The sequence below is a fragment of the Desulfocastanea catecholica genome, assembly GCF_054657295.1.
The window spans coordinates 173,015-230,172 of the sequence record NZ_BAAHYZ010000001.1 but is presented as its reverse complement, the minus strand read 5'-3'; the positions used below and the strand labels follow the sequence as shown (position 1 = coordinate 230,172).

Genomic DNA, 57,158 nt, shown 5'->3' with positions numbered 1-57,158 from the left:
GTCATCTGGAAGCTGAAAAACAAAACCTTGCCTTTGGGTGAGTGTGCCGATGCTCTGGCAATAAGAGCTGCCCTGCAGGAGCTGGTGGGTAAAATCCCCGGCCTGCTGAAGGCGGAGGTCGGCATCGATTTTCGCGGCAAGGAGAGCTCGGGCGATATTGTCCTGTACTCGGAATTTGCCTCGAGAGAAGCGCTTGAAACTTATCAGAATCATCCGGAACATGTGCGGGTGGGCAGGGAAATCGTCCGACCCGCGACATACGACAGAAAAATGATCGACTATGAGGTTTGAGCCGGCGTCCCGGCCAGGTTTTTCCGCATGAGGATTGCATGGCCGCCGTCTTCATAATAGCCATAGCGAAAACCATACTGCTGAAAGCCATACTTTGTGTAGAGTCTGATCGCCTCCTTATTGTTGTCGCTGACCTCCAGGGTAAGCATGGTACAGTTTGCCTCGCCGGCAATGGCCTCGAGAGCGGCAATTAATTTCGCGCCGATGCCGGTGTTTCTTGTCGATGTGGCAACACCGAGGGAGTAAATGCGCATTTTTCGACTGTTTTTTCTCCTCAGCAGGATGGCGTAGCCAACTATTGTGCCAGCCTTTTCAGTTCTGACGACGATAACCGTGGCGTGCCGGATGAGATATCTGAAATTCTTCCGCGAACAGCAATCCGTCATAAACAGCGTCTGTTCAAGGACAACAAGCTGGTCGACATCGGCCAGTGTCGCCGGTTCAATAAGAGAGTCGGTGGTGTTCATGGGTGTTGTCCGGTGGAGAACCTACTCATCTAAGGTGTTCATGGTCAACCTCCTAGTATAGTCCTGAACAACCTGAATCTCCAGCACAATTTTTGGTATCATGTGGCGGCGAGACAAACCTGACAGGGGTGCTGCAGTCGCCTTGTGCGCTGCGGATAAAAGGTGATCGACCGAATGATTCGGTTTGACAACATCTTCGCTTGTCTATTATATCTCCCTTGCGGCGCTTTACCTTTTGCTGCTATCGACCGGGCATTGAGCCTTTGTCATACCCCTGAAATCTGCACTGCATGCAACGTTGTCTTGCCCATGAGACTGTTTTCAAAAATATATACCATCCTGCTCCTTGGCATACTCAGCATGTTGATTATTCACGGTAATCTCAATTATGAGGCGGAAATAGAGCAGTTTGATACTGCTATGGCGGATAATGCCCGACAGATCGCCTGGATCATGTCGGGAATGATAGCGCATACCTGGCAGGAAAGTGGTCCCGAAACAGCAATCGATCTTATCGAAGATGCCAACCAGGCCGACCGGTTAATGGATATTCGCTGGGTCTGGCTGGATGAAATTCTGCCGGTGCATGGTGCGGCCCATCCCGAGCTGCACAGCCTTGGGGCGACCGAAACAGTGACGCCGGTTTCCTTTACCGCCCTTGATCAACAGCGTATAAAACAGCGTTACACCCTTATTGCTGTGGCCATTCCCGGCAACCGGTCCGGGGCCATTCAGCTCACCCAGTCACTGCTGCCCCGGGCCGAATTCACCCAGAAAATGCTCATTCGCTCCCTGTCAATTACCACCCTGCTTGCCCTTGTCGCCAGTATCATCGTCTACTTTCTCATCCATGTAAAAATCAGAAAACCCCTGGAAAAACTTTCTCGAAAGGCGATAGAGATAGGCAAGGGAAATCTGATGGCGAATCTGGAAATAAAGGGGGAAGACGAGCTGGCCGGCCTGGCCGGGATCATGAACGATATGTGCACCCGGCTGTTGATCGCCAAGGAGAAGATTCATTTTGAGCATCTGGCTCGGCTGAAAACCCTGGAACAACTGCGGCATACGGAAAAATTGTCGACCGTCGGCCAGATCGCCGCCGGCATCGCCCATGAAATCGGCACCCCGCTCAATGTTGTCGACGGCAGAGCAAAAATGATCATTGCCGAACCGCTGGAGCACGATGAGATAGTCGATTGTGCGAGGATTATCAAAAACCAGGTGGAGCGGATGACCCTGATTATCCGACAGCTGCTTGATTATTCGCGAAAGAAAAAATCCCAGCCGAAAATCCTCGAGAATGTCGAGACGCTCATGCGGCAGGTGTTTAATCTGCTCTCACCCATTGCCGCCAAGCAGGGGATTCCCCTTGTTTTAAACATCGCCCCCCAGACGCAGCTGGCCTGTCGTATGGACACGCAACAGATTCAACAGGTGTTCATGAATGTTCTCCTGAACTCGATTCAGGCTACCCCGAAGGGCAAGAATGTGCAGGTAGACATCTCCAACACCAAGCTCAAATCGATGATGCACACCGATGATCAGCTGGAGAAATTTATCCGCATCGACGTCCTCGATGAAGGAGCGGGTATTCCCGAAGACAAACTGCAGGAAATTTTCACCCCCTTTTTCACGACGAAACAGATAGGTCTGGGCACGGGGCTCGGCCTGTCCATCGCCCGGGAACTGCTTGAAGAGCACGACGGATGGATTGAAGTTCTGAACCGTCCGGTCAGGGGGGCTCAGTTTTCCATTTTTCTTGGCCTGGTGGAGAAAGAACAATGATCGGTCATATCCTCATCATTGAAGATGATAAAGATATGTGTGAGATGCTCGATGTCGGGCTGGCAAGACGCGGGTTCAGCACTTCTTCCTGCGTACACAGCCTCGAAGGGGTGGCTCTGATCGACCGGGAACAGCCGGATGTGATCCTCACCGATATTAATCTGCCCGATGTCAGCGGCGTGCAGATCTGCCGGGAAGTGGTTGCCACATGGCCGGAGATCCCGGTGGTCATGATGACCGCTTTCGGATCGATGGAAACCGCCATCGAAGCGATACGGGTCGGCGCCTATGACTTTATCACCAAACCGCTGGATCTCGATATCCTCGCCGCTGCCCTGCAGCGGGCGGTCGATCACCGAAGGCTCAAGCAGCAGGTGCAGGTGCTGAGCGAGGCATTTGCCCGGATTCATACCTTCTCCGGGATGCTTGGGGAGAGTCAGGTCATGAAGGATCTCTTTTCCCGCCTGGAGCGCATTGCCGATGCCGAGACCTCGGTGCTTATTACCGGGGAGAGCGGCTCGGGCAAGGAAATCACCGCCAGGGCGCTGCATGCATACAGCCGCAGAAAAGATAAACCGTTTGTCGCGATAAACTGTTCCGCCCTGCCGGACAATCTGCTGGAAAGTGAGCTGTTTGGCCATATCAAAGGGTCTTTTACCGATGCCTGGCAGGACCGCAAGGGGTTGTTACTGGAGGCGGATGGCGGCACCCTGTTTCTTGATGAGATCGGCGATATCCCTTTGTCCCTGCAGCCGAAACTGCTGCGGGCCCTCGAGGAACGCACCGTGCGGCCGGTTGGCGGAAACAGGGAGATACCTTTTGATGTGCGGGTGATAGCCGCGACGAATATTGATATTGAACGGGCCGTTGCCGAGGGGCTGTTTCGCGAGGATTTATACTATCGACTCAATGTGATCAAGGTGGAGGTCCCTCCCTTGCGCAGGCGCGGGACGGATATCCTCCTCCTGGCCGATAAGTTTGTCCGGGATTTTGCCGGAAAACAGGGGAAAAAGGTCACCGGACTGGCCGAATCAACCGCCAAGAGACTGCTCGGCTATGCATGGCCGGGAAACGTCAGGGAACTGCGTAATGCCATGGAGCACGGTGTAGCCATGACCTTGTTTGACAGGATAGTCGCGGAAGATCTGCCGCAGAAAATTCGCAGCCATGCGGGCAATGCACTCTTTCTTGAAACGGCTGACCCGATCGAGTTGATATCTCTTGAGGAGATGAGCAGACGGTATATCGCCCATGTCCTGAAAACGGTAAAGGGCAACCAGTCCGTTGCCGCCCAGATTCTGCAGATTGATCGCAAAACCCTGTATAGGAAACTGCAGAAACTCATTGATTGATGGCGGCGTAAAAACTCTTCATCCGAAGTCTACGCTTATCTGCTTCGTTGTGCGCCTGTAGGAAGTACCCCGTCCATCTGGGGCACATTGCCCGACTGGGGCATTGTGCCCCGCATAATCCCCTCCGGTTTGATATGTCCGAGCCTCTTTTCTGAAAAAATATATAATAATATAAGTAACATATCTGTTCTGTGGCAATGGCACGCCGTATGCAGAACAAGCCGGAACTTGCAGGCCTGGAGAGAACAGGAGCAAAGAACAAACAATTTTCCGGGATAGCCACGGTGAAAATAATAATTGGAATTTTCCAGAAGAAAGAAGACGTGATCAGTTTCCACCGACATCGCATGCTCGATATTACCTCGCTGACGGAGGTTGGACCGTTTTTTTCAAAAAATCAGGCTCTTTCCTGGATGAAAGAACTGCACGGCAAGATTGAGAACAGTGAGATTGCCCATACACCCGAGAACGGTGACGATACCTTGAAATGGTATGGCTTTACCTTTGAGGAATGAAAAAGATTTTTCTAGCTGTCATGGGAGTTGATTAAAAAATGTCCGCACATATTTTAACGCATCACTCGCATTTCCTGTCCATTTTCGATGGAACAACGCCACCCTGTCACATCAGGGGACGGATGATTTCCAGCCGGGAGTTTCTCCCCCGGCTGAAAAATTTTTGCCTTTCCCTTGGCTTCAGAAAGCCGATTCTCCTGACCCCTGGACCATCCGCCGCTCTGGATATGCACTGTGATGGTCACGGTGATTCGATTTTTGTGGCGAAAGATGACGTCTGCCCGGGAAAGGATTCGGTCACTCTCCTGGCAACCAGGGTTGCCTATAACCCGAACTGGGGGGTGTATGGCGGTCTGCCTCGTCCACTTATTCATGAAACGTCGGACTGCCGGACGGAAGGCACCATAGCCAGTTTTATTGCCCCATTTCTGGCGCAGTATCAATTTGCCCAGAATCATATCTATCTTGCCTGTCATGCAACAGACCAGTACCTGGTTACCCTGCCGGCGGACCTGATAAACAGGGGACAGGAGAATACCGGACAAAAGTTGAAGATCCTTCTCGATAAAATGGTCGATCTCGACGAAAAAGGTGGTTATGTCCCGCACAGTGTTTCCGACTCCCTGGTTTCTTTTCGACTCTCCGCACAATTTGCAGATCTTCTCCGGCACAACAATTTTCCCGGGAGTACAGCAAAAAAACAGAGAATCGGCAGATTCCTTACCCCTGACCTGTTTGTTTTTGCAGGTAGTCGGCAGGCGAACGGCAGAGACGGCAACAGCGGTCGTAACGGCGGCACCAGCACCTTTGTCGAGACACTTCAGCCGGTAATCAATCACATCATAACCGATGCTCATCCCCAGCTGCTGGCGGCGATGATCCACCTGCAAAGTGAATTTTCCCAGGCCGTTGACGAAATGCAGCACTGCAGCAGGGAAAAACATTCGGAAAATTTACTGTGCATTGCCGGACTGGATATTGATCTGGGGTCTTTCGGGGGCAGAGGAAAGCGATATTTTGTGCCATGGGCCGCCTGCGTACACCGGGCTGGTACCGATGACGCGCTCACCCATCAACTGGAGCAGGATGATTTATTTGTCGCCCTGATGGCGCAGGAAAAAAATGTTTGATGTAAGGAGACGAAACAACCAATGAATATTTTTCTCCTGGCCCTGGCAATGATCCTCCTGGGGGGGGCGTTACCCCTGTTGACCTACCGCTGGTTTATGCTGACCAAATGCATCTCTATCGGTGTGACCACCATCGGCTGTATCACCGGATTCTATTCGATCTTTTCCGCAAGCGCTGATCCGGCGAGTCTCGCCTGGTCCTGGCCGTGGCTGCATGTCTTTACTCTTAGTTTTACCTTTGATTCGCTCAGCTTGTTTTTTCTGCTGCCGATTTTTCTTATCTGCCCGTTGGCGGCCATTTACAGTTGTTTCTATTTCGAGCGCGCCGAGAATTCCCTCAGGACGGCAATCAGCTATTTCTTTACCAATATTCTCATCGTCTCCATGGCCCTGGTGACAGCCGCTGCGAACATGCCTACCTTTGCCCTTGTCTGGGAGATTATGTCCATTTCTTCCTATTTCCTGGTGATGTACGATTATGAGAAGACGACGACCAGAACGGCGGGATATCTCTATTTTCTCTTTGCCCAGGCCGGGGCCCTGCTCATCTTCGCTGCTTTTGGGGTTATCTTCAGCCATAACGGCAGCTTTGATTTTGCCCAGGCGGCGGCCATTCCCGAATCTGTCAAGTTGCTGGTCTTTTTGCTGGCCTTTCTTGGTTTTGGTTCAAAGGCCGGCATCTTTCCCCTGCATATCTGGCTGCCCCATGCCCACCCCGCTGCCCCGAGTCATATCTCGGCCATCATGTCCGGGGTGATGATCAAGATGGGTATCTACGGCATTCTCCGCTTTTATTTCGTCCTTGGCGCAACAGACATCCGTCTGGGCCAGACCGTGCTTGTCTTCGGCATAATATCCGGACTGCTCGGCGTTCTCTATGCCCTTGGCAAGCACAACATAAAGAGACTGCTTGCCTATCATAGTGTGGAAAATATCGGCATCATTCTCATGGGAGCGGGCCTTGGCATGATTGGTGTTGCGCAGGGAGATGCGGTCATGGCCGGCTTTGGTTTCGCGGGCTGTCTGCTGCATGTGCTGAATCACTCGATCTTCAAGTCATTGCTGTTTCTTGGCGCCGGGGCAGTCATCCGAAGAACCGGGACCAGCCATGTCGACCAGCTGGGCGGGCTGATGAAAAGGATGCCCGTTACCGGAAAAACCTTTCTGGTTGGTTCTGTGTCTATCTCCGGCCTGCCGCCTTTTAATGGCTTTATCAGTGAGTTTTTAGTCTATTTTGCCGCCTTCCAGGGTCTGCAGTATAGCCAGTCTACCTTGTTGCTGACGATGATCGCGATAATTTCCCTGGCGGTCATCGGCGGCCTGGCGTCTTTTTGTTTTACCAAGGTCGTCGGCATTGTCTTTCTTGGCGAGCCTCGTACCGAACATGCCCAACGGGCAACCGAGGGCGGTCTGGCCATGATTGTGCCAATGGTTCTTCTGGCGGCTGCCTGTCTTACGATCGGCATCTTTCCCGCAAGTTTTATCGAGCTCGCTTTTGCCGGTCTGGCGGATATCACTCTGCTCGGCCAGATCAATACCGCGCTTGTTGCAACCATCGGCGCCAATCTTGCGCTGGGCTCCCGTCTCTTTCTGGCAATTATCTTTTTGGTTGTCCTGTGTCGAAAATTTCTCTACCGGGGTAAGGAGATCGCCGCGGGACCGACCTGGGGCTGCGGTTTCACCAGGCCTACTGCCAGAATTCAGTATACCGGTACCTCCTATGCCCGGAGTGTGGTTGATTTTTTCCGGCCGTTCGTGCTGATACGAGAGACAGAGGTTCGATTGCAGAAGATCTTTCCGAAACGGACCGCATATACCAGCCGGGTCGATGATATCGCCGAGGCCGCCATGAATTTCGGCCTGGTCTTTCCCCTGCTGGCGATGTTGAAAAAACTTCGCTGGATACAGCATGGAAATGTCCAGCTGTATATCGGCTACATCATTGTGGCAATACTGGTTCTGCTGCTGGTCCTCTTTATCTGATCCTAACTAACGGGACGTGTAAATTATCAGTTGATGTTCAAAGGAATGCATATGGAATCTCTTGTATCAATCGGCATAGCTCTTGTGTCGGCACCGTTATTTCCGGGAATTATTTTAAAGGTGAAGGCGCTCTTTGCCGGGAAGAAAGGTCCGCCGCTGTTGATCAAATATTACACCTTGGTGAAACTCCTGCGTAAAGGCTCGGTATACAGTACCACCACCACTTTTGTCTTCAAACTCGGCCCGCTTGTCTCTTGTGCCGGGGGAATCATGATTCTGCTGTTCTTCCCGCTGGCGGCCGTTGCGCCAGTACTCTCCTTTCATGGGGATGTGCTGGTGCTGTTTTATATCATGGCCACCGGACGGTTCTTTACCATCGCTGCAGCCCTTGACACCGGCTCGCCCTTTCAGGGTATGGGGGCTGCCCGCGAGGCGTTTTTCGGCACCCTGGCCGAAGCCTCTATTTTTGCCATCCTCATCCTCTTTTACCGTATGACCGGCGCGCTGAGTTTTGGCGAATATTTTACCGGAGCAACACCGATCAGTCTGATTGGTCCTTCAGGAGCCCTGCTGCTCCTGGTCATTGTTGCGCTGTTTATGGTGCTGCTTACCGAGAACTCAAGGGTCCCGGTTGATGATCCGGCGACCCACCTGGAACTGACGATGATTCATGAAGTGATGATCCTCGATCACAGCGGCCCTGATCTGGCCCTGATAGAACTTGGTTCCTTTTATAAGCTGTATTTTTATGCGGCCTTTCTTGCCTTGATTGTCTGTCCGCTCAACTCGGACGGCGGTTTGATGAATCTGCCGGTTTTTTACGGCGTGCTGGTGCTGGTCTATGTCGCCATTGGCCTGGTGGAATCGATAATGGCGCGATTCCAGATGAGCCTGGTCCCCAAATTTGTCCTGGCCTCCAGTATCCTGGTGGTTTTTGCGGCAATTCTAACCATGGGTTTTATTGAATGAAAAATATTAATGACATGATCATGGTGGTTATCCTGCTCTCCGTGTTGTGGTCACTGGCCTCCAGCAGGCTCATCACCCTGATAAAGATCATGGCGGTGCAGGGATTTCTCGTCTCTCTTCTTCCTCTTCTGCTTGAGCATCACAGCAGTATGGGCAGCGGTGGGCTGATCTTTTTTCAGGTAATGATCCTGACAAAAGGCATTCTCATCCCGGTACTGCTCTATGTTGCCCTGAAACGTATTGCCATTCAGCGGGAGATAGAACCGATCATCGGCTACCACGCCTCGCTTTTTGCCGGCCTGGTAATCATCCTGCTGTCGGTTTTTATTACCGACAGGCTGCATCTCGCCGTGCCCAGCGGACAGGAACTGATACTGATAACGGCCATTACCACCATGTCAGCCGGCTTCTTTCTGATGATGGGACGGAAAAAGGCCATAACCCAGGTGATCGGCTACCTGATGCTGGAAAACGGCATATTTCTGATAGGTACCGCACTTATCAAACATTTCCACACCGTTTATATGGTTGAATTCGGCTTGCTGCTCGACCTGCTCGTCGGGGTCATGGTCATGGGGATTATTCTGCACAACATCAACCATGCGTTTGATGATATAGATACCGATCTCCTCAATCGCTTAAAGGACTGAAAAAATGTTAGAGCTCATCTTTATACTGCCGATGTTGACGGGTCTGGTCACCCTGGCCGTCCCGGCTTATCTCGGGCGGGGAGTGCTGCTGGTCACGGCCATTTTTCATTTTCAGCTGACGATCATGGCCTGGCTCGGCAAGCTGCCGGTCTATGCCGAGCGATTTTTTTCAGAGACCCCTGAGGGGATGCTGGTACTGCTGCTGACCTCCTTCATCTTTCTCTGCATTGCCTGCTATTCCATGCGTTACATGGAGGAGACAGGGCTGAACAAGGGAACGATATTTCCCGGTTGCATGCTGCTTTTTCTCGGCACAATGAGTATGGTGACCCTCGCCGACCATCCTATTGTCCTGTGGATAGCCATCGAGGCGACCACCCTGGTCAGTGCGCCGCTTATCTTCCTGCACCACTCCAAAGAGGCGCTTGAAGCGACCTGGAAATATGTGCTGATCTGTTCGGTGGGGATCGCCTTGGCCTTACTCGGGTGTTTTTTTGTCACCCTGTCCATTGATATTGCTGAGATAGAAATTTCTCTCAGCTTTACCTTTCTGAATCAGGTCGCCACCCAGCTGGATCCGATGTGGCTGAAAGTTGGGTTTATCTTCGTGGTCATTGGCTTCGGCACGAAAATGGGCCTGGCACCCATGCATACCTGGCTCCCCGATGCCCACAGCCAGGCGCCCTGTCCGGCTTCTGCCTTGTTGTCGGGGGCACTGCTCAACTGTGCCTTCCTCGGCATCTATAAAATGCATACCCTGATGTATCTGGCCGGGCTCGGAGAATTCTCCGGCAACATCCTCATTGGTTTCGGACTGCTGTCGATGTTTGTCGCTGGAGTTTTTATTCTCCGGCAGCCGGATTACAAGCGCATGCTCGCCTATTCGAGCATCGAGAATATGGGCATCATTGCCTTCGGCGTAGGCATCGGTGGATTTGCCCTCTACGGAGCGATTTTGCATATGATTCATCATTCGCTGATCAAGTCGTCGCTGTTCCTCTCCGCCGGCAATATTCACCTTGGTTTTGACACCAAAATGGTCAATCGAATAGGTGGCTTGATTAAATATTTTCCGAAAACATTTCTGTCCTTTTTTGCCGGCTTCGTCGGCATTTCCGGCTTGCCGCCGTTCGGCATTTTTATCAGCGAGCTGTTTATCCTGATCGGTGCCTTTCAGACCGGCCATCCGATCAGTGCTGTCCTCTTCATGCTCAGTATGCTGCTGGTGCTGGCCGGCGCCGCGCAGCTTTTCACGAATATGTCTTTTGGTGTGCGCGAGCACGAAGTCCTGGTGCGGGAGAACGTGCTGCGCATCGTCCCGCCGTATATTTTGCTGCTTGCCTCAATTACCCTCTGTGTCTGGATGCCGAGTGCCATGTATACTGCCATTATGAACACCATCAAAATAATCGGAGGCACGATCCATGGATAACCTCCTGCGGATAAAGAATGGCGAAGCGGTCAAACGATCGGCAATCCCCTGCGTTCCCTTTTATCGTTTTGCCGAACTAATGGCCGATTTTGTCGGCAATAACGGCTTTGTCGTCCAGTTTTTTGCCTTTGTCGACGGTGAAAAAAATCGGCTGCTGGCCGTTGTACGCAATAAGGATCTCTATGTCCTGAGCACCGAGGTGGGGGAGGATTTTCGGTCACTGACCATGGCCTGCAGTGAAAAATTCCATATGTTCGAACGGGAAATAGCCGAACAATACGGCATCACTCCGCTCAACCACCCCTGGTTGAAGATGGTCCGCTATCATGCGAATTATCGTAATGTTCCTGATGTCTTCGGCAATAATTATCAGCAAGAGATCCCGGGGAACTATGCGTACTTTCAGGTCGAGGGGGAAGCTATCCATGAGGTGGCCGTTGGCCCGGTCCATGCGGGTATTATTGAGCCAGGACACTTCCGTTTTCAGTGTGCCGGAGAAGAGGTGTTTTCCCTGGAAATTCAGCTTGGCTATCAGCACCGCGGGGTGGAGAACCTGTTGACCCAGGTGCCGTTGAAACGGTTGCCGGTTATATGCGAGGGCATTGCCGGGGATACCAGTATCGGTCATAACCTCTGCTGCTGCCAGGCCCTCGAGTCTCTGGCCGGCCTGTCGGTTGACCCCGGGGCCAGGCTTGTCCGCTCGATAGCCCTGGAACTGGAACGTATTGCCAACCATATCGGCGATCTTGGCGCCTTGAGCGGTGATGTCGCCTTTAATCCGCCGGCGGCCTATTTCGGCAGAATCCGCGGGGAGTTTCTCAATCTGTTACAGGTACTGTCCGGTAATCGGTTTGGTAAAAGTCTCGTACTGCCGGGCGGGGTGTCGAAGATCATGAATGTCGAGCAGGTGAAAATAATCGAAGAGAAGTTGAAAGAGTTGGAACCGGAGATACGCCATGTCTGCGACCTGCTCTTTACCGCTCACACGGTACAGGCTCGATTTGAACACACCGGCACGGTGGCCAGGCAGATGGCCGAAGACCTCGGGCTGGTCGGTTACTGCGGCAGGGCGTCGGGAATTGAATATGATGCGCGGGTATCCTTTCCTACCGAGGCCTACGAACCGCTGCCGGCAAATAGAAGCGAAATGGTCAATGGTGATGTCTACAGCCGGGCCATGGTGCGTCGTGAGGAGATATTTCATTCCATCTATCTGATCAGGACATTCTTGAACAGATCGGGGGAACGCAGTTCAAAGACCACCATGCATGAAATGTCTCTTGAACCGGATGCCTTCGTGGTGACCGTCAATGAGGGCTGGCGGGGAGAGGTGTCGCACTGTCTCTTGACCGACGGCAGCGGCAAAATCATCCGCTATAAGGTGAAGGATCCGTCCTTTCACAACTGGACCGGGCTGGCCATGGCTCTGAGAAATCAGGAGATCTCCGATTTCCCTCTTTGTAATAAGAGCTTTAATCTCTCCTATTGCGGCTTTGATCTCTAAAAATCGAAGGTAGAACCATATGTTGAAAATCATCAGAAACAGAATTGAGCAGGGATGCCGGACCACCAGCTACCCGAAAGAACCGATCAATCTGTACCGGCGATACCGAGGGCTGCCAAAGATTAACAGTGACTGTGACCCGTCGATTATCAGTCTCTGCGAGGCTATCTGCCCACAGGATGCCATTCTCGGCGCGGAACGAAAAATCGATCTCGGCAAATGCACCTTCTGCGGACGGTGTGAAAATGTATCGGAAGGCGCCTTTGTCACCTTCAGCCAGGATTTCGGCATGGGCACGGCGACCCGGGAGGCCCTCATCTCCGATGGATCCTTGCCGGCGCTTGCGGAACATGGGAAAAAACATTTCCATAAGCTCTTTGGCCGATCGCTCCAGTTGCGCCAGGTGTCCGCCGGTGGATGCAATGCCTGTGAAGCGGACACCAACGTCCTTGCCACGCCCTTTTTCGATCTGGCCAGATTCGGCATTGATTTTGTCGCCTCTCCGCGCCACGCGGACGGCATACATGTTACCGGTCCCATTTCAAAAAACATGCGCTCGGCGCTTATCTCGACCTATGAGGCCGTTCCTTCGCCGAAGGTGGTCATTGCCTCGGGAAGCTGTTCCATTTCCGGTGGACCCTTTTTCGGCAGCCCTGAGATATTTGGCGATTTGAACCACATTATCCCTGTGGATCTCTATATTCCCGGCTGTCCGCCCCATCCATTGACAACGCTGCATGCCCTGTTGCAATTTTTCAAATAAAAAATTCATGCTTGTGTTTACTTTGGTGTAAAAAGTGCAGAATATTAAACTGATACCTTTTTTGGAGGGAAGCTTTACAATCTTCCTCTCGAGGGGTAGTATACATCGTTTTCGTTAATGCGTGCGTCATTTACCAATAATTACATAACAGGGAGTTCAGTGTGGCCATTATAACCATTTCAAGAGGGTCCTATAGTCGGGGCAAGGAAGTAGCGGAAGCTCTGGCCAAACGTCTTGGATATTCCTGCGTTTCCCGGGATATTCTGCTGGAAACCTGTGAAGAATTTTCCATTCCCGAAATCAAGCTGGTCAAGGCACTGCACGATGCCCCTTCTGTCCTGGAACGTTACAGCCATGGCAGAGAACGCTATATGAGTTATTTTCGTGCCGCCTTTCTCAGTCATATGAGCAAAGATAATATTGTTTATCATGGGTTGGCCGGCCATTTTTTTCTGCAGGATATCTCGCATGTTCTCAAGGTGAGGATTATCGCCAGTATGGAGGATCGGGTCAAAGAAGAGATGAAACGGGAAAACTGTTCAGCGGAAGAAGCCCGCTACACACTGAAAAAAGATGATGCTGAACGGCAGAAGTGGAGTCTGTCTCTGTATGGGAAAGACACCTTGAATTGCAATCTTTATGACATGGTTCTGCATATCGGCACCATGACCGTCGACGATGTTGTCGATGTCCTGGCGGCCATGGTTGAAAAGGGAAGATTCAACGCGACGCCGGAATCAGTTGCACTTCTTCAGAAAAAGACCTTACTCGCCAATATCCATGCCAAGATCGTCAACATTTCGCCCCGGGCAACAGTCGACATCGAGGACGGGGTGGTCACCCTCAGCAATCTTGAAGGCGGCCTGAAAAACGACCAGGAGCTGCGCAGGAAAACAGCGGCAAGGCTCATCGAGACCTACGGGGTAAAAGATGTTGTTTTTGCCAAGCCCATTAAAGCGAAAAAAGATTATGTCAATCCTTTTTATAATATTGACGTCAAGTAACAAAATCCTTGCCAGGATCAGTCCACAGACTCTTCAGTCAGCCCCGGCAAACTGAAGAGTTCTGTTGTATGGTCGCCTACCTCGGCCATAAACAGCCTGTTTCTGAGCGCAGAGGGTCTGCCGAGTAACAGGGTCGTCGCCGCCGCACATTCAACGGCGGCCATATACATGGCCGCAAAAGGCAAGGTACCTATCGACTGCTCCATCCCTCTTTTTTGTGCTTTTTTTGCCGGGCCGTAGATGTTCCGTAGTCCGGGATCCTCCGGGAAAATCACCGTTGCCTGCCCGCTGCCGCCGCCGATAGCCGCCGAAATAAGTGGAATGGCAGCCTCTCTACAGGCATCTTCAAGGACAAAACGGTCGGCAATGGAGTCAAGGCAGTCGATGGTCAGCAGGGCGTCACGGAGAATCGCCCGGCCGTTGTCGGCCCGGAAGAATTCAGCTACCGCGTGCACCTCGACCGCCGGATTGATATGCCGGACACGCTGCTCGGCTGTTGCCGCTTTTGATTGGCCGAGAGCGTCAGGGCTGCTCAAAAGTTGCCTGTTCAGATTACTTTCCTCAAAACAGTCGCCGTCGACCAGGGTGAGTCGGCCGACCCCGATTCGAGCGAGAATTTCCGTGACCGCGCCACCGAGGCCGCCGAGGCCGATAATCGCCACATGGGAGCGCAGCAATCGAAGCTGGTCGCCATTGGACAAGGAGTTCTGATTGCGGCAGTATCTTTCGGGAACTATCCCTTCTTCCAGGGCGATACCTTCGACTGCTCCTAGCGATAAGCCGGTTTTTTCGGCAATTTCGCAGGCATCACGCAAAAGAATGGCCTGGTACAGTGATTGATCCGGGCGACTCCGCTGCTGTGCGTATGTCTGCAGTAAATCATACACTCTGCTGTTTTTCATGGTTGTTTTTCCAGGGCTCGATGAGGGAAAAAAAAGCGCTTGTGACTAAACGGAAAACTCGAGACATGTTGACCGGTGCATGTCTGTTTGTCAAGGTTCAATAAAATAGTCCAGCCGCAGGGAGTGCCGGACAAAGAGTGGTTGGCAACTCACCTCTGATTGTAGTATACAGTGATTGACGTCGGGGTGATCCCGGGGGGAAGAGCTTCTCCTCCGGATCGGCTAGTTTGTGGATGAGGTAATTATCTGAAGTGGATTGAGGACATGAAGACTGAAAAATCAAGTAGTGGACTTTTTCACAAGATCCGGACAAGGATATCGGGACGGCATAATGAAAGTAAGGCCGAACAGGAGTCGACACGCCCCGAAGAAAGCCATCGAATGATGGAAGAATTCAATGCCGTGAAGAAAAATCCCGGCCAGCTGACCGGGTGGGATTTTGATCGGGCCTTTGAATTCATTGAGCGATATCCCGATGCGCCTCAGTCGGAAATTCTCATCGGCCAGATGTATGCCACCAATGGCCAGGCGTTGAAGGGACTGAGTTATGCCAGCGCGGTAAAGATACTTGAGCGGATGCCCGGTCATGCCGGTATCCCGTCCATTATCAAGGGGATGCGTGCGATTGAAAGGGATTATATCAAAGAGCTGCGATCCGATGTTATCGCCCATATGCTCAAAGTCATCCCGGACCACCCGCTGACAGAGGAGCTGACCACTGCCCTGTCTGTGAAAAATCTGACCAATGCCTATGATTTTGTCACCGCCAATCCAGACAATGTCTCTACCAAAAAAATCATCAAGGCAATGTTTGACAGGGATCCGAATATTGCCATTCTGCTCCTCCAGGAAAAGATGGACCATCCGCAGGTGCGCAGTATCTTTAATGGGATCTATAATATCAGTAAAGATTCCGAAATCAAAAAATTAACGCCCAATGCCATCATCTTCATCCTTGATGTGGCGCCCGATCACCCAAAGGTGCATAAGATGATCGAGGTGCTGGTGGACAGGAATTACGTCAAGGCCTACGATTTCATAAAAATGTATCCTGATCATTCTCTTGCCGGGGAAATAAAAAGTCTGGTTCTGGAACGTAAACCTGAGCTGAAAAAATTATTTGAAAGTAACGAGTGATCTCCCTCCGGTCCCGACAGGCGTTGCGCTTGTCGGGGCCGGGAGGTTGTTAGTGCCTTGCCCAGGAGGCGGCCCTTACTCCTTCATCATCTGGCGCAGGACATAGGGCAGGATGCCCCCATGCCGGAAATAGGTGACGTCAACCTCGGTATCAAGGCGGGCGATAACCTCGAATTTTAAAGTGCTGCCATCCTGTTTTACAGCTGTAACCTGCAAGGCTTTGCCGGGAGTGATGTCCGCCAGTCCCTTGATCGAATATATTTCCGTTCCGTCCAATCCCAAAGAAACAACATTTTCGCCCGTTTTGAAAACCAGCGGCAGAGCCCCCATGCCCACCAGATTGTTGCGATGAATCCGCTCAAAGGATTCGGCAATGACCGCTTTGATGCCGAGGAGGTTGGTGCCTTTTGCCGCCCAGTCCCGTGAAGAGCCGGTTCCGTACTCCTTGCCGCCAAGGACGATGAGGGGAATCCCTTCCTCAAGGTACTTCATGGCGGCATCATAATTATACATTTCGATATTTTCCGGCAGCTTGACGGTATAGGCGCCTTCCCTGGGGGCGACCATTTTGTTTTTAATGCGGATGTTACCGAAGGTGCCGCGCATCATTATCTCGTGGTTGCCTCTTCTCGAGCCATAGGAATTGAAGTTGTCCGGTTCGATACCCTGCTCCATCAGGTAACGGCCGGCTGGATAATCCTTCGGGATAGCCCCGGCGGGCGAGATATGGTCGGTGGTAACGCTGTCGCCGAGGAGAAGGAAGTTTCTCGCCCCGACAATGTCTTCAGGTGCTTTCGGTACATCGGTGAAGTTGTCGAAATAGGGTGGGTTTTTGATATAGGTTGATTTTTCATCCCAAATATAGGTAGTACTTTCCGGGACCTGTAACGCTTGCCAGAAGGCGTCGCCATCAAAAATATGGGCGTATTCCCGGGTGAAGGCTTCCTCGGTGACATGTTCCTGCACCAGTGCCTCAATGGCCTCGTTTGTCGGCCACAGGTCTTTCAGGAAAACCGCCTGGCCGTTCGGGTCGATGGACAAAGGCTGGCTGGTCAGGTCGATATCCACCCGGCCGGCGAGGGCAAAGGCCAGAACCAGCATCGGCGAAGCAAGAAAGTTGGATTTGATCTGCTGGTGGATGCGAGCCTCAAAGTTTCTGTTGCCGGACAGAACCGCTGCGACATTCAGGTCCTTTTCCTTGATGATCTTTTCCAGGGCCGGGTTGAGCGGGCCGCTGTTGCCGATGCAGGTGGTGCAGCCGAAGGCGGCAATGTGAAAGCCAAGTGCCTCGAAATAGGGCATCAGGCCGGTTTTTTCCAGATAATTGCTCACCACCTTCGAGCCCGGGGCAAAGGAAGTTTTGACATAGCCGGGCACTTTCAGGCCACGTTTCACCGCCTCCCTGGCCATCAAGCCGGCACCGATGAGTACATGGGGATTTGACGTGTTGGTGCAGGAGGTAATGGCGGCGATAACCACACTGCCGTCGCTTACTTTGACCGGGTTGCCGTTGAAAATAATTTCAATATCTCTTTTGGCGATAGCGTGGCAGGAATCGTCACGACTGGTTTCACAGCCGGATTCATCAATGAAAGTAGAGACCGCAATGGGGTTGGTGTCACGTTCGAAGTTGCAGCCGAGGATGTCGGCAAAAGCCGATTGCATGCCACTGAGAGGAATGCGGTCCTGGGGACGTGCCGGTCCGGCGAGCGACGGCTCGACGGTGGACAGATCAAAGTCGACAACTTTGGTGTAGTCGATGTCTTCCTGCTCCTTGTAAAAGAGCCCGATCTTCCTGGCGACGGCCTCGGTTACGGCAGCCTGTTTGCTGCGTCCGGTCAGCTGCAGGTAGGTGATGGTTTTGCTGTCGATGGGAAAATATCCGAGCGTCGCACCATATTCAGGGGTCATGTTGGCGATGGTTGCCCGGTCCGGGATGGACAGGCTTTGCATCCCAGGTCCGAAGTATTCGACAAATTTCTCGACCACCTTGTTTTTCCTCAGCAGTTCCGTCAAGGTCAGGACCAGATCCGTGGCGGTGATACCGGACCGCAGTTTCCCGGTCATCCGCACGCCGACGACCTCCGGGATGGACATATAATAGGGTTGGCCAAGCATGACCGCTTCCGCTTCGATACCGCCCACCCCCCATCCCATGACGCCGATGCCGTTAATCATCGGGGTGTGTGAATCGAGGCCGACGACGGTATCCGGGTAGGCGTATGTTGTATCACCTCGAGTTTCGGTGATCATCACCCGCCCCAGGTGTTCGAGATTGACCTGGTGACAGATTCCGGAGTTGGGGGGGACGACCCTGAAGTTGTTGAAACCTTTCTGGGCCCATTTCAACAGGGAGTACCGTTCGCTGTTCCGCTCGTACTCTCTGGCGACATTGCCGGTCAAACTGAGACTGGTTCCGGAGAGATCGATCTGCACCGAGTGGTCGGCAACCAGTTCGACCGGTACCCGGGGATTGACCTTGGCTGGATCCCCGCCACGTTTTTTGACGGCATCCCGCATGGCCGCAAGATCGACTACGGCCGGAACCCCGGTAAAATCCTGCATCAGCACACGGGCAGGGTGATAGGGGATTTCAACCGGGGTAGCGTAGCTTTTTTGCCAGTCGGTGATAGCCCGCAGATCCATTTCCTGAACTATTTTTCCATCAAGTTTTCTGAGCAGGTTTTCCACCAGGATGCGGATGGAATAGGGAAGGCGGTCTATTGCACCGAATCCCTGATTGGCAAGGTCTCGAATAGCAAAGTAGCTGTAAGAAACGCCACCGGCTTTTACTTGTTGAACGAAGTCCTGACTCTGCATGATGTCCTCATGTTAATATTAGTAAGTGCCGACGAATGGGAAAAGAAGCAGTCTATTAGTCTGTAAAACCACAGTGGTCTGTTACGCGGGGGCGGGAAGAAGCTATTCATGCTGTTGCAAAATCGGCTGGCCCCTTGAGGTAAACGAAATGCCCAGCTGTGATTGAGTGCTGATCATAATCGATTCGATAATAGGCGGGTTTATCGGTTTTTCCGAATGCCATTTGACGATAAAATTTGCCCCGGAACCGCCGCTGCTGTCTCTTTCCGGAACGATGTAACGCTCCGTACCGAGGGGACCGAGGACAATGGGCTCTTTCAGGTATTCCTTGAGGAGCAAGCCTTCGGTTTCATGGTAGTTGACCGCAGTGATGGTCAGGGAATTGGCCATATCGGTGTTGCGGATACTGAGGGTAATCGACAGCAGGAGCGGGGCTTCTTTATTACCATGATAAATATGTGAATAGGCCGGAATATATACCGTCTGTCTTTTGGTCAATTGCAGGGGATCCGCGGCCCAAAGAGATGGCGTTTGTAGACAGAACAGCACAAGGTGGATGATAAAGAGCTGTGGCAGAGATCCTATTTGTCGCATGGTTTGACCATTTTTTGAGGTGTAAAGATCGGTTACCGACAGGAGAGGGGGTCGCAGGAATCACATCCGGCGGGGGCATCCAGATGTTCAAGTTGTTGTATGTGGTTTCGTTCTTCCTTGATAATCCTGCCGAGCTGTTCAATGGTCTCCTGGTCGTCGAGAAAGCCGATGAGAAATTCGTAGAATAAAATGGTATCCAACTCGAAGGCTATCGACCTGGCGAGGACTTCTTCGACATTCTTGGCGTTCTTCAGCTCGTTTTCGTCCAGTAAAAAAGTGTTTCCTTTCACCATTTCCTGCAGCAGTGAGCGGCCAACCGACTCCATCTCCTGCTGTTCCGCGGTTAAAGGCTTGCTTGACTTAAGCTTGGTAAACCACGTGGCATGGCGATTCTCCTCCTCTGCCATCCACGCCAGTACTTCCGCCACCTGCGGGTCTTTGGCCGCTTTTGCGGCCCTGCGGTATGTTTCTTCGCCGTTTCTTTCAATTTGTATGGCTATGTTGCGAATATCACCGATAGTAAACATTGATCTCTCCTGTTTTGTGAGCATATCCATTATCTTAAGGGATATATTCTCGTCTATTGTACAGGTTTTAGTCAGCCTTACAAATTCTTATTTTACCACGCCATCAAGAAAGATAAACTCGCAAAAAGTCGAATTTCAACATGGCTCAGAAAAAATTTCATAGGCGAGGCGTAAGATTTTTTATTATTTCGGCGTACTAGAGTACGTCGTAATATTAAAAAAAAATTGTAACAACAACGAAGCAGAGGAAGAGTTGTCCCAAAACACTTATCCCGGCTTGTTTCCCGTTTACCGGGGTCAGTCAAAAAACGTGGTAAAGTTTTGCACCTCCTCCCTTGGCGTCCGGTAGCTGTTGACCGGAGCTTTCGTATCCTCATAGCCAAGGGACATACCGCAGAGCAGGACAGTATCCCGGCTGTAGCCGAGTGCATCCTTAACCAGATCCGAATATTGACCGAGGGCAGCCTGGGGACAGGTGGCCAGATCCTCTGCCAGAGCAGCCAGCATAATCGACTGCAGAAACATGCCGTAATCCAGACAAGACCCTTTTTGCATTGCCGGATCAAGGAAAAAAAACAGCATGACCGGCGCGCCAAAAGCGCGGTAATTGGCAATCCATTGCTCTCTTCTTCTGGCCTTGTCCCGACGATCTATGTTCAGGGCACCATACAGCTGGGCGCCACAGGCGACCCGCCGCTGTTTGTATGGTTCATGCCATTCGACCGGGTAATACAGATAGTCCATGGTACCCATGCCTTGTTTGCGGAAGGCGTTTTCCATGGCCCTGGTCAGTTCGTCCTTTTTTTTGCCGGTGACAACGGCCACCTGCCATGGCTGGGCATTGGCTCCCGATGGGGCATGACGAGCAGCCTGCAGAATATTGACAATTTTCTCCTTGCTGACCGGTTTATCGAGAAAGGCCCGGGTGGATTTACGCAGGCAGAGGGCATCTATTATATCCATTACACCTCGGTCAGTTTTCTTTCAGGGTACGGCCGATATCGAAAACTTCATGGCAGGAGGGACAGATGAATAACCACCGCGTCTCCTCCCCGTCGCGTTGCAGCATCGAATGAAAGCCGTCTGGGTAATTGCACAGGGGGCAGATTTTAAATTCTTCCTCGAGTGTCACTTTATGGATTGGGTACGTCATCGTGAAATCCTGTTTTTTACGGGTTTATGAAAAGTTATGTCGTTGTTTTTCTTTCTGCAAAGAGGTTGGGAAATATTTCTGTGCACCGGACTCGACATCGTTTTCCCGGCGACAGGTGGCATCAGAGCATCTCTGACTAGAATAATACCGCTTTCTCAGAGATCAATGATCGATGGGGCGGATTGACTCCTGTCGTCAGTCGACCTAGATTATTACCCCGAATAGTAAGGAAAATTACTTGCTTTAAGGTGCTAATGATTGTCTTTATCATTTAATGAAGAAATGATAGAAAATAATCTGAAAGGTACGAATGTACGCTCACTGAAGCTCAATCAATGATTATGCTGTAGAAAGATTTTTTTTAATCCAGCTAAAAAATAACAGGAGAGAAAGAATGGCAGAAGAAACAACTGTTTTGACCCCTGACGGCATAGAATCTCCCGGGGATGAAAAGGAAAATGAATCTTCAAAATCGTTAGTATTGGCGAAAGATCTGTTGCCGGAGAGGTTGATGATCATTCCGCTGCATGACCGGCCGATGTTTCCGAAGATGATGGGGCCGGTGATTATTGACGACATGGTTCTGCAGCAGGCGGTAATGAAACACGTCAACCAGAATACCCCGCTCTATTTTGGCCTTGTCCTGCAAAAGCCGAAAGAAGATGGTCTTGCCCATGCCGCAGAGAGTGGCGACGATTTTTTTAAGATAGGGTCAGTAGCCAGAGTGATCCAGGTGTCACCTTTCAAACCAGGGGAGCCCCTGCAGGTACTGGTGCAGGCTCTGGAACGATTCGATATCATCGCCATGATGAAAACCGATTCCATTTTTACTGCCGAGGTGAACTACTGGTTTGAGAATATAGAGGAAAACACCGATGAACTGAAAGCCTATTCGGTGGCGATTATCGATTGCATCAAGGAGTTGGTCAATATGAACCCCTTGTTTAAAGAGGGTCTGAGTCTGCTCATTGAGCGGATCAATCTCAGTGATCCCGGATCCTTGGCCGATTTTGCCGCATCGATGACCACCTCTTCCGGGACGGAAATCCAAAAAATTCTCGAGACACAGAAGATACGCGAACGGCTGGAAAGAGTACTGATTCTCCTGAAAAACGAGGTGGAAATTTCCAAATTGAAGGCCAAGATATCCAAGCGGATTGAGGAGCAATTGTCCAAGCAGCAACGGGAGTTTTTCCTGAAGCAGCAACTGCAGGAGATAAAAAAAGAGCTGGGCCTGGCAAAAGATGATACTCAGGCTGAACTGGAAAAATATCAAAACCGGCTGAAAAAACTTGTCCTTCCGGATGAAACGAGAGCCAAGATAGAGGAGGAGATGGAAAAGCTGAAGCTTCTTGGCACTTCTTCCCCGGAATTTAACGTCACACGGACCTATCTCGACTGGCTGACCATTCTTCCCTGGGGCGTCTACTCAAAGGACAGTTATGATCAGAAGAAGGCGGCGAGAATTCTTGACCGGGACCATTATGGTCTTGAAGATGTCAAAAATCGGATTCTGGAACTGATCTCCGTCGGCGTGATAAAAGGGGATTTGTCCGGAACAATACTGCTCCTGCAGGGCCCACCGGGTGTCGGCAAGACCTCGATAGGCAGGTCGGTTGCGCAGAGTCTCGGGCGGGAATTTTTTCGCTTTTCCCTTGGCGGCATGCGCGATGAGGCGGAAATAAAAGGGCATCGTCGAACCTACATCGGCGCCATGCCCGGAAAATTCATCCAGGCCATAAAAACCTGTAAGACGGCCAACCCGGTTATCATGCTCGATGAGATCGATAAGATCGGCGCCAGCTTTCACGGTGATCCCGCTTCGGCCCTCCTCGAGGTGCTCGACCCGGAACAGAATCGTGATTTTCTTGATCATTATCTCGATGTGCGTTTTGATCTGTCGAAAATCTTCTTTATCTGTACGGCCAACCAGCTGGACACCATCCCTCCGCCGCTGATGGACAGAATGGAGAGTATTGAGTTGCCGGGTTATATTCTTGAAGAAAAGGTGGAAATTGCCAGGAGGCATCTTATCCCGAAGCAACTGAAAGAACATGGTTTGACCTCGAAACAGATCACCCTGTCAAAAGGGCTGATCGGGGCAATCGCCGATGGCTATGCCCGTGAGGCGGGAGTGCGTGGTCTGGAGAATTGTATCAAAAAAATTCTCAGAAAATCGGTGAACAAGATCATTGAAAATCCGGAGCAGAATATCCGTATTCACAAAGATGAATTGAAGGAGCTGCTCGGTAAGCGGGTCTTCTCCGAAGAACAGGCCTTCACCAAACCTCGAGTCGGGGTTATCACCGGACTTGCCTTTACCAGCATGGGCGGAACAACCTTGCATATTGAATCTATCGCCATTCCCACGGGGCAGGCCGGCTTCAAACAGACCGGTCAGCTGGGCAAGGTTATGGTAGAATCGTCTGAAATCGCCTATAGTTATGTCCGGTCCCTGATGAAAGAAAACAGCAAGGGAATTGAGTTCTTCAACAAGAACCTCGTGCATCTGCATGTGCCGGCCGGGGCAACGCCGAAAGATGGGCCGTCGGCCGGGATCACCATGGCCTGCTCGATCTACTCAATGGTCATGAATCAGGCGATACGGCCGAACATCGCCATGACCGGGGAGTTGACGCTCAGTGGCCTGGTTATGCCGATCGGCGGGGTAAAGGAAAAGATGATCGCCTCGAAACGGGCCAAGGTGCAGGATGTTATTTTGCCTAAGGATAATCAGGAAGATTTCGACATGCTCCCTGAGCATATCAAGGAAGGCATTACCCCGCACTTTGTTTCGACCTTCGAGGAAGTGAAACGTATCTGTTTCAAACAGGTGAGTTAATGGATTTGCAAAGGAAGGAAAGAAAAAATGGAGCGGGAAACGAGATTCGAACTCGCGACGTCAACCTTGGCAAGGTTGCACTCTACCACTGAGTTATTCCCGCTCATTTATTCTTGAAAGGAAGTGTTTTTTAGCAGAACGTCCCGCCGAAGTCAATATTTTTTTTGCTCCCTTCTTCGCGCATTGAACAGTTCTGCCCTCGCGGTCGATATTCCTGCGGGTGCAGAACCGCTGTTCAGACTACTCCGGCAGCAGATCGTAATAGTAGGTAAGAATATCCGTCCGGGTAACAATACCGATCACTTTGTTGTTTTCGACCACGGGAAGATAACCGATATCATTTTCAATCATCAGCCCGGCGGCAATCGATGGGGCGGCGCCCGGTTCGATGGTAATAATGTTTCTGGACATGAAGGCTTTGACCGGGCTGTCCCAATGCTCTTGCTTTTTTATCCGTTTGAGATCCCACAGGACAATTATGCCATGGATTGTATCATCTTCCATGACCATAATTCCGCGAATCTTTTTTTTGGCCATCAAGTTCTGCACGTCTCGCATAGGCGTTACCGGCGGCACGGAGATGACCGGAAAGGACATGATATCGGAGATGCGGATGCTTTCCGTCCTGTCGGCCATGAGGGCGGCAACAATTCGTTCCTTGATCTGCTGCGTTGACATGGCGCTGGTTTTTACCGTTGCCGAGCCGGCGCCGGCATGTCCACCGCCACCGAGGCCGGCCAGCGCCGCGCCGATATGGATCTTTTCCGAACCGCTGCGACCAATGATGGTATTCCTGTTGTCACTGGTAAAAATAACAAAAAGAGCATCGACATTGACAATCTTCCGGTACATACTGACGATTGCCGCCAGATCGGTTACTTTTTTATCCAGATCGATACAGTTGAAGCCGACGGTGTTGCCGTTGATGGTAACTTTGTCCGTCTCCTTCATCATCTCAAAGAGAATTTCCTTTTGGTTCTCTTCATAGGGCGGGTTGAGGAAGAAAGCGGCAACATTCAGGTCCGCCCGATTGTCGAGGAGATAGGCCGCAGCCCGGGCATCTTCCGCAGTCGTTGAAGGGTAGGAGAGATGCCCTGTGTCCTCGTAAAGCCCGATGAGCATGACGGTGGAGTCGAGCGGGGTGAGTGTCATGCCGCGCCTTTGCATCTCGCGAATGAGAAGCGTCACCGTTGAGCCGATCTGTTCCCTGCAGGACCAGGTTGCCTTGATGTCGCTGTTCCCCATCATATGGTGGTCCCAGAGATCAATCTCCAGGTCGTGCCGAGCAGCCAGTTTTTCCAGTCGATCGAGTCGCTGCCACTGGTTGGTATCAACGACGATCAACTTTTTTACCTCGTCGTGCACCACTTCGTGGGGCAAAATGAGATTGAAGGCCGTCTTATGTGTGGAAAGAAATTGTTCGACATTCCTGTTGGTCATTTTTGGGACCACGCCAATGCAGCCGGGATAGAGAAGAGTTGCGGCGATAACCGAGGCCAGGCCGTCGAAGTCGGTGTTTTTGTGGGTTGTTGCTATATGCATTACACGAAGAGATCGAAGGTGATGAAAATCGAGTTCCTACCAACACATTAAAGGTTTGGTAACTGCAATTATTGCAGTTGATAGACCGGACGCGGCGATGGATCGAGGTAATAGCTCATCATCTGTCCGGCGAGTGCATTGAGTGTTCCCTGGCGATTTGCCGGAGAGGGGTGGGTGCTGAGGAATTGTGGCGGCCCGCTGCCACCGACCTTGGCCATTTTCTGCCACAGTGTTGCCGCGGCACGGGGATCATAGCCGGCCCGCGCCGCCAGCTCGATACCCATCCGGTCTGCTTCGGTTTCGGAGCTTCTGCTGTTTGGCAGGGTTATGGCTGTTGCCGCGGCCAGGGAGGTGCCGCTCAGGATGGCGCCTTTGTATTGATTATTTCCAGTGGCAATAGCCACCCCGGAAAGGCCAAGCTGCGTGGCAAGGGCAACGGACATCCGTTCCGCGGTATGATTGGCCAGCGCGTGGGATATTTCATGGCCCATAACCTGGGCGATCTCATCGTCGGTGGCCTGCAGCTTTTCAATCAGTCCGGTATAAATTGCCATCTTGCCTCCGGCCATACACCAGGCATTGACCATTTCCGGATCATCGATAACCTTGATACTCCAATCCCAGTTCCGTGTATGCGGATAGATTTGTATCGCCTGGGCGATGATCCGCCCGGTGATGAGTCTGATCCGTTTCGAGGTTATCGGGTTGGAGTCGATCTTACCTTCTTTTTCCAGAGGCAGAAGGGTTTGCACATATGCCTCGCGGGAAGAGCTGATAGCCTGTTCGGGGGAAACGAGCATCAGCTGCGAGCGCCCGGTGGGGCTGGTGGCACAGGCCGACAGGGTCAACAGAACTAAGAGGATAAAGAGCTTTTTCATTGTGAAACCTTTGGGTGAAAACAGTCTGGTCAGGAGTAGTATGTCAAGAAATTGTCCCGTATAACAGATAGATTATAAGATCAAATGGTCATAAACGACAAAATTATTTTAATACATCTACTATAGCGGCAACAAGGGTAATAGCAAGCCAATATCAGCAAAACCGAATGGATGGACTTGTCACCGGCGCAAATGGGCGCTATGGTGCTGCTGATTAATTTTCACCACAGATATTGGCCACCAACAAAGGACATCTATGAGCGGCAATATAAACATGGAAAAACTGCAGCACCTCTGGCTGCAGCAGCTGCAGCTTGAGTTTGAAGAAATCTGCATGAGTTATGGCCTGCGGTTACGCATGCCGGTCTTTGAGATCTCCGAGACGAAAAAAGAGCTGGGCGCCTGGAGTCCTGACCTGCGAACCCTGCGTCTCAGTCGTCATTTGATCCTTAATTATTCCTGGGCGGTGACCATGCAGGTGTTAAAGCATGAAATGGCCCACCAGCTCTGCAGCGAACAGTTCGGCATTGTCAGTGCTCCCCATGGGGAGGCTTTCCAGCAGGCCTGTGAGCTCCTCGGTGTGCTGCCGGAATATCGTCGTGCGGGCGTGGTCATGGTCGAGACGGTGGAGCAGGCCGGCGGAGGAGGAAAAATCTCCGCAGAAGGACGGGAATGTCTGGCCCGGGTGGAAAAACTCCTGGCCCTTTCCCAGTCGTCCAATGAACACGAGGCCGCACTGGCCATGCAGAAGGCCAATGAGCTGCTGGAGAAATACCATATCCGGGAGCTCGACTGCGAACAGCAGCACCGTTATGGTTTTGCTATAATCAATCGGAAAAGAAAACGAATAGAGGGCTATCATCGGCGTATCTGCACGATCCTGCATGATTTTTTCTTTGTCAGGGTGGTGTTGTCCAGTCTGTATGATCCGCTCGCCAATGATACCTATAAGACCATTGAGCTTTTAGGCACGAGAGAAAATGTGGCCATTGCCGAATATTGCTATCATTTCCTGGAAAATCGACTGGCCTCGCTCTGGTCCTTGAACAGAAAACGGTTCAAAGGGTCGGTCAGAACCGAGAAAAACAGCTACTATCTTGGCCTGCTGCGCGGCTTTCACCAGAAACTGCAGGAGCAGAAAATGGGCAAGGAGGATCCGCGCATTGAGCCCAGGGTGGGCGATCTCATTGTCGCTGAGGAAAAGCGGCTGGAAATTTTCGTCGGCCTGCGCTTTCCCAGACTGAGAAAGATATCAAGACCTGGACCGAAGGTCTACGGTGGCACCTATAATGAAGGCGTGGCAACAGGGAAAACCATCACCTTCGCCGAGGGGCTGACCGGTGACGGTCCAAGGTTCGGTGGATTGCTGCAAGGCTGAAAACAACACATTAAGGCAACGTCTGGGGTTCTTTTATCAGCTTTTCGCTGTTCCCTTTCTTGATCGTCAAAACGAAGGGGATACCGAGAAAACCGACTATGGCACAGAGGGTGTAGGTTTTTTCAAGACCGATCTGGTCGGCGACAAAACCGACCAGGACGACGACTGCCGATCGGGCGAGAAAGCTTATCATCATAAATAGGCCATTTGCCGAGGAAGAACCATTCTCTGAAAATTCCTGTATCATGGCCAGCATTACCGGTGTTGTCGAAAGCAGGGAAAAGCCGGTGAGAATCAGGAACGGGAACTGGAGCCAACCGGAGGTGTGGATAAAGAGTAAAAGGGCGATCGGCGCGACAACCAGACAAAAGAGCAGCATTTTTTTCCTGCCGAAATGATCGCTGAGTGTGCCGATTGTCAAGATTCCAGCGACCCCGGCCGCTTCGTAGACAGAGAGAGAAATTCCTGCAAGCCAGAGATCGTTGGTCGTTTGGATAATGTACAAAGGAAGAAAAGTGCCGAGAGACGCATGCATGAAGCCGCGGAAAAAGACAATTGCCGAGAGGGGACCGAGTACTCCTTTCATTTCCCGACAGGTTTTCCGGATGGACGGGGTTTCACGCTGTTTTACCGCCAGAGGGATATCTTTAAATTTGATAAACATCACCACCGACGCAAGAATACCAATGAGCATTACCGGGTAGTAGCCATCAAAGCCCAACAGGGAAACCACGGCGATGATGACAATCGGTCCGATAGTCCGGGCGAGTTCGCCCCCGGTCATATAAAAACTCATTCCCCTGCCTGTTTTGTTCCCGGCCACGCGGTACACCATCACCGGGGCGGGCACGTGAAACAGAGACACACTGATGCCGGTAAAAAAAAGCAGGACCATCACCACGCCGTAATGCGGCGCAAGGCCAAGAAGCGACATGGGCACGGCGGTGAGCATCGGGGCCAGGATGATGAAGTATCTGACGCTGATGCGATCAGCGAGCTGGCCAATGTACGGATTGAGCAGCGCAGGTATCTGCATGACGGTGGAAAGCAGCCCTGCCTGGGTCAGCGACAGCGAGAATTTTTCAATGATAAAAGGCAACAGGGGCGCGAGAAAGCTTGAATAAATGTCATGGATAAAATGACAAATTGACAACAGCATTACCCGGCCGGTCTGAAATGTCTGGTTGGTTGTCTCATTCGTACTGTTCGCCATAACCTGGTCCTTTTGTTTAATTGATAGAGTCTCATTTACAATACTGCCAGGGAAAAACCAGCATTTATTCATACAGTAACAAAAAAATGTGCTGCCGGATGTGTCGATGCCGAGGCTGCGATTGGTCTTGTGTTTTTCGCTGGAACCATGTTATCATCCACCCCTCTTCTCTGACGCCATGTGTCAGACATTCTTTCCCGAAAATCTTCGGGGCTTTTTCACAATTTACCTTTGCAACGGTTGACATATCTATGCTGCAGGAGTTGGAGTTCCAGGTTCTGGAGGTGTATCGGGTTTTGGATACGGCGGTGGCGGGATTTGCCGCCCGGACTGGGCTGTGTTGTCCGGAGGGCTGCGGTCATTGCTGTTTGTCTGAACAGGTGGAGGCAACGGTGCTGGAGTGTATTCCCCTGGCATTTGCGTTGTTTCGTTCCCTGCAGGCCGAACTGATTCTGAAACGGATCGAGAAAACCGGCCTGGAAAGAGGCTGTGTCCTCTACCGCCCCGACTACACCGAGGCGAAACTCTGGGGATGTACCCAGTATCGGTGTCGGCCGGTGGTCTGCCGACTCTTTGGTTTTGCCGGCAACCCCGATCGTCAGGGAATACCCCGGCTGGCAAGGTGTCGGGTCATGAAGGAACAGGCCAGTGGTGGGCCGGCCACTGTGAAAATCGATGCTACCGAAAGCCCCATGCCCCTTTTCGTTGATGCCGGTTTGCGCATAACTACCCTGCATCCGGCGTTGGGGACAGTGCGCCTGCCGATAAACATGGCTCTGCGGCAGGCCTTGCTGAAGGTTGGTATAATACTCGCCTTAACCACGCCGCAGATTCCTTGTCTGCCGGATGACCATGAACAACCGCCGGATAAACCTATGTTTCCCTGCCCCCCGGTGGGTCGACGGGCAGCCTGACCGTCAGTTGGCCTTGGAATTCTCCCGACGCCGATTTTTTGCAGGCCATCAGACAAAGGCGCGTTGATTGTTGTAGTGTGCATATTGCAGGTGGTGTACCATCAGTGTCTTGGGAAGAGGAAGGCCTGTCGTGGGTTTTGCCAAGAGAAACTTCTTTTGAGACCAGCAGATGCAACCGACAAGATCCGAACTGATCAACCAACATATTGACTCCTTTCCGGTTCTCCCGGCAACGGTAACGCGCTTAATGCGCATTACCAGCGACCCTGAATGTTCCGTGCAGGATGTTGTCGAGACCCTTCACTTCGACCAGTCGCTGTGCCTGACGGTGCTTAAGATCGCCAACTCCGTCCTGTTCGGGCGTCCCCGGAAGATTGATTGCATAAAGATGGCAGTGGTAGCCCTCGGCTTTAACGAAGTGCAGAGAATTGCCCTGTCCAAGGCACTCATCAACTCCTTCAGCAAGTTAGCCGGGCGGCACAGACCGGTGATTGGCCGATTCTGGCAGCAATCTTTTGTCTGCGCCCTGGTCGCCGGGAATATCGCCCGGGATCAACGGATGAACCCCGACGTCGCCTTCATGGGAGGGCTGCTGCATGACCTTGGTAAACTGATCATGTTGCAAACCTTTGCCGATGAGTATGCACCGGAACGTTGGATGACTACCTTGAGCAATGAAGACAGTCTCGACGAAGAGCTGCGGATGTTTTCCTTCACCCATGATATGCTCGGTGGTCGACTTTTAAGAAAATGGTTGTTCCCGGAAAACCTCATCTCGGCGGTTGCCTACCATCATCGTCCTGGCGAGGCGGGAAGCGAGAAAGCGTTTGCCCAGGTTATCCAGCTTGCCGATGTGTTGTCGTTTTACGGCTGCAACCAGGATTTACTTGAAGAAAATGATATCTTGACGGCAGTGCATACCTCTCTTCCTGATGTTCAGGCCTGCTGGCATGGTTTTGCTGTTCCCTTGAAAAACAAGGCCATAACCGGTTGGTTTGATTGGCTGGTGGACAACCAGGAACAGACCACTCACCTCAAAGAAGCTTTCTTCGTTTGATCGGGTCGGAAAATGACGGTGGGGAAAAAAATATATCGCTTTCTGTGGAAATGTGCCGGGGTATTTTTGGGCGTATCTCTTTGTTTTGTCCTGTTATTCCGGTTTTTTCCGGTCTATGTTACCCCGCTGATGCTGATCCGTGCGGCAGAGCAGCTGGCGGCAGGGAAGAAGCTGCAATTGCAGCACAGCTGGGTATCGATTGAGGCAATTTCCAAAAATCTCTCTCTGGCGGTCATTTGCAGTGAAGATCAGAATTTCATGGATCATTTCGGCTTTGACTTCAAGGCTATCGAACGTTCGCTTGACGCTGCCCAGAAAGGTACAAAACGGCTGCGGGGCGCCAGCACTATTTCTCAGCAGACTGCAAAAAATGTTTTTCTGTGGCCAGGCAGGAGCTGGCTGCGTAAAGGTCTAGAGGTCTATTTTACCGTTCTTATCGAACTTGCCTGGAGTAAAGAACGCATTCTCGAGGTGTATCTGAACAGTATCGAAATGGGCAACGGCATTTATGGCGCTGAAGCAGCCTCGCAGCATTATTTTAACAAGAACGCCAAAAATCTTTCCAAAACACAGGCGGCAGCTCTTGCCGCTGTGTTGCCCAACCCGCGCGAATACCGGGCACATCCGCCAAGTTCCTACATTCGCAGTCGCATTGACTGGATAATCGGGCAGATGCGCCATTTCGGCCCTCTCAACCTCAAGTAGCTGCCGTGCCGGAGAACGTTTACATTTACTTCACCACCAGAACCGAGCAGGAGGTTGTATGCAGTACCCGGTTTGTGACACTGCCGAGAAGAAGTCCTTCAAGGTTGGTGCGTCCTCTGGAGCCGACGATGATCAAGTCACATTTTTCAATCCTGGCCACATCGGGGATGACCGATCCGGCTGGTTCTTCCATTAATCGTTCTTCATAATCAATGTCTGCTTCGCTCAGGCGTTTGGTATAGGGGGCAATCGTAGTCTCGGCTTTACGCAGGGTGCTGACAATGGCCTCGTTGCGCAGGGGTTCCCCTACAATAGTGGGAAATTTTTTATGGCAATGGACAAGTATCACCTTCGCCGTCAGCAGTTTTGCATATTCTATTGCCGTGTCAATGACCTTGTCGGAATGTTTTGAACCATCAACCGCGACGACTATTTTTTTTTGCGTCATAACACATCCTCCGCGGACATTTTGAAAAAAATCCTGGCTTATTGCCATCTTACCGGATTAGGTGAGGCATCTTTATACAACCGCCCCCTTGAAAAATTATCCGATTGGCCCTGTCCTAATATTTGTCCTTCTACTATTATATTGTCTCTCTTTTTTGAAACAAGGTATAATTCCTTTGATTGTTATGATTTACTGGGGCACGCTTCTTGCTACTCTCTTACCGGCGACAGAAACAATTGGTGCAATTGTACTTTGACGAAAAAAAGAGGGGGCGGAAAAATATGGTACCGGAAATCCTGATAGTCGATGATGATCAAATGATGCTGGATTTATTAGAAATATTCCTTGATAGATGCGGTTACAATGTTACCCGGGCAACTGATGGAAGTCAGGCTGCCAAGGTGTTGGATACGCAGGATTTTCATCTGGTTATCACCGATCTACAGATGGGACGGACAAGCGGATTCGATGTTATTGAAAAAGTGAAAAAATGTAATCGTAAGACTAAAATAATAATGATGACAGGCAGTTGTGATGCGGAATGTGAGGTTGAAGCCCGCCGCCGGGGGGCCGACTCTTTTTTTGCCAAACCTTTTTCGATGAGCGCATTACTTGCATGTATGTGCAATTTTAAGGAATTAACAGGAAAATACCCCTCCGCTGGACTGCTTCATCAAGCGCAGGGTGTGCAACAGGTGTCAGGATAATTTACACAGTGATAAACGATTTTTTTCCAGGAAGGGCAGGCATACTTATGCGCTAGCGGTATTGTTAGAAGGAACCCAGCTTCGAAGGAGAATTTTCTGGAAAAAAAGTGATCTGTAAAAGGAGTCGCCACATGGGACAATATAATCTGGACCGTATCATGAAGCCGCGGCAGGTGGCGGTGGTCGGTGCAAGTGAAAGAACGGGATCAATCGGCAATGCCTTGATGGTGAACCTTCTTCACGGCGGGTTTCCCGGCCGGATTTTTCCGGTGAATATGAAACACCGCAATGTTTACGGCTATCCGGCATACAGGTCCGTGGCCGAATTGGACAGCGGCGTCGACCTGGCGATCATTGCCACCCCGATTCATAGTGTACCCGAGATTATCGAGGAGTGTGTGGAGAGAAAGATAGGCGGGGCGATCGTCATCTCCGCCGGTGGAAAAGAGGTTGGCGAATCGGGCATAGAGATTGAAAAGAAAATCGATGCCCTGGTTCGTGCTACCGGCTTTCGTATTATCGGACCGAATTGCCTCGGCATGATACGGCCGAAGGAAAAACTCAATGCGTCCTTCGTCTCGGGGATGCCTCCGGTGGGCAGTCTGGCCTTTGTCTCGCAGAGTGGGGCAATCTGTTCCGCGCTTCTTGATCTGGCGTTCAAGGAACGTATCGGTTTCAGCAGTTTTGTCAGTACCGGCTCCATGGTCGATGTTGATTTCGGCGATATTATTAATTATTTCGGCAATGATCCTTCGGTAAAAAGTATCCTGCTCTATATCGAGAATGTAACAAATTTCCGAAAATTCATGAGTGCGGCCCGTGCCGTGTCTCGGGTGAAACCAATTATCGTCCTCAAGGCGGGCAAGAGTTCGGCTGGAGCCAAGGCCGCTGCTTCGCATACCGGGGCCATGGCCGGAGAAGACGCCGTCTATGACGCTGCATTCAAGCGGGCGGGTGTCGTTCGGGTGGACACCATCGAGGCGCTCTTTGATTGTGCCGAGCTGATGGCCAAGCAGCCCCGTCCCCGCGGTCAGCGGTTGGCAATAATTACCAATGGCGGCGGACCGGGGGTGATGGCGGCCGATTTTCTTGCCTCCCATGGCCATGAGCCCGTCCCGCTTTATCCGGAAACCGTGAAAGCGCTGGATACCATCCTGCCTTCGTATTGGAGCAGGAGTAATCCCATCGACATCCTCGGCGATGCCCCGGCGAAGAGATTTCGTCAGGTGCTGGATATCTGCATCCGTTCGCGAAATTTTGATGCGATTCTGGTCATTCTTGCTCCCCAGGCGCTGGCTGACGCAATGACGGTTGCCGGCGCTCTGGTCGAAGCGCTGAAAGGTGCGCAATTGCCGATGTTTTCCTGTTGGATGGGCGGAAAAAGTATTGAACATGCGGTGGAAATTCTCAATGGGTTTGACATTCCGACCTTTGCAACACCGGAAAGGGCAATCCTCGCCTTTCTGTATTTGGTGATCTTTGCCAGAAATCAGGAAATTCTGCTGGAGGTACCGCCGAAATTGACCCGGAATATGGCCGTAGACCACGACCAAGCAAAAAAGATTCTGGCCGCGCTGCCCGAGGAAGGATTTCTCGCCCACTCGGACGTTTATGCCCTGCTAGCCGCCTACGGTCTGCCGATGATCAACACCCGGCTGGCGGAAACTGAAGAGGCGGCATCGCGATTGAGCGGCGATATGGGCTATCCCGTGGTTATGAAACTCTGCTCCCCGGATATCAGCCATAAGACCGATGCCGGGGGGGTCTGTCTCGATCTGAGAAACGATGCGGAGGTTCGCCGAGCGTTTCAGCAGATTATCGCCTCTGCCCGGCAATATAAGCCACATGCCCGAATCGAGGGGGTGACGATTCAACCTTACCTGGCCAATGGTGATTTTGAAATTTTGCTCGGGGCAAAACGGGACGCCGATTTTGGCCCGGTGATCCTTTTCGGTCTCGGGGGAATTTTCACCGAAATCCTCCAGGACCGTGCACTCGGATTGCCGCCGATGAACAGGCTGCTTGCCCGGCGGCTGATGCAGGAAACGAAGGCCTATGGGCTGCTGCAGGGGTATCGAAACCGTCCTCCGGCTGATTTCGAACAACTTGAGGAGATGATCATCCGTTTGTCACAGCTGTTGATTGATTTTCCGCAGCTTGCCGAACTGGACATGAATCCGGTCATGATCAAAGATGGCAACCCCATGGTGGTTGATGCCCGCCTGCTGGTGTCGGTAACAACGGTTTCTTCGCCATTGCATCTGGTGATCAGCCCCTATCCCGGCGAAAATGAATACCACCTGGTCACCGAAAGCGGCGTTCCTCTTTTCGTCCGGCCGGTGAAACCGGAAGATGCACCGCTGTTTATCAATCTGTTCAAGGAATTGTCGCCGACGAGTATTTATTATAGATTTTTCGGCGTCATGAAAGAGCTGCCATCGGAGATGCTGGCAAGTTTTACCCAGATTGATTACGACCGGGAAATTGCCCTGGTGGCCATTGATGAGGATAAGGGAAATGAAAGAATTCTTGGGGTGGCGAGGATTATTGGTGATCCGGACCGCAGGAAGGGGGAATTTGCCGTGCTGGTCAGTGACGCCTGGCAGGGTAAAGGCATTGGTTCCGCCCTGCTGCAAAAATGCCTGCTTATTGCTGAACAACGTGGTTTTGAACAGGTCCATGGCATTGTCCTGCAGGAGAATATAAATATGCTCGCCCTGGGCGAAAAAATTGGCTTCACCATCGACAGCGGAGTCGAAGGCGGAGAATATAAGCTGCAGATCACTTTCGACCGATCCGGCGAGGGGGGAGGGGCCGGAAACTCTCTGAGTTCTGAGGGCAATGCGGCCTAACCCCGGTAAACGGGAAATAAGCCGGGATAAGTACCTTCACGAAATTCATTCCTAAAAAACAAGAAATCATGATAATAACCAATCAAAGGAGAAAGTTATGAACAAGTATGGTGCAGAGTTTTTCGGAACGTTCTGGCTGGTTCTAGGAGGTTGCGGCAGTGCGGTTTTAGCTGCTGCGTTTCCAGAGGTTGGGATCGGGCTTCTTGGTGTATCACTGGCATTTGGCCTGACCGTGCTGACCATGGCCTTCGCCATCGGCCACATCTCAGGCTGCCACCTCAACCCGGCAGTTTCTTTTGGTCTCTGGGCCGGCGGTCGTTTTCCGGCAAAAGAGCTGCTCCCCTACATCGTTGCCCAGGTCCTCGGCGGTGTCGCAGCAGGGGGGGTGCTGTATCTCATTGCCAGTGGCAAGGTGGGCTTTGAGGTATCAGCAGGTTTTGCCTCAAACGGCTACGGTGCTCATTCTCCGGGCGGATATAGTCTGCTGGCCGCATTGATTACCGAAGTGGTCATGACCATGATGTTTCTTCTGGTCATTCTTGGCGCCACCGACCACCGTGCGCCACAAGGGTTCGCGCCTATTGCAATTGGCTTATGCCTGACTCTCATCCACTTGATCAGCATCCCGGTTACAAACACCTCGGTGAATCCTGCGCGTAGTACGGCGGTTGCCGTGTTTGCTGGAGATTGGGCAATTACCCAGCTGTGGCTTTTCTGGGTGGCTCCAATCATTGGCGGTATCCTTGGCGCTGTAATCTACCGTTTTATCGGCAGCGAGAAGAGCTGAGCAGAGAAATACCCTGCCGGGTGTAACACCGGAGGACGACACTTCCTCCCCCACTCGCTTGTCGTCCGGTGCTTACACCCCTCCCGTGTTATGCGGACATTGGTCAAATTGGGTGCAGAAGCATCGCCTGTTTCATTCGCCAGATTGCGTCCGGAAGTAGTTGCTCCATATCTGGAGGCTTTTGTTCCCCCCTCGCAATGTCTTGAATCCTGGAAGCAAAAATCAATGGAGTACGAGCATTACTTTGGTGCGGGTTTCCAAATTAAATTGATGGATGGCCACCTTGTTTCCGTGGTAATCTGTTCGCATTGTGATGCAATAATACAGTCGCCGGTGGTTGGCATGCCGGACGGTCTTAAGTTCTACGCACTCCCTCTCAGCGAACCGGAAATTGCAGAGGTTTTCGAGGCAGCGGAGAAGACACGAAAGGTGCGAGAGGTTACCTATGATCATTAACCGGTCGTTTTTGGCCGACGTCTTCTCCCTGTAAAAGCATGTTAAGAAAAATATCCGTTATTTCCTGACAATACCGGTTGATACTATTTGTTTTAATTGGCTTCTTACTTATTTGCAGGAGAATAACGCGATGGACATGGAAGCAAAGGATATCGGCTTCGACAAGCTGTTTGTGCGCAATATGGTGGAATCTGCCCTGCGTATTGGCCTTATATTCGTCCTGCTTGCGCTGACGTATAACATCATTCGGCCATTCATAATTCCGTTGGTCTGGGGCGGCATCATTGCTATTGCGGCCTTCCCACTGACCAAACGAATCGAGGGATTTTTGGGAGGGCGCCGGGGGCTGGCGGCAACTCTGCTGACTCTGTTCATGATCCTTGTCCTGGTCGTGCCCTGCTACCAGATTACCGAATCCTTACTGAAAGCCGCAAAATCTGTCAGCGATCAAATCCAGAGCGGAGGGCTGCAGATACCAAGCCCTGATGAATCAGTCGCAGACTGGCCACTGGTGGGTGACAAGGTCTATGCGAGCTGGTCGCTCGCTCACGAAAATTTTCAGGAAACCCTGCAACAGGTCGCCCCCCGTCTTAAGTCAGTGGCCGCCAATGCTGCTTCTACCCTGGGAAATGGCTTGGTCGGCATCTTGATGTTTATTGTTTCACTGATTATCGCCGGGGTGTTCATGACCTACGCAGAGGCTTCCAGCCGCGGAGCTCATCGCCTGTTTGTGCGATTGGCCGGAGAAAAACCCGGCGGTGAGTGGGACTCCCTCTGCGTTGCCACGGTGCGAAATGTGCTGCAGGGCGTGGTGGGTGTAGCTCTCATACAGGCGACGCTGTGTGCCATAGGCATTTTTGCCTTGGGCATTCCCGGTGCTGCCATCTGGTCTGCCGTAATACTCTTCCTGGCAATCGCCCAGCTCCCCGCAGTGCTCGTTGTACTTCCTCTCATACTCTATGCATTCACCAGTTACGAAACGACGCCGGCCGTGATCTTCACTGTATGGATGTTACTATCTGGGCTGAGCGACAACCTCCTCAAACCGCTGTTTATGGGCCGGGGCCTGGATATTCCCATGCCGGTTATCCTGATCGGTGCTATAGGCGGGATGGTCGCCTCGGGCATCATCGGCCTGTTCACCGGAGCCGTGGTACTCTCTATCTGCTACAAGGTGTTTTGTATCTGGATGGAGCAGGAAAAGGAGTAGCCGTGCAGCCCCTGTGGCTGGTTAAAGACTGCGAAGAAGAGCAGCCTGCCAACCCGATTATCCGATCAAAATCAGAAATGGCGCTCCGGAGGTATTTTGGAATGCTTTCAGGTCGGTCGATATAATGTTTGAATGATCAATGATCAAACTTTCCATTAAACTCGGCATCCTGTTGCTTGCCGCTGTTGCTGCGGCTGTACTCCTGCAACAGTCGCAACTCGCCGTGCTCGCCTTAAACCGCACGGATCCGCTGCCGGATGTCCGCGCAATGATCGCCGAAGAACACTATGCCGAGGCCGCCGACTACCTTGGCTTTTTCATGGATTATGCATACATCAATGAGAACCCCGAGGCCCAGGCGCTTCATCAACAGATAGCAAAGAGACGCGGAAAGTTTGACTATCAAGCCGGCAAACTCGCCGAGGGGCTGTTCGCCGGTACGAGCGACGAGACCATTGGGCAAGTGGCGGGGGTGATGAGCGATTTTTTGGTTATCGGTGATCTACGCGATCTGGCGGTGCAGGGCGGTAAGCTCGCTCAAGGCGAGGAAACCGACAAAGTGATGGTTGCCCTGGCCTCCCTTGGTGTTATAGCCACCGGTGCGCAGATAGCCAGCGGGGTGGGGACGGTTGCAACCGGAGGCGCAGCCGCGCCGACCGTAGCCGGTACCACAGCGGCAAAAAGCGGCCTTGTGGTCCTTAAGACCGCTTGCAGACTCGGTAAATTGCCGCCCTGGCTTGGCAAGACGATCATCAAAGCCGGCAAAACCACCAGGGAAACCAAAAGCCTCGGTGCCGTCACCGACCTCCTCGGGGATGTCAATATGCTGGCTAAAACGCGCGGCGGTTTCACGCTGCTGAGCACGACCAGGGATGCCGTCTCACTCAAACGCATGGCCATCTTTGCCGAAATATTCTCTTTCAACAGCGCCACGTTGTATCGTCTTGGCGGCGATCTGGTTGTCAATACCGCACACCATGCCGAAACACTAGGCAAAGATACCATCCAGCTGGCCGCGACCTTTGGCCGGAGCGGCCTGCGCGTGCTGGATAAGGTCGGGGCTATAAAGTTCGTCAAATACTCCGCCCGGGCTTCAAAGATGGCCATCAAAGGTGACATCTTCCACCTCGTGGCGCGTTTGTTGTTCAGAGTTCCCCACTGGGTGCTGTACGCCCTGGTGGTACTCGGGGCTGCGGCCTGGTTGCCTTCTGGTGCCTTGCAGATTATTTTCGTTCACAAAAAACAAACATAGCAGACCATACACCCGCGTATTTCAGTCCCTGCCAGTTCAACCAGTTCCGTCTCGGCTCCGGCCTCAGTGAGCGGTGCAAGCACGGATTTCAGCCGCAAGGATGTATTACCGGTGTTCCCTTTTTTGTGCTTATCTGAGCCAAGGCTGTTCAGTGGCCCTGCAGGCAAATATTTCGGTGGTGCAGAGAGAAGCGGCGAGTTGGATGTTTAATACATCGTCGATCAAGGAACCAACGTATTTCCCGGCAGTTTTGTCTCCAGGATATCAGCTTTTTCAATTGACGGCGGCTGCGAAAAAAGTTCGCCGGCCTTTGCCATGAGCGTCGTTGCCAGTTTCCTGGACAGATGTTCCTGCCGACCCAGCTCGTCCGGGAAGGCCGCAAATATGCCAAAGGTGGCTGGACCAAGGCGAAGGCCAAACCACGCCGTTGTACCAGGTTCGTCCAGGACAAAGGGAAGGCCAGCGACAAGCAAATGTTCGACTTCCTTCTCTTTCCCGGGCTTCGCTTCAAGACGGACGAATAGTGCTAATTTAACCATGATTTGTCTCCTGGTGTACGTTTCACCAGTTCAATCGGTGGGTGAGAATGATCCGGTTCCACGAAACAATACTGTAAAAATAAGCAGTGTTTATATATATGTAAAATGGGTCAGAGTGCGAGAGGACAATCCGTGCCTATATACTATGCCGGAGCACACCGCTGAGGTTTCCGCTGGAAAATTGTCACAGGTGCAGTGCAGTTAAGCTATATATGCAACTGCTCGAACCGGAGAGCCGTCAGCATCGGCAAAGCTTAGGGGAAAACAGGAAAATTCAAATTGATTGGCGGGCAGATTCGCCAGGTTGGTCAAGTTTTCGATGATGATAATATTGTGCTGTAGCAGGGCCTTGTGTACAGGGTACTCTTTTGTGTCCGTGGTATCAGCTGAAATAGTATCCAGGCCGAATCCCTTGATGTCAAAGCGGCTTAACCAGTTTGCCGCCTCGAGAGACAGTACCGGATAATTGATAAAGTACTTTTCTGAACCCCAATATCGGCTCCAGCCGGTATGCAGTAAAAGAAACTGCACCTGCCTGAGTGTCTCCTGGTGCGGTGCCAATTCCTGCACACCAATCGTTTTGCCTGTTAAGGTACTGAAATTGAGCAGCATGGCTGCTCCAAAAAAATGGTCTAGAGCCAGCATGTCCAGAGTGTTGTGGCCTTTGAGCAGGTGAGCGGGGGCGTCGATATGTGTCCCTGTATGGGAATAGAAGGTTATTTTCTTTTCAAGAAATCCTGCCTCGTCAAGAGAACAGCCGGTTATGAATACCGGCGGTTGTGTCCCTGGATAAACCGGCATGTTAGGTGTAATCGGATGTGTTAAATCAATGAGTTTCATGTGTTTAAAGAGAAGAAGGATAACGGTTTGCCAAAAGCCATGTCGGATTGACAAAAAAGAGGCGGTCGCTGGTGCAACGACCGCCTCTGTGCTGCATATAAAATTTTTCGACAATGGGTGAGCGGGGCAATTGTCGAAAAAAGGAGCGGCTTAGTGCCAGACCCACTCCGTCTTCAGGTCGAGATTTTTTTCCTCCTCAAACCAGGTAACTGCATAGCCGTCAAACTCGCCAAACGGCAGATACCAGAGTTTCACGGTAACCTTCAACTCATCACTCGTCAGCTCACGCTGGGTGACATCCCCTGTTTTCACTTCGGCAAAGGGATAGGTGATCTCGAAATGCTCATGGACGCGAGCCCGAGGTGCCAGGCTTGTTTCCCGCAGCAGTCCACTCTTTTCATACGGGCCACGGCCCATTTCTTTCCCCCTGCCTAAGCGCCCGGGGAACGGCATGTAGATTTTTTGATCTTTATAGACTTCTTTCCCATCCAGTGTATTCGCGGTCACTTCCAGGACCAGCCGGTTTGGGGTGGGTCAGCCGTCGGGAATGACATGACCGGTTTTATTGTAAATTTCTACATCGATAACGCCGATGGGCACGACGCCTTCTGCCTTGTTCTTACGCCAGAAAAGCGATCTGCCTTCGACATTGACATCGACGGCCATGGCTATCATGGCCTCATCCTTATAGGCCTGAATATCGTGGCCCAGTTCGGATTTTACCATATGACATTCCTGGCAGGTTTCGCTGCCGCCGTGGGCCACATAGGCAAAAAGATAACTGCCGTAGAGCGTGGCGCACTGGGATGGGTGCTCAAATTCCAGATTCGGACCGAGGCCGTGACATTGGCCGCAGAGAATAGATTCGCTTATCGCCGGCGCGACAGCCATTTTCGGAAATTCCTCGGAGTCATGGTCGCCGTCCTGCGCACCGTACACTGTATCCGGCTGAGGATAGCCATCGGCGTATTTGTGGATCAGGGCGACCTTGTTGTGACAGACCATGCAACCGATATTCAGGCTGGCTATTGTTTCTTCCAGCTGTTCGGCCTTGTCCTCATCCCCAGCTTTACCGGCTTTCTGCCAGGCGCGAATAGTGGCGACGATCTCCTGGGCGACCTCGTCGGTGGCCTCATCGAGCTGCGGCAGATGACACTTGGCGCAGAGCATCAGGTGTTCCACCTTGAGATCCTTATCCTCCTTCACGCCGGAAAAAGCGAAATTTTTTAGGCCGATGTCAATGGCAGTGAGTATTGTCGGCGCGGTCCGCGGCGTTCCGAGGATCGAGCGGGCGTGCAGAGAATTACTCCACTGGTCATGGGCTTCTTCATGGCACTCCATGCATTTGCTCGAGTCATAGCGTGCCGCCAGCTCCTTGATGGTCTTTGCTTTCGGTGGCGGTTTTGGCTTGGGCCCTCCCTCGCTATAGCCGTTGACGGCAAGTAGCAGGATAAGGGCGAAGCAAAGCATCCCTATACCGAGAATTCTTTTCATGGCTCCTCCTTTTTAGTTGTCAAATTTGATTGTATTGTAACCAACCAACCATCAAAACAACGTCAACCGCTACCTGCTCACCGGACGGTAACTGGCTGGCGAATGCTTGCCGTAAAAATTAAAAATAAGGGTCGAAGCGTATGACCAATTCCGTTATGCCGGTAACCTCGGCGAGTATCCGGGTGATGCGGTCATGAATAACTGCCTGCTGTTCTTCGGGGACCTTCAGGGAAATTGCCACCCGACCATTTTTTGCTGCTGCAACTGCATTGGGATAGTCAAGCAGTTTTTCGCTGACCAGGGCGTGCAGGGCTGAATCGGCAAGGGCTGCCTGTGACTCGGCTGTTTCCTGAAAGGCGTGCAGTCCAACCGCGTTGGCAATGATATCGACAGCCTCGTCCTCTGACAAATGGCCGACTCGTATGGTCAGGTTATATGACGAAGGGTCCATTATGTCTATACCATAGAGAAACATACCCCACTTGCGCCGTTCTTCATCGTCCTTTTTGAGAATATAATGGGCCTTTTCCTCGGAAATGTTTTCCCTGGCCATCTCGTCGGCCACCCTTTGTTCGGTGTCGGCAATAATGCGTACTTTCAATACGTGCGAGATATTATGGACAAAATAGTGGCCAACAAGACCGTGGTATACGACGTTACCGGTCAGAAAATGTTGCAGGATTGCTGATCGTATCGCCGCTTTAAAACGTTTATTTCCGTGGGGGAAACGATCAAGGACGGAAAAAGCATTATCCAGCCCGCGTATCAGTTTAATTTCCGGCAGGTGGAATTTGTCGAGATTCTCAATAACCTGGTCCCGGGATAAACAGGAATAGCCTAATCTTTTTGCCAGCTTTTCGGCGATTGATTTACCGTGATAGTAACTCCCTCGGGAAATGGTAATGATCGGCATCAGAACCTCCTTCTGGTGTAGGATGTTGACAAAAAAGCGTGAGGATATTGCCTCCCGACGTGGGCTGACGAGAAAAGAGTTAGACATTTCAATACCTGCATGTATAGGGTAGACAATTTTTGGCCATATATCAATGTGCAATGTAGCTGGAGGTTTCTTTGCGTTATTTTCTTTCTTCGAGACAACGGTAAAAGAAAATCAGCAAAATGGAGGTCTGCAAAATTGCAGTACTACCAGGTGAAGTTGTATCTTATTGAAATAATATGAAAGATTTCTTGACAACGTGTTGTTTGATGATGATAGAAGAACAGCACTAGCAGAGGATTTTCTAGTGTTTTCAACAGGTACAGGTTGTCGTTGAGTCATTCAAAGAAAGGAGAAACAGAATGTCGGAAAAGAAAGAGAAAAAAGAGAAGAAGGAAAAGAAAGTGAAAAAGGAAAAAGATTCCAAAAGTACGTGTTGTGGAGAAACTGTCTGTGTAACAAAAGACAACAAAAAGGACAAAAAGGACAAAAAGGACAAGAAGGACAAAAAAGACAAGAAAGAGAAGAAGGGAAAAAAAGAGAAGAAGGACAAGAAAAAGTAGCAAGGTGAAGCCAACGCAGACCGGTTGCGCTTTTTTCTGCGCCGCTGCAGTTGTTTTTCCTGATGGATAACCGCTACTTATAGTTATTCATCAGGAAAATAGGTACAGAAACTGCCTGTCGGCGTACCGGTCGTGTCTGTTGAGCTACACAGCCGCCGGTGTTGTTACGCCGCCTGCTTTTCGAGATAACCATTTTCTTCTGACAGACTGCCTTCCTTCATTTCCAGGAACTGATCAAAATTCATCAGCACGTCAAGTATCCCGTCTGGCGTGATTTCGATAATTCTGTTGGCCACGGTGGAGACAAACTGATGGTCATGGGAGGCAAAGAGGACAACCTCCGGGAAAGCCATCAGGCCGTTGTTGAGCGAGGTGATGGATTCAAGATCGAGGTGGTTGGTTGGTTCATCGAGGATCAGCACATTGGCATCGGCGAGCATCATTTTCGACAGCATGCACCGTACCCGCTCGCCGCCGGAGAGAACGGAAGTTTTTTTGGTTGCCTCTTCTCCGGAAAAAAGCATTTTTCCGAGGAAACCGCGGATAAAGCTCTCGTCCTGCTTGGGTGGAGCAAACTGGCGTAGCCAGCCAACCAGATCGAGCTGGTCATTATCAAAATAAGCCGTATTTTCCTTGGGAAAATAGGCGCTGCTGATCGTTACACCCCAGCGGAAAGTGCCTGCATCCGGTTGGAGTTCTCCCGCGAGAATCTGGAACAGGGTCGTTTTCGCCAGACTGTTTGGGCCGACAAAGGCAATTTTGTCACCATTGTTGACGGTCAGGTTGAAGTCTTTAAACATGGAAATCCCTTCGATCTCTTTACTGAGTCCCTTGATCTCGAGGATGATATCCCCACAGGGGCGTTCCGGTTTGAAGACAATGTAGGGATATTTTCGTGACGAGTTTGGCATGTTGTCGATGGTGAGTTTTTCCAGCAGTTTTTTACGTGACGTCGCCTGCTTGGCCTTCGAGGCATTGGAGCTGAAACGGCGGATAAATTCCTTGAGTTCTTCCGCCTTGGCCTTGACCTTCTTGCTCTCGGTTTCCTTCTGGCGGAAATGCAGCTGACTGGCTTCGTACCAGAAATCATAGTTGCCGACGTAGATCTCGATTTTGCCAAAATCAATATCGGCCATATGGGTGCAGACCTGATTGAGGAAATGCCGGTCATGGGAGACGATGATCACGGTGTTGTTGAAGCGGGAAAGAAATTCTTCCAGCCAGTTGATCGTCTTCAGGTCGAGCTGGTTGGTCGGTTCGTCGAGGAGCAGGATATCCGGGTTGCCGAACAGGGCCTGGGCCAGCAGCACCCGTACCTTGTCGCTCCCATCGAGTTCCTTCATTTTTTTCTGGCGCATCTCTTCGGGGATACCGAGGCCTTTGAGTAGCACTGAGGCCTCCGCCTCCGCCTCGTAGCCGTTCATTTCGCCGAACTTCACTTCCAGTTCCCCGGAGAGGATACCGTCTTCCTCGGTAAAATCCGCTTTGGCGTACAGGGCTTCACGGGCGGCCATAACCTTGTAGAGCTTCTTATGGCCCATGATCACGGTATTGAACACGGTGTGTTCGTCAAAGGCGAACTGATCCTGGCTGAGCATGGCGATGCGCTGCCCAGGACCTTTGAATATTTCACCTCGATCGGCATCAAGTTTTCCTGCGAGGATCTTGAGAAAGGTCGACTTGCCGGCACCGTTTGCGCCGATCAGTCCATAGCAGTTGCCGGGGGTAAATTTAATATTGACATCTTGGAAAATAATTCTCTTGCCATAGGAGAGTGCAATATTCGATGCGGTAATCATGGTTGTGTCCTCAGGTAAAAGCCAAAAGGATACATCCCATGGCCTAGAGTGTTCTTTGAAAAGAAATGCAGGGTGTTACAAAGTTAATCTTCCGCAGGAACAGGGGGGGCCGTTTCGTCGATGATTGCCTCGACAGGGTCCGTCGGTTTTTCCTGTTTGCGCAGCTTTTTTTCTTCCTTTTTCTTTTTCTTAGCTATTTCTTTCTGTCGTTTTTCGTATGAATAGTTTGGTTTGGCCAAGACTCTCTCCTTTATGTTGGTTCGTGTCGGCATAAAATTGATGATCATAAAAAAAGCCCCCGCTGAGAGCGGGGGCTTTTTGTGGTCGAACTCAGTTCTTACTGCTGGACAACATTTGCAGCAGCAGGACCTTTGGGGCCATCGACAACCTCGAAGGTCACTCGTGCGCCTTCTTCAAGAGATTTGAAGCCCTGAGCCTGAATTGCGGAATGATGAACAAATACGTCGTTGCCGCCATCTTGCTCAATAAAACCGAAACCTTTTGAATCGTTAAACCACTTTACTGTTCCTTCAGCCATCTTGTACTACTCCTTTTTACTGGGTTCCGCTGGAACCCTTTTTTATATAGCCGAACCATCACTTCGATACTTCGACTGGAAGTCTGGATGTCCAGACAAATCAGATTATCTTTGTCCAGGTTTGCTCGTTCCGAAATCAAAAGAGCACGCCTTACTGCGTCGGCTTTTGCCACGGGTGGCTGTCGCCGCTTTGTTGCCTCTCGGCGTTGGTCGAGAAAAATTTTCTCTTTTTTCTCCTCTGCTCGTTTCCTCGTCTGCCCTGGGAGAGACACAGGCCGGCGGGGTCACTTCACGGCTCATTTTTTTGCCGAGATTCCGTTCGATGAGTGATATCATCTTTCCGTCATCCCGATCGGCAAATGTTACCGCCTGACCGAACCGTGTGGCGCGACCGGTCCGTCCGGTGCGGTGTGTATACGTTTCGGCCGTGTCCGGCACATCATAATTGATGACATGGGAAATGCCAAGGACATCAATGCCGCGGGCGGCGATGTCGGTGGCGACGAGGATTTTAAAGGTGCCGTCGCGAAAACCATCCATAGCCTGCTGCCGTTTCTGTTGCGACAGGTTACCCTGCAGCGAAGTCGCGCTGTAGCCGGCATGCTCGAGCACCAGGGCCAGGCTTTTCGCCTTGTATTTGGTGCGGGTGAAGATGAGCGTACAGGTCATTTCTCCCTCGTCGATAATACTTTTCAGCAAGGAGGTCTTGCGCGCTTTGGCTACCTGATACAGCCGATGGGAGATCGTCGGGGCCGGCAGCGTATGATTGATCTGCACGGTCACCGGCTTGTAGAGAATCTCTTCGGCCAGGTGACGGATTTCCTGCGGCATGGTAGCGGAAAAGACCAGGGTTTGACGTTTCGTCGGCAGTTGCTTGATTATTCGTCGAATGTCCGGCAGGAAGCCCTTGTCAAACATATGGTCGGCCTCATCTAAGACCAGCACTTCAACGGCTCTCAGGTTGAAGGCGTTCTCGCTCAGCAGGTCGAGTAGGCGACCGGGACAGGCAACAATAATTTCCGCACCGGAGCGGATGCCTTTTATCTGCGGCTGTTTGCCGACGCCGCCGTAAACGACAACGCTGCGCAATCCCGTATTTACTCCCATCTTTTCGATATTGTCATGGATCTGTTCCGCCAGTTCTCTGGTCGGCGCGACGATCAGCGCCCGCACTGTTTTGCGGGGACCTTCCAGGAGTCGCTGCAGCAGGGGCAGAACAAATGCCGCTGTCTTTCCGGTACCGGTCTGCGCCAGGCCAAGCATGTCACGGCCGGCAAGGATTGGGGGGATAGCATCTTTCTGGATGGGGGTGGGGGCGGTATAGCCGCAGGCAGCAATGCCGGCGTTTACCTTGGGATGAAACTGAAATTCATTAAAACTCATTAATACTCCAATATATTTCGTGGTGAGATACCGGGGTTCTTCCCTGGTTTCTCGATCTGCGCATCTTGTTCGATCCGCTGGTTAATCTGTAATGTTAAACCCCGACAAGCGACGTTTTTATCGCTGCTTTGCGGGGGGTACGCACCTGCAGTAGATACTTTCCTGTAAAAAGAAAAGAATCTCCAAGGTACTTAACGTGTATTGGTATTGGTAATGGACACTGCTGTCCACCATCTACACATAATTGAAACTTTTTGTTTGATGAGAAGTCTGATCTCGGGCGAGCTTTGATGTGCAAAACTGTGCCGTGCGGCTTGAAAGGGTGCCAAAATCAGTTTCGGTCTTCGGTCCTGGTGTAAGTGAGAATTCCGACAAAAAGATTCATACTGTTTTAAGTAATCAGCATGTGCTTCGACGGCAACGAACGACGCTTGGGAAACAACGAGGTTAACGAGGACTACCTGAAGGGGATGTGCTCCTACTTAATTTGATTCAATGAAGGCTATTATACCTGCTTTTAAACATTGTGCAAGGAAATAAAAAACTAAAGAGTTATTTGAGGTGCAAGTGGGGCTCATTTCCATTTGAACTCCGCTTCCGGCTCAATGTCGGGGCGATATTGTATTTGCAACCCCTGCAGGAAATTGCGGAGAATCTGGTCTTTGCAGCTCCGATAGTTTTTGTGATCCGGTTTACGGAAAAAAGCACTGAGTTCGTGCTTGCTCATCGGTAAGGCGGCCAGCTGCAAAATCTTCAGTATATCATCGTCCTGGAGGTTTAAGGCGATTTTTAATTTTCTGAAAATAATATTGTTATTCAAACGTTGTTCCGGCTTGGGTTGTGGCCCCTCACGCTGGCCTCGTTTGTCATTGATCAAGCCGTTAAGAAAGGCAGCCAATTGCGTGTCACTGCAGTTTTTGCCGGCGGGATCATCATCTTTTTTCAGCCACTCACTGATTTGCGTTCGAGTGACCGGGTAGCCGGCCAGGGCAAAAAGAGCAATCATTTTCGAGTCGGTAAAGTTGAAGGTAAATCGGATGCGGCGTAAGATATCGTTATTCTTCACAAGTATTTCCTTTGCTGAAAACTGCTGCTTTGCTGTTTGGTGGTGTTGGTCTCTGCCCAGCTGGAAAATTTGTTGCTGCGGCATTTATTTTTTTCCGCCGGTTTTACCCAAAGGGTCAAGGCGGGAAACTACTTTTGTTTGACAATCTACCTCAAGTCGTGGAATTTGGCCTTCAAATTTCTTCAACAAAGCGTTATAGTAACATAACGGTTTGTTGCATTATGCCCGTTTCGACCTGCCCCTGTTCAAAATAACGATTTTGATATCTCTGCACCAGACCGGTTTACTTTCAGAATGCAGTGCGGTCGCCAATAACAGTATGGAATTACTTCTGAGCAAGTGATGTTGTGCAGGTATTACCTGTACTTCATCGAAAATCAGTAGATTCTACTGAAAACCTTAACCAAGGAGAATCCCTATGTCTGAGAGTGTGTATAAAATTATCGAAATGGTTGGATCGAGCCCCGTATCATGGGAAGAAGCTACCAAGAACGCTGTTTCATCCGCTGGAATGAGCCTTCGCGACCTGCGTATCGCCGAGGTCGTCACTCTGGATATGAAAATTGATGAAGGGAAACCGGCTGCCTTTCGGGCACGGGTGAAGCTTTCTTTTAAACTTCTTTCCGACTAAGCGGCATTTCTTCCAGACCTCTTCCTGAAAATTCTGCAACCAGGGAAGGGGATACAGGGGGCCGTATTGATGAGGGGAGTTTGGCATACTGTCAAATCTCCAGTGGTCAATCACGGCCCTCTTGATATTTCTATGCGTAGATAAGGTAAGACAATTACATCGTTTCTGCAGAAGCCTATGCCCGACACCTTTACTCCGCCATATCTCCTGCGCAATCCGCATCTCCAGACCATGCTTGCCAGTTTGCGTCCCAGAAGATATTTCATCGGCAGACGGGCGGACAATCTTCTTCGCCAGGCAAAAGAACGGATTCTCGATTGCGGCAAGGGGGTCCGACTGCTCGGTTCCTACAGTTGCCGAGCTGACAGCAGGGAAAACATTGTCGTGCTGATCCATGGGTGGGAGGGCAGTATGGACTCGAGCTATCTCCTGTCCGCCGCCGGGATGTTATTTGATCACGGTTAATAAGTACCTTTATGCCGTTGCAACCTGTTATCGGCCGGCGGCTTTTTTCAAAGACTCCTGTATAATCCAATGGTTTTTTTGGAGAATTGCGGTGTCTGATCCCGCCAGGGAGTTCGATTTTGCAGCGAGAGCCCGGGCCTGCTCATATTGCTGCTGCTGCAGTTTGACCTCGGCCATTTGCGTCCAGAGCATGGCCTCTTTAGGTGCTGCGCGCAGGCCTCTCTCCAGAATTGCTATGGCAAGATCAGGTCTGCCCTGAAGCGTCGCCTGCTCTGCCTGTCGGCTGAAATCAGCGGCGATAGCGCTGGTCTGCTTTGGCGGTGGCGGTTTAACTGGTTGCACCTGCGGCACCAGCGGCTTTGTTACCGGCGGTTTTGTTACCTCCGGCTTCGTTGCGGCCGGCGGTGGCGGATAATAGACAGGTTGTTTGGGAGAGACGGTACAACCCTGGAAGAGCAGGGTAGCCGAAAAGGCGAGGAATAACAGGAGAGATGGTGTTTTCGTTGCGTTGTTCATGGCTTTGTTTAGGGTAGATTTTTTGTAATATGTTGCAATGTGACCGGCAGGCCTGGCAGGAGCTTTCACCGGAAGACATCAAAAATATTTTTCAAGCCTTTATGCAAGGTTTTTTCCAGGCTATTGCTGTTGGTGTTGCTGGTGTTGCTGGTGTTACTGGTGTTGTTGTCCGGCAGACCGCAAGAGACCACTGCCGGCAGCGAGCCGTCGCGCATAAAAGGCAGCAGTGTTGCCTGGTTGGTCGTGCATTTTTCGCTGAAAATCCTTCCAGTGGCAATATCTGCGTAGTACCAGTCGATCGTATCGGGCGGTAACGGCTGCAGTGGGCTGGTGCCGATTGCCGCCATGGCCGATGCCCACACCCCCAGAGCCCCGGTTGCCCCGGTGAGACCGGTTGGTGTGTTATCGTCTCGTCCCACCCAGGCCACGGCAACATGCATACCACTGAAACCGGCAAACCAGGAATCACGCAAATTATCGGTTGTCCCGGTTTTTCCTGCAACGGTAAGCCCTGCCGGCAGGAGGCGCTGCAACGAGCCTGCTGTCCCGGTGGTTGTCACACCCTGCAGGGCGTTGGTCAGGCAGAACACTGCGGCCGGGTCGACTGCCTGCTGCACGGTCAATGGGTAGCGCTGCAGGGTGTTGTTTGCCTGATCGGTAACGGCAAGAATAGCCCGTAAAGGGGTTTGGTAGCCGCCGGCCGCAAGAGTCTGGTACATCTGTAAAACATCGATGGGCGGCAGTTCAATGGCGCCGAGCAGCAGGGATGGATAGGCCTGGATATTTTCCCGTATGCCGAGATTATGCAGCATAGCAATCACCGCATCCAGTCCCAGCTCCATGCCCAGTTGCACCGTGGCGGCATTGTAGGAATGTATCAATGCCTGCCTCAGGGGCAGGGCGCCGTGAAAAATGTGATCATAATTTTCCGGTCGCCAGGTTTTCCCTCCGGCAAGCGGCAGGTTAATCGGGGTGTCATAGACGGTGGTCAGGAGGTTGTATGTCTCAGGTCGGGCCAGGGCGGTGAGGAAAACGGCCGGTTTAATCACCGAGCCGATCGGTCGTTTCATGTCCAGGGCGCGGTTGAATCCATTCTCGTGGGCCACCCGATCTCCGACGACCGCGACCACCTCCCCCTGATCTACCGAGGCGATGACCAGGGCTCCCTGCAGGGTGTTCGCCGCTTTGATCCCGCGACGTTTTTCAATGGCGGTGAGTTCGCCGACAAGGCTGGCCTCGGCTTTTTGCTGGATAATCGGGTCAAGGGTAGTGAAAATGGACAGCCCTTCGCTGCGTAAATCCTCGTCTTTGTAGTCTCGTGCCAGCTGACTGCGCACCAGCTGCAGAAATGCCGGGTAGGGAGTTACGCCGGAGGGAATTTCCTCGGTTACGCCGAGAGGTTTATTTTTCAGTTGGTCTCTTTTCTCCGGGTTGATCAATTGGCCAAATGCGAGGCGGTCAAGAACCTGATTGCGCCGAGATTTTGCCCGTTCTGCGTGATGTCGCGGATTATAATAGGATGCGCCTTTGACGATTCCGACCAGCAAGGCGACCTGGTCCGGCTCTAATTCAGCAAGATCTCGAGCGAAATAGAAGCGGCTGGCCATGGCAAAACCGTGGATAGCCCGTTTGCCGTCCTGACCGAGGTAGACTTCGTTCAAATAGGTCTGCAGAATCTCGTCCTTACTGTAGTGGTATTCAAGCAACAGGGCCATGACAGCCTCGTTGGCCTTGCGGAGCAGGGTCCGCTCACTGCTGAGGAAGAGGTTTTTTACCAGCTGCTGGGTCAGTGTGCTGCCGCCCTGGACAGTCCTGCCCGCCCGCAGGTTGGCAAGGCCGGCCCTGATGATTGCCGTGGGTCTGATTCCCTGGTGGCTGTAAAATTTTCTGTCCTCAACCAGGAGCAGCGTGCTGAGCAGCAGTTCCGGGGTGTTGTCCAGTTTAATAAGCAGTCTGTCTTCGTTATGGTTTGGGTATATGGAGGCGAATTGTACCGGTTCCAGGCGAAACATGCCCAGCGCTTCTTTGCTGTTGACATCCACCAGGGTGGCAATGCTCTGGTTATGGATCGTCAGCTGCACAAGAGTCGCCGGCTGCAGGGCATCTGGAAAAGGAAAAGTCCGGCTGTAGATGGTGATCCTGCTGCCTGCTATGCCGTACTCTCCAGGCTTTTCAGGGACGTTTCGTCGGCTGTAGCGCAGCTGGGTCAGTTCTTTCTTCAAGGTGTCAACCGAGATTGTTTTACCGACATACAACTCCAGAGGCCGGGCATAAATCCGTGCCGGCAGCTCCCAGCGCCTTCCCTCAAAACGACTGGTGATCTGTTTGTCGAGTTTTTGTATATACGGCACAGCGAGCAGCAGGCAGGCGGCTGCAAAAATGAGCAAAAGGGTCAGGAAGAGAGTTGATTTTTTCATGCCCTTTGCAGAGGCAACGCGACGAATTTTTTTTCTTCGAGGTGGCATACGGTTTCTCAAGAATCAATTTTTTTATAGGAGTATCATGGTTGACGGGCACCCCTTCTGTTCACCACAATGAGTCCTGTCACAACAAGAAGAATAGCACCGATGAGGTTGGTGGTCAGTGGTTCATTCAGCATGGTAACACCGAGAAATACTCCTGAAATCGGCATGATGAAGACAAAGGAGTGCAGTGCTGTGGGGCCGAACCTGCGAATCAAGGTATTCCAGGCAACCATGCCGAACGATGCCGTGATAAATGTCTGGTAGAACATAGCCTTGATAATCGAAGCATCGATAAATCGAACCATTTCACCATCCCAGAGATAGCCGCTCAGCAGAAAAAACGGTGTCGCCAGGGATATCGGGTAGAGGGTGATCTGGAGCGGGTGGAAGCCGTCAATAATAGTTTTTATGTAAACAACATGACAGCTCCAGACAAGGACCGCAAGAAGAATGAGCAGATCTCCCCGCAGAACATCGCCGGTTAAAGCGACATTGTCAAAAAAAAGCAGCAGCACTCCAGCAAAACCGAGAACAAGACCGGAGATTTTTTTCAGATTGATGGTGTCGCCGGGAATGAAGTAGTGCGCCAGGATCATGACGAAAAAAGGAAGCACGTTGGCAATCAGGGTGGCGTGAGAAGCCGTTGTCTTGTTCTGGCCAATGTAAAAGAGCGACAGCTGGACAAAAAAGAACAGGGCAAGAATGATGAGCTGAGGAACTTGATTTTTCCGCACGGCCAGAGGCCTGCCGGTGCATGTTGCATATAAAAAAATCACCACTGCGGCAATGCCGAAGCGCACTCCCGCGGTGGTAAAGACTCCCAGTCCGGTCAGACTGATTTTTATGGCCACCCCATTGGCGCCAAACAGACCACACAGAAAGATGGTGAACAACGATGCGCCAAGGGGCAGCCCGTGAGGGGACAAGACATTGCTTTTAGTTTCCAACGGACTGCCTTTTTGGTAGCGATCGAAGCCTTTGCACCATGGGGTTACTGCACCAACAGGAAGTTATCTCTGCCAATACTATTGTTTTTTGAGGCTCTATAACTCAATTTCCTGGCCAAATTCCATGACCATGGCCTTCTTGCCGATCGCCTCAAGCTGTTTTTTAAATTCGTTTGGATCCGCTTCGATGATTGGAAAGGTATTGTAATGCATGGGAATAGCCACCCCAGGTGCGGCAAGTTGCACGGCTTTCACCGCATCCGTTATGCCCATGGTAAAATTATCGCCAATCGGTAAGAGCATAAAGTCGAGCGGAGTCATCTCGCCGATCAGTTTCATGTCGTAAAACAGACCTGTATCGCCGGTGTGATACAGTGACTTGCCGTCGATGGTCAATACCACGCCGGCAGGCTCGCCGCCATACGTATTGTCCGGTGTCATCGAGCCATGGTGGGCAATGGTAAATTTCAGCCTGCCGAACTCGAAGAGGTGGGCGCCGCCAATGTGCATATTATGGGCCCGGAACCCTTTGCCGATGCAGTAGTTGGCCAGTTCGTTGACACAGATAAACAGCGGGTCGGTCCGTTTGGCGATCTTGAAGGCATCGCCAACATGATCGCCGTGTCCATGGGTCAGCACAATAAAATCGGCGCCCACGTCTGCCGATTTGACCGGTGAGGTCGGGTTGTCGTCAAGAAAAGGATCAATGAGAACGACATGACCGTCATCCGTGGTGATTTGAAATGAAGAATGCGAAAAGTACCTGAGTTTCATCTCTGCCTCCTAGTTGAAATACGTCTCTCGTTCTTTCACCTGAGAGTAGCAGTAACGGTCAATGTTTTCAATGAGTTTGTCCGTCGGCAGCTGTTCAGGATGCTAAGCCATATGAGTGGATGAAAGTAAGCATGAACCTGCTTAAAAGCAAAGAGGCAAAGCAGTGACAGTTTGCATGCATGCGGCATCCGGGATTTACGGCAACAGCAGAAATTCCTTGAAGGCCCCGCGCATGCAGTGATTGGAGGCCATCGAGGAAGAATAGGCCCCGGCGTTAATCAGCGCAAGGTATTTTTGTCCGGTCATATCCGGCAGCATGCTCTGTTCGGCCCAGACGTCAAGCGCTTCGTTGATGTGGCCAACCACATGAAAAGGCGCACGCTTCCCGGCAGCGCTGAAAAACAAAGGCACCGGCTGAAAAGGCAAGTTGTAGTAGGCCGGCTCGGGTGCGATATTAAAACCACCGTCGACTCCGAGAAAATGTGTCTGTTGCTTTTTCTCCAGGTACGTTATGCCAAGCAGCAGCAGTCCGGCATCCTTGACCAGATAATCGCCGGGTTCCACATCGATCACCAGATCACGCGCCGTGAAATGTTTTTTGATGATTTCTGCCCATGTGCCAAGATTGAGAGGCTGGTCCGAGGCGACATGGGGCACGCCGAGTCCCCCCCCGATATTGATCCTTTGCACGGTTGGCAGTTGCTCGACAAACCACAGACATTTCCCGACAACAGCCTGCCACTCCGCCAGTTGACCGGTGAGATAGCCGCAGCCGGTATGGAAATGAATCCTTCGAACCGTCAGACCTAGCGATGCTGCCAGGGCCAGGGCCTCAGGGAACTGCTCCCGGTAAATGCCGAACTTGGTGGTGGTCGGGCCGGCGTACTGCAGTAACTGGTTACTCGCCCGACTGACGCCCGCCGCGGGATTGATACGAATACCTATCTCCGATCCCGGCCGCCTTTTGCCCCATTCGCCGATCGCCTGCAGGGAATCGGCGTTAAACAGCAAGCCCTCGTAGCGTGCCAGCTGGTCAAAATCCTGCTGTGACAGACTCGTTGCGGTAAAGGAAATGTCCTGAGGGGTAAAGCCGCACCCCAGAGCATGCTCAACTTCCGCAGGGGAACAGGCATCTATGCCGCAGAGCCCGGTCTGTTTCAAAAAAGTCAACAGGGGGGCAAAACGGTTGGCTTTCATGGCGTAGAACAATCGGTGGTTCTGTTGTTGACCGACAGTCAGCAAGGCGTTTTTTACCCGGGTAATATTTTCTCTGACCCGTTGGGCGGAGTAGACAAACGAAGGGGTGCCGAACTGCCGGGCAAGATCGGCGACCCTCTGCCCGGCAAAATAAAGATGTTGCTGCTGGTAGCAAAGATCGGCTCTTTGCCACCAGTCAGGAGTCTGTCCGGCGTGCATTAGATAACAACGGACAAGCCGACAGGTTCGGGGAGGATGATGTCAGTATCTGAAGGTGCAGGTTTTTGATAGGGTAATTCCAGTCTGCCGGTGATCCAGCCGCGGCAGTTTTCCGCCCCGCAGGAGCAGGGAAACTGCTTGAAAAGATAATCTTCCGTCTCTGCATAATCCATGTACAGGTAACTGTTGGCTGCTATATCCTGCAGTGCCGTCACGGTCAGTTTTTGCATATCGACCGAAACGTTTGGTGCGCAGGAGTGCAGGAAATAACCGGAAAAATAAGGATCGAAGTTGTGACTTGTTGTGGACAACTGCAGGGTATGCTGTCTAATATCGGGCACCGCCTGTTTGGCTATTCTGGCCATAATCGTGCCTTTCTTAAAAGACCGGTAGGTGATTACTCCCATGCCGGTCATCTCGTCTTTGAAAACAATGGAAAAATCCTCAGCACGAGGAAACAGTGGATCATCGCCTAGTTCAGGGGGATATAACATTGGGGGGACTCCAGATAATAAGAGATTGAGAAAAACCTGCAATCCCGAGAACAGGATTGAGGGAGGATAAAAACGACTATATAAACGAAAATTTCAGGAATACAATTATTTTTTTATCAGGCCCTGAATTAATTGTATTTCTCTGCTGGGCAATGGTTTTCGGCAGCTTTTTTGCGCGACCATAAAATAGTCAGGATGTGTTGAAAAGTGTATGAATATATTATAAATTAGTTTTCCTGTCGCTGGTGGAGCGGTCATTTTTTCAGGATGGGGGGTCTGTCGAGCAGTACCGCTTTTTGAGCTCTCTGATATGTGCCGGGCCGATGCCGCAGCAGCCACCGATTATCTGCGCACCCATTTTGATCCAACGCCCTGCTTCAACGGCATATTCCTCGGGGGAAATAATGCCGTTGAACTCCCAGTTCGGCATGACAAAGCGTCCGGAATGGGCGTATACCCCCAGCGTACCCTGCCAGCAGGTCTTGAGCAGGGAAAGCGCCTCCGTCGCTTCGGCAACGTCGGTATGCATGATGAAGGCGGCGGAACCGCCAATTCGGGAAATTGCGTTGACCCCCTCGATGAGGGTCTGTTCTCGTTCCCACAACATAATGTTGCCGGCATCGTTGCGTCTGCAGCTAAAACCAAGCCAGACCGGCAGCCCGGTCGTGCCGGCGGCCTGCACGGCGAGGGATCCCTGCTCGATATCTTCGATCATTTCTATAAGCAGCAGGTCGACGCCCGATTCGGCAAGAAGTTCCGCCTGCTCGACATACCAGGACAATGCCTCGGTGAGTGGCGGATAACATTTTGTCGGATCGCTGCAGAAGGTGGTCGGGGCTAGTGAACCGGCGATTGCCACCGGGCGGGTTGCTGCTTTTCCCCTTGCCCGGACGGCCAGTTTGACGGCTTCTGTGTTGAGATGCCGGAACTGTCCCATCAGCCCGGCGGGCAGCAGCATATGCCTTGCTGTCGAAAAGGAATTCACGGTAATGATATCGACCCCGGCGTCGATATAATCTTCGTGAATCGCCTGGACTATGTGCGGATGGGAGAGAATCGCTTCGGCCGACCA

General features: G+C 51.6%; 54 protein-coding genes and 1 tRNA gene (2 of these 55 running past the window's edge). 27 read left to right on the top strand and 28 right to left on the bottom strand.

Features of this window, described 5'->3' with window-relative positions; genetic code table 11:
• A protein-coding gene (locus ACYQ8U_RS01030) for a Dabb family protein (protein ID WP_459943642.1) crosses the window boundary here: on the top strand, positions 1-291 show its 3' portion. It extends 15 nt beyond the left edge of the window; 291 of the gene's 306 nt are visible here — the last part of the coding sequence; its start codon lies beyond the left edge, outside the window; its stop codon occupies positions 289-291.
• On the opposite strand, the gene ACYQ8U_RS01025 is transcribed toward ACYQ8U_RS01030, so the two are convergent.
• Complete coding sequence (locus ACYQ8U_RS01025) at positions 279-758, bottom strand: GNAT family N-acetyltransferase (RefSeq protein WP_459943641.1); 480 nt, start codon at positions 756-758, stop codon at positions 279-281. The two genes, ACYQ8U_RS01030 and ACYQ8U_RS01025, sit on opposite strands and share 13 nt — an antisense overlap.
• Before the next feature lie 309 nt (positions 759-1,067).
• On the opposite strand from ACYQ8U_RS01025, the gene ACYQ8U_RS01020 reads away from it, so the two are divergent.
• From ACYQ8U_RS01020 to ACYQ8U_RS00970, 11 genes are all read left to right on the top strand, one after another.
• Positions 1,068-2,543, top strand: coding sequence for a sensor histidine kinase (locus tag ACYQ8U_RS01020; RefSeq protein ID WP_459943640.1), 1,476 nt, complete (start codon positions 1,068-1,070; stop codon positions 2,541-2,543).
• Positions 2,540-3,895, top strand: coding sequence for a sigma-54-dependent transcriptional regulator (locus ACYQ8U_RS01015; RefSeq protein WP_459943639.1), 1,356 nt, complete (start codon positions 2,540-2,542; stop codon positions 3,893-3,895). Before ACYQ8U_RS01020 ends, ACYQ8U_RS01015 begins: the two co-directional genes overlap by 4 nt.
• 209 nt (positions 3,896-4,104) lie before the next feature.
• On the top strand, positions 4,105-4,410 hold the full coding sequence (locus ACYQ8U_RS01010; protein ID WP_459943638.1) for a hypothetical protein: 306 nt from the start codon (positions 4,105-4,107) through the stop codon (positions 4,408-4,410).
• A 38-nt stretch (positions 4,411-4,448) separates the two neighbouring features.
• Complete coding sequence (locus ACYQ8U_RS01005; RefSeq protein WP_459943637.1) at positions 4,449-5,540, top strand: hypothetical protein; 1,092 nt, start codon at positions 4,449-4,451, stop codon at positions 5,538-5,540.
• 21 nt (positions 5,541-5,561) lie between these two features.
• Positions 5,562-7,523: a proton-conducting transporter transmembrane domain-containing protein gene (locus tag ACYQ8U_RS01000; RefSeq protein WP_459943636.1), complete on the top strand. Its 1,962-nt coding sequence runs from the start codon at positions 5,562-5,564 to the stop codon at positions 7,521-7,523.
• A 51-nt stretch (positions 7,524-7,574) separates the two neighbouring features.
• Complete coding sequence (locus ACYQ8U_RS00995; protein ID WP_459943635.1) at positions 7,575-8,492, top strand: respiratory chain complex I subunit 1 family protein; 918 nt, start codon at positions 7,575-7,577, stop codon at positions 8,490-8,492.
• The gene (locus tag ACYQ8U_RS00990) at positions 8,489-9,142 is read left to right on the top strand and encodes a hydrogenase (protein WP_459943634.1); all 654 of its coding nucleotides are present in this window, start codon (positions 8,489-8,491) and stop codon (positions 9,140-9,142) included. The genes ACYQ8U_RS00995 and ACYQ8U_RS00990 overlap by 4 nt, the downstream gene beginning before the upstream one ends.
• Before the next feature lie 4 nt (positions 9,143-9,146).
• Positions 9,147-10,574 carry a proton-conducting transporter transmembrane domain-containing protein gene (locus ACYQ8U_RS00985; RefSeq protein WP_459943633.1) on the top strand — a complete coding sequence of 476 codons (1,428 nt, stop codon included), beginning with the start codon at positions 9,147-9,149 and terminating at the stop codon, positions 10,572-10,574.
• Positions 10,567-12,078 (top strand): hydrogenase large subunit, encoded by a 1,512-nt coding sequence (locus ACYQ8U_RS00980; protein ID WP_459943632.1) that lies wholly within the window; start codon positions 10,567-10,569, stop codon positions 12,076-12,078. Before ACYQ8U_RS00985 ends, ACYQ8U_RS00980 begins: the two co-directional genes overlap by 8 nt.
• Before the next feature lie 19 nt (positions 12,079-12,097).
• Positions 12,098-12,841 (top strand): NADH-quinone oxidoreductase subunit B family protein, encoded by a 744-nt coding sequence (locus tag ACYQ8U_RS00975; RefSeq protein ID WP_459943631.1) that lies wholly within the window; start codon positions 12,098-12,100, stop codon positions 12,839-12,841.
• A 161-nt stretch (positions 12,842-13,002) separates the two neighbouring features.
• Positions 13,003-13,845 carry a cytidylate kinase-like family protein gene (locus tag ACYQ8U_RS00970; protein WP_459943630.1) on the top strand — a complete coding sequence of 281 codons (843 nt, stop codon included), beginning with the start codon at positions 13,003-13,005 and terminating at the stop codon, positions 13,843-13,845.
• A 17-nt stretch (positions 13,846-13,862) separates the two neighbouring features.
• Here the strand turns inward: ACYQ8U_RS00970 and ACYQ8U_RS00965 are convergent, their stop codons facing one another.
• The gene (locus ACYQ8U_RS00965; RefSeq protein ID WP_459943629.1) at positions 13,863-14,747 is read right to left on the bottom strand and encodes a HesA/MoeB/ThiF family protein; all 885 of its coding nucleotides are present in this window, start codon (positions 14,745-14,747) and stop codon (positions 13,863-13,865) included.
• Positions 14,748-15,011: 264 nt separating this feature from the next.
• Here ACYQ8U_RS00965 and ACYQ8U_RS00960 point away from each other — a divergent pair, with 264 nt between their 5' ends.
• Entirely contained in the window at positions 15,012-15,884 is an 873-nt protein-coding gene (locus ACYQ8U_RS00960; protein WP_459943628.1) for a hypothetical protein, read from the top strand.
• A 75-nt stretch (positions 15,885-15,959) separates the two neighbouring features.
• Here ACYQ8U_RS00960 and acnA read toward each other — a convergent pair whose 3' ends face one another.
• The 5 genes from acnA to ACYQ8U_RS00935 form a co-directional block, all read right to left on the bottom strand.
• The gene (gene acnA / locus ACYQ8U_RS00955; RefSeq protein ID WP_459943627.1) at positions 15,960-18,704 is read right to left on the bottom strand and encodes an aconitate hydratase AcnA; all 2,745 of its coding nucleotides are present in this window, start codon (positions 18,702-18,704) and stop codon (positions 15,960-15,962) included.
• Positions 18,705-18,806: 102 nt separating this feature from the next.
• Entirely contained in the window at positions 18,807-19,298 is a 492-nt protein-coding gene (locus ACYQ8U_RS00950; protein WP_459943626.1) for a DUF3124 domain-containing protein, read from the bottom strand.
• Positions 19,299-19,330: 32 nt separating this feature from the next.
• On the bottom strand, positions 19,331-19,825 hold the full coding sequence (locus tag ACYQ8U_RS00945) for a ferritin family protein (protein WP_459943625.1): 495 nt from the start codon (positions 19,823-19,825) through the stop codon (positions 19,331-19,333).
• Positions 19,826-20,122: 297 nt separating this feature from the next.
• The gene (locus ACYQ8U_RS00940) at positions 20,123-20,788 is read right to left on the bottom strand and encodes a nitroreductase (protein ID WP_459943624.1); all 666 of its coding nucleotides are present in this window, start codon (positions 20,786-20,788) and stop codon (positions 20,123-20,125) included.
• Positions 20,789-20,798: 10 nt separating this feature from the next.
• The gene (locus ACYQ8U_RS00935) at positions 20,799-20,978 is read right to left on the bottom strand and encodes a hypothetical protein (protein ID WP_459943623.1); all 180 of its coding nucleotides are present in this window, start codon (positions 20,976-20,978) and stop codon (positions 20,799-20,801) included.
• A 394-nt stretch (positions 20,979-21,372) separates the two neighbouring features.
• Between ACYQ8U_RS00935 and lon the strand changes: the two genes are divergently transcribed.
• The gene (lon, locus tag ACYQ8U_RS00930) at positions 21,373-23,820 is read left to right on the top strand and encodes an endopeptidase La (RefSeq protein ID WP_459943622.1); all 2,448 of its coding nucleotides are present in this window, start codon (positions 21,373-21,375) and stop codon (positions 23,818-23,820) included.
• A 28-nt stretch (positions 23,821-23,848) separates the two neighbouring features.
• On the opposite strand, the gene ACYQ8U_RS00925 is transcribed toward lon, so the two are convergent.
• From ACYQ8U_RS00925 to ACYQ8U_RS00915, 3 genes are all read right to left on the bottom strand, one after another.
• Positions 23,849-23,923 (bottom strand) — tRNA-Gly (locus ACYQ8U_RS00925).
• Positions 23,924-24,060: 137 nt separating this feature from the next.
• Positions 24,061-25,362: a CBS domain-containing protein gene (locus ACYQ8U_RS00920; RefSeq protein ID WP_459943621.1), complete on the bottom strand. Its 1,302-nt coding sequence runs from the start codon at positions 25,360-25,362 to the stop codon at positions 24,061-24,063.
• A 68-nt stretch (positions 25,363-25,430) separates the two neighbouring features.
• Positions 25,431-26,240: a M48 family metallopeptidase gene (locus ACYQ8U_RS00915; RefSeq protein ID WP_459943620.1), complete on the bottom strand. Its 810-nt coding sequence runs from the start codon at positions 26,238-26,240 to the stop codon at positions 25,431-25,433.
• A 256-nt stretch (positions 26,241-26,496) separates the two neighbouring features.
• On the opposite strand from ACYQ8U_RS00915, the gene ACYQ8U_RS00910 reads away from it, so the two are divergent.
• The gene (locus tag ACYQ8U_RS00910) at positions 26,497-27,618 is read left to right on the top strand and encodes a SprT-like domain-containing protein (RefSeq protein WP_459943619.1); all 1,122 of its coding nucleotides are present in this window, start codon (positions 26,497-26,499) and stop codon (positions 27,616-27,618) included.
• A 10-nt stretch (positions 27,619-27,628) separates the two neighbouring features.
• Here ACYQ8U_RS00910 and ACYQ8U_RS00905 read toward each other — a convergent pair whose 3' ends face one another.
• Positions 27,629-28,831, bottom strand: a complete 1,203-nt coding sequence (locus ACYQ8U_RS00905; RefSeq protein WP_459943618.1) for an MFS transporter — start codon at positions 28,829-28,831, stop codon at positions 27,629-27,631.
• 251 nt (positions 28,832-29,082) lie between these two features.
• Between ACYQ8U_RS00905 and ACYQ8U_RS00900 the strand changes: the two genes are divergently transcribed.
• The 3 genes from ACYQ8U_RS00900 to mtgA all read left to right on the top strand — a co-directional run bounded on the left by ACYQ8U_RS00900 (position 29,083) and on the right by mtgA (position 31,507).
• Entirely contained in the window at positions 29,083-29,745 is a 663-nt protein-coding gene (locus ACYQ8U_RS00900) for a hypothetical protein (protein WP_459943617.1), read from the top strand.
• 169 nt (positions 29,746-29,914) lie between these two features.
• Entirely contained in the window at positions 29,915-30,802 is an 888-nt protein-coding gene (locus ACYQ8U_RS00895; protein ID WP_459943616.1) for an HDOD domain-containing protein, read from the top strand.
• A gap of 18 nt (positions 30,803-30,820) precedes the next feature.
• On the top strand, positions 30,821-31,507 hold the full coding sequence (gene mtgA, locus ACYQ8U_RS00890) for a monofunctional biosynthetic peptidoglycan transglycosylase (RefSeq protein ID WP_459943615.1): 687 nt from the start codon (positions 30,821-30,823) through the stop codon (positions 31,505-31,507).
• Between the two features lie 25 nt (positions 31,508-31,532).
• Here the strand turns inward: mtgA and ACYQ8U_RS00885 are convergent, their stop codons facing one another.
• Entirely contained in the window at positions 31,533-31,955 is a 423-nt protein-coding gene (locus tag ACYQ8U_RS00885; protein WP_459943614.1) for a universal stress protein, read from the bottom strand.
• Between the two features lie 281 nt (positions 31,956-32,236).
• Here ACYQ8U_RS00885 and ACYQ8U_RS00880 point away from each other — a divergent pair, with 281 nt between their 5' ends.
• The 6 genes from ACYQ8U_RS00880 to ACYQ8U_RS00855 all read left to right on the top strand — a co-directional run bounded on the left by ACYQ8U_RS00880 (position 32,237) and on the right by ACYQ8U_RS00855 (position 39,219).
• Entirely contained in the window at positions 32,237-32,662 is a 426-nt protein-coding gene (locus tag ACYQ8U_RS00880; RefSeq protein ID WP_459943613.1) for a response regulator, read from the top strand.
• Positions 32,663-32,793: 131 nt separating this feature from the next.
• Entirely contained in the window at positions 32,794-35,514 is a 2,721-nt protein-coding gene (locus ACYQ8U_RS00875) for a bifunctional acetate--CoA ligase family protein/GNAT family N-acetyltransferase (RefSeq protein WP_459943612.1), read from the top strand.
• 97 nt (positions 35,515-35,611) lie between these two features.
• Positions 35,612-36,301 (top strand): aquaporin Z, encoded by a 690-nt coding sequence (aqpZ, locus tag ACYQ8U_RS00870; RefSeq protein ID WP_459943611.1) that lies wholly within the window; start codon positions 35,612-35,614, stop codon positions 36,299-36,301.
• 108 nt (positions 36,302-36,409) lie between these two features.
• Positions 36,410-36,757, top strand: coding sequence for a hypothetical protein (locus tag ACYQ8U_RS00865; RefSeq protein ID WP_459943610.1), 348 nt, complete (start codon positions 36,410-36,412; stop codon positions 36,755-36,757).
• A 130-nt stretch (positions 36,758-36,887) separates the two neighbouring features.
• Positions 36,888-37,967 carry an AI-2E family transporter gene (locus ACYQ8U_RS00860; protein WP_459943609.1) on the top strand — a complete coding sequence of 360 codons (1,080 nt, stop codon included), beginning with the start codon at positions 36,888-36,890 and terminating at the stop codon, positions 37,965-37,967.
• A 139-nt stretch (positions 37,968-38,106) separates the two neighbouring features.
• Complete coding sequence (locus ACYQ8U_RS00855) at positions 38,107-39,219, top strand: hypothetical protein (protein ID WP_459943608.1); 1,113 nt, start codon at positions 38,107-38,109, stop codon at positions 39,217-39,219.
• A gap of 221 nt (positions 39,220-39,440) precedes the next feature.
• On the opposite strand, the gene ACYQ8U_RS00850 is transcribed toward ACYQ8U_RS00855, so the two are convergent.
• The 4 genes from ACYQ8U_RS00850 to ACYQ8U_RS00835 all read right to left on the bottom strand — a co-directional run bounded on the left by ACYQ8U_RS00850 (position 39,441) and on the right by ACYQ8U_RS00835 (position 43,005).
• The gene (locus ACYQ8U_RS00850) at positions 39,441-39,758 is read right to left on the bottom strand and encodes a putative quinol monooxygenase (protein ID WP_459943607.1); all 318 of its coding nucleotides are present in this window, start codon (positions 39,756-39,758) and stop codon (positions 39,441-39,443) included.
• Positions 39,759-39,959: 201 nt separating this feature from the next.
• Positions 39,960-40,598, bottom strand: a complete 639-nt coding sequence (locus tag ACYQ8U_RS00845; RefSeq protein WP_459943606.1) for a cyclase family protein — start codon at positions 40,596-40,598, stop codon at positions 39,960-39,962.
• Between the two features lie 150 nt (positions 40,599-40,748).
• A complete protein-coding gene (gene extKL / locus ACYQ8U_RS00840; protein WP_459943771.1) occupies positions 40,749-42,068 on the bottom strand; it encodes a multiheme c-type cytochrome (seleno)protein ExtKL in 1,320 nt (439 codons plus the stop codon).
• Between the two features lie 142 nt (positions 42,069-42,210).
• Positions 42,211-43,005 (bottom strand): cytidylate kinase-like family protein, encoded by a 795-nt coding sequence (locus tag ACYQ8U_RS00835; protein WP_459943605.1) that lies wholly within the window; start codon positions 43,003-43,005, stop codon positions 42,211-42,213.
• 386 nt (positions 43,006-43,391) lie between these two features.
• Between ACYQ8U_RS00835 and ACYQ8U_RS00830 the strand changes: the two genes are divergently transcribed.
• A complete protein-coding gene (locus ACYQ8U_RS00830; RefSeq protein ID WP_459943604.1) occupies positions 43,392-43,592 on the top strand; it encodes a hypothetical protein in 201 nt (66 codons plus the stop codon).
• A 164-nt stretch (positions 43,593-43,756) separates the two neighbouring features.
• Here ACYQ8U_RS00830 and ACYQ8U_RS00825 read toward each other — a convergent pair whose 3' ends face one another.
• The 5 genes from ACYQ8U_RS00825 to ACYQ8U_RS00805 form a co-directional block, all read right to left on the bottom strand.
• Positions 43,757-45,391 (bottom strand): ABC-F family ATP-binding cassette domain-containing protein, encoded by a 1,635-nt coding sequence (locus ACYQ8U_RS00825; RefSeq protein WP_459943603.1) that lies wholly within the window; start codon positions 45,389-45,391, stop codon positions 43,757-43,759.
• A gap of 83 nt (positions 45,392-45,474) precedes the next feature.
• On the bottom strand, positions 45,475-45,630 hold the full coding sequence (locus tag ACYQ8U_RS00820; RefSeq protein WP_459943602.1) for a hypothetical protein: 156 nt from the start codon (positions 45,628-45,630) through the stop codon (positions 45,475-45,477).
• Between the two features lie 98 nt (positions 45,631-45,728).
• Positions 45,729-45,929: a cold-shock protein gene (locus tag ACYQ8U_RS00815; protein ID WP_136812728.1), complete on the bottom strand. Its 201-nt coding sequence runs from the start codon at positions 45,927-45,929 to the stop codon at positions 45,729-45,731.
• Between the two features lie 105 nt (positions 45,930-46,034).
• A complete protein-coding gene (locus tag ACYQ8U_RS00810) occupies positions 46,035-47,312 on the bottom strand; it encodes a DEAD/DEAH box helicase (protein ID WP_459943601.1) in 1,278 nt (425 codons plus the stop codon).
• Positions 47,313-47,886: 574 nt separating this feature from the next.
• Positions 47,887-48,378: a YehS family protein gene (locus tag ACYQ8U_RS00805; protein ID WP_459943600.1), complete on the bottom strand. Its 492-nt coding sequence runs from the start codon at positions 48,376-48,378 to the stop codon at positions 47,887-47,889.
• 418 nt (positions 48,379-48,796) lie between these two features.
• Here ACYQ8U_RS00805 and ACYQ8U_RS00800 point away from each other — a divergent pair, with 418 nt between their 5' ends.
• Both ACYQ8U_RS00800 and ACYQ8U_RS00795 read left to right on the top strand, forming a co-directional pair.
• Positions 48,797-49,009: a dodecin family protein gene (locus tag ACYQ8U_RS00800; RefSeq protein WP_459943599.1), complete on the top strand. Its 213-nt coding sequence runs from the start codon at positions 48,797-48,799 to the stop codon at positions 49,007-49,009.
• 177 nt (positions 49,010-49,186) lie between these two features.
• A complete protein-coding gene (locus ACYQ8U_RS00795) occupies positions 49,187-49,474 on the top strand; it encodes an alpha/beta fold hydrolase family protein (RefSeq protein ID WP_459943598.1) in 288 nt (95 codons plus the stop codon).
• A gap of 27 nt (positions 49,475-49,501) precedes the next feature.
• Here the strand turns inward: ACYQ8U_RS00795 and ACYQ8U_RS00790 are convergent, their stop codons facing one another.
• From ACYQ8U_RS00790 to ACYQ8U_RS00760, 7 genes are all read right to left on the bottom strand, one after another.
• The gene (locus ACYQ8U_RS00790; RefSeq protein WP_459943597.1) at positions 49,502-49,990 is read right to left on the bottom strand and encodes a tetratricopeptide repeat protein; all 489 of its coding nucleotides are present in this window, start codon (positions 49,988-49,990) and stop codon (positions 49,502-49,504) included.
• Between the two features lie 65 nt (positions 49,991-50,055).
• Positions 50,056-52,407 (bottom strand): penicillin-binding protein 1B, encoded by a 2,352-nt coding sequence (gene mrcB, locus ACYQ8U_RS00785; protein ID WP_459943596.1) that lies wholly within the window; start codon positions 52,405-52,407, stop codon positions 50,056-50,058.
• Between the two features lie 83 nt (positions 52,408-52,490).
• Complete coding sequence (locus tag ACYQ8U_RS00780) at positions 52,491-53,402, bottom strand: DMT family transporter (protein ID WP_459943595.1); 912 nt, start codon at positions 53,400-53,402, stop codon at positions 52,491-52,493.
• A 96-nt stretch (positions 53,403-53,498) separates the two neighbouring features.
• Entirely contained in the window at positions 53,499-54,176 is a 678-nt protein-coding gene (locus ACYQ8U_RS00775; protein ID WP_459943594.1) for a metal-dependent hydrolase, read from the bottom strand.
• 195 nt (positions 54,177-54,371) lie between these two features.
• Positions 54,372-55,592, bottom strand: a complete 1,221-nt coding sequence (locus ACYQ8U_RS00770) for a type III PLP-dependent enzyme domain-containing protein (RefSeq protein WP_459943593.1) — start codon at positions 55,590-55,592, stop codon at positions 54,372-54,374.
• The gene (locus tag ACYQ8U_RS00765) at positions 55,592-56,086 is read right to left on the bottom strand and encodes an SET domain-containing protein-lysine N-methyltransferase (RefSeq protein ID WP_459943592.1); all 495 of its coding nucleotides are present in this window, start codon (positions 56,084-56,086) and stop codon (positions 55,592-55,594) included. Before ACYQ8U_RS00765 ends, ACYQ8U_RS00770 begins: the two co-directional genes overlap by 1 nt.
• Positions 56,087-56,348: 262 nt before the next feature.
• A protein-coding gene (locus ACYQ8U_RS00760; protein ID WP_459943591.1) for a homocysteine S-methyltransferase family protein crosses the window boundary here: on the bottom strand, positions 56,349-57,158 show its 3' portion. It continues 105 nt past the right edge of the window; the window shows 810 of its 915 coding nt (coding positions 106-915); its start codon lies beyond the right edge, outside the window; the stop codon is at positions 56,349-56,351.

Excerpts from the sequence above, each read along its gene's own strand:
- ACYQ8U_RS01025 (WP_459943641.1), bottom strand. The coding sequence starts at position 758 with ATGAACACCACCGACTCTCTTATTGAACCGGCGACACTGGCCGATGTC.
- ACYQ8U_RS01020 (WP_459943640.1), top strand. The coding sequence starts at position 1,068 with ATGAGACTGTTTTCAAAAATATATACCATCCTGCTCCTTGGCATACTC.
- ACYQ8U_RS01015 (WP_459943639.1), top strand. The coding sequence starts at position 2,540 with ATGATCGGTCATATCCTCATCATTGAAGATGATAAAGATATGTGTGAG.
- ACYQ8U_RS01010 (WP_459943638.1), top strand. The coding sequence starts at position 4,105 with ATGCAGAACAAGCCGGAACTTGCAGGCCTGGAGAGAACAGGAGCAAAG.
- ACYQ8U_RS01005 (WP_459943637.1), top strand. The coding sequence starts at position 4,449 with ATGTCCGCACATATTTTAACGCATCACTCGCATTTCCTGTCCATTTTC.
- ACYQ8U_RS01000 (WP_459943636.1), top strand. The coding sequence starts at position 5,562 with ATGAATATTTTTCTCCTGGCCCTGGCAATGATCCTCCTGGGGGGGGCG.
- ACYQ8U_RS00995 (WP_459943635.1), top strand. The coding sequence starts at position 7,575 with ATGGAATCTCTTGTATCAATCGGCATAGCTCTTGTGTCGGCACCGTTA.
- ACYQ8U_RS00990 (WP_459943634.1), top strand. The coding sequence starts at position 8,489 with ATGAAAAATATTAATGACATGATCATGGTGGTTATCCTGCTCTCCGTG.
- ACYQ8U_RS00985 (WP_459943633.1), top strand. The coding sequence starts at position 9,147 with ATGTTAGAGCTCATCTTTATACTGCCGATGTTGACGGGTCTGGTCACC.
- ACYQ8U_RS00980 (WP_459943632.1), top strand. The coding sequence starts at position 10,567 with ATGGATAACCTCCTGCGGATAAAGAATGGCGAAGCGGTCAAACGATCG.
- ACYQ8U_RS00975 (WP_459943631.1), top strand. The coding sequence starts at position 12,098 with ATGTTGAAAATCATCAGAAACAGAATTGAGCAGGGATGCCGGACCACC.
- ACYQ8U_RS00965 (WP_459943629.1), bottom strand. The coding sequence starts at position 14,747 with ATGAAAAACAGCAGAGTGTATGATTTACTGCAGACATACGCACAGCAG.
- ACYQ8U_RS00960 (WP_459943628.1), top strand. The coding sequence starts at position 15,012 with ATGAAGACTGAAAAATCAAGTAGTGGACTTTTTCACAAGATCCGGACA.
- acnA (WP_459943627.1), bottom strand. The coding sequence starts at position 18,704 with ATGCAGAGTCAGGACTTCGTTCAACAAGTAAAAGCCGGTGGCGTTTCT.
- ACYQ8U_RS00950 (WP_459943626.1), bottom strand. The coding sequence starts at position 19,298 with ATGCGACAAATAGGATCTCTGCCACAGCTCTTTATCATCCACCTTGTG.
- ACYQ8U_RS00945 (WP_459943625.1), bottom strand. The coding sequence starts at position 19,825 with ATGTTTACTATCGGTGATATTCGCAACATAGCCATACAAATTGAAAGA.
- ACYQ8U_RS00940 (WP_459943624.1), bottom strand. The coding sequence starts at position 20,788 with ATGGATATAATAGATGCCCTCTGCCTGCGTAAATCCACCCGGGCCTTT.
- ACYQ8U_RS00935 (WP_459943623.1), bottom strand. The coding sequence starts at position 20,978 with ATGACGTACCCAATCCATAAAGTGACACTCGAGGAAGAATTTAAAATC.
- lon (WP_459943622.1), top strand. The coding sequence starts at position 21,373 with ATGGCAGAAGAAACAACTGTTTTGACCCCTGACGGCATAGAATCTCCC.
- ACYQ8U_RS00920 (WP_459943621.1), bottom strand. The coding sequence starts at position 25,362 with ATGCATATAGCAACAACCCACAAAAACACCGACTTCGACGGCCTGGCC.
- ACYQ8U_RS00915 (WP_459943620.1), bottom strand. The coding sequence starts at position 26,240 with ATGAAAAAGCTCTTTATCCTCTTAGTTCTGTTGACCCTGTCGGCCTGT.
- ACYQ8U_RS00910 (WP_459943619.1), top strand. The coding sequence starts at position 26,497 with ATGAGCGGCAATATAAACATGGAAAAACTGCAGCACCTCTGGCTGCAG.
- ACYQ8U_RS00905 (WP_459943618.1), bottom strand. The coding sequence starts at position 28,831 with ATGGCGAACAGTACGAATGAGACAACCAACCAGACATTTCAGACCGGC.
- ACYQ8U_RS00900 (WP_459943617.1), top strand. The coding sequence starts at position 29,083 with ATGCTGCAGGAGTTGGAGTTCCAGGTTCTGGAGGTGTATCGGGTTTTG.
- ACYQ8U_RS00895 (WP_459943616.1), top strand. The coding sequence starts at position 29,915 with ATGCAACCGACAAGATCCGAACTGATCAACCAACATATTGACTCCTTT.
- ACYQ8U_RS00885 (WP_459943614.1), bottom strand. The coding sequence starts at position 31,955 with ATGACGCAAAAAAAAATAGTCGTCGCGGTTGATGGTTCAAAACATTCC.
- ACYQ8U_RS00880 (WP_459943613.1), top strand. The coding sequence starts at position 32,237 with ATGGTACCGGAAATCCTGATAGTCGATGATGATCAAATGATGCTGGAT.
- ACYQ8U_RS00875 (WP_459943612.1), top strand. The coding sequence starts at position 32,794 with ATGGGACAATATAATCTGGACCGTATCATGAAGCCGCGGCAGGTGGCG.
- aqpZ (WP_459943611.1), top strand. The coding sequence starts at position 35,612 with ATGAACAAGTATGGTGCAGAGTTTTTCGGAACGTTCTGGCTGGTTCTA.
- ACYQ8U_RS00860 (WP_459943609.1), top strand. The coding sequence starts at position 36,888 with ATGGACATGGAAGCAAAGGATATCGGCTTCGACAAGCTGTTTGTGCGC.
- ACYQ8U_RS00855 (WP_459943608.1), top strand. The coding sequence starts at position 38,107 with ATGATCAAACTTTCCATTAAACTCGGCATCCTGTTGCTTGCCGCTGTT.
- ACYQ8U_RS00850 (WP_459943607.1), bottom strand. The coding sequence starts at position 39,758 with ATGGTTAAATTAGCACTATTCGTCCGTCTTGAAGCGAAGCCCGGGAAA.
- ACYQ8U_RS00845 (WP_459943606.1), bottom strand. The coding sequence starts at position 40,598 with ATGAAACTCATTGATTTAACACATCCGATTACACCTAACATGCCGGTT.
- ACYQ8U_RS00835 (WP_459943605.1), bottom strand. The coding sequence starts at position 43,005 with ATGCCGATCATTACCATTTCCCGAGGGAGTTACTATCACGGTAAATCA.
- ACYQ8U_RS00830 (WP_459943604.1), top strand. The coding sequence starts at position 43,392 with ATGTCGGAAAAGAAAGAGAAAAAAGAGAAGAAGGAAAAGAAAGTGAAA.
- ACYQ8U_RS00825 (WP_459943603.1), bottom strand. The coding sequence starts at position 45,391 with ATGATTACCGCATCGAATATTGCACTCTCCTATGGCAAGAGAATTATT.
- ACYQ8U_RS00815 (WP_136812728.1), bottom strand. The coding sequence starts at position 45,929 with ATGGCTGAAGGAACAGTAAAGTGGTTTAACGATTCAAAAGGTTTCGGT.
- ACYQ8U_RS00810 (WP_459943601.1), bottom strand. The coding sequence starts at position 47,312 with ATGAGTTTTAATGAATTTCAGTTTCATCCCAAGGTAAACGCCGGCATT.
- ACYQ8U_RS00800 (WP_459943599.1), top strand. The coding sequence starts at position 48,797 with ATGTCTGAGAGTGTGTATAAAATTATCGAAATGGTTGGATCGAGCCCC.
- ACYQ8U_RS00795 (WP_459943598.1), top strand. The coding sequence starts at position 49,187 with ATGCCCGACACCTTTACTCCGCCATATCTCCTGCGCAATCCGCATCTC.
- ACYQ8U_RS00790 (WP_459943597.1), bottom strand. The coding sequence starts at position 49,990 with ATGAACAACGCAACGAAAACACCATCTCTCCTGTTATTCCTCGCCTTT.
- mrcB (WP_459943596.1), bottom strand. The coding sequence starts at position 52,407 with ATGAAAAAATCAACTCTCTTCCTGACCCTTTTGCTCATTTTTGCAGCC.
- ACYQ8U_RS00775 (WP_459943594.1), bottom strand. The coding sequence starts at position 54,176 with ATGAAACTCAGGTACTTTTCGCATTCTTCATTTCAAATCACCACGGAT.
- ACYQ8U_RS00770 (WP_459943593.1), bottom strand. The coding sequence starts at position 55,592 with ATGCACGCCGGACAGACTCCTGACTGGTGGCAAAGAGCCGATCTTTGC.
- ACYQ8U_RS00765 (WP_459943592.1), bottom strand. The coding sequence starts at position 56,086 with ATGTTATATCCCCCTGAACTAGGCGATGATCCACTGTTTCCTCGTGCT.